This window comes from Streptomyces sp. NPDC001903 (genome assembly GCF_042891345.1).
Taxonomy (GTDB): Bacteria; Actinomycetota; Actinomycetes; order Streptomycetales; family Streptomycetaceae; genus Streptomyces.
Genome location: NZ_JBIASZ010000004.1, coordinates 492,566 through 550,236 on the forward strand (window position 1 = coordinate 492,566; position 57,671 = coordinate 550,236).

Here is a 57,671-nt window from a genome sequence, read left to right on the forward strand (position 1 = left end):
CCGGAGGGCCAGCGCACCCGCAACGCCTCCACCGAGGCCGACCGGACCGTCTGGATCCGCCCCGCGGACGCCGCCTCCGGCTACGACAAGGGCGAGCTGCTGATGATGCCGCCCACCATCTCCACGCTCCGCTCGCTGGAGCCGTACGGGAGCGCCGTGGACGCCCTCACCGCCTCCGCGGCCCAGGACCTGACCCCCGTACTGGCCGAGGCCACGCTGGAGAACGGGGAGCTGGTGCTCAGCTGGCCCGGACACGACGAGTTCACCAAGCACGTCCGCCTCGGAGGCACCCCGTGACGGATGCGGCCGCTCTGCCCGGACAGCCCCGCGGAATCGTCACTTCGGGGCCCGCCACCGCCCGCGCGGTCAACATCCTGGCCCCCAACGCCTCCGCGATGACCCTGGACGGCACCAACACCTGGCTCGTCTCGGAGCCCGGCTCCGCGGAAGCCGTCGTCATCGATCCCGGCCCCCTGGACGAGGCCCACCTGCGCGCGGTCATCGAGACCGCCGAACAGGCGGGCAAGCGGATCGCGCTGACCCTCCTGACCCACGGCCACCCCGACCACGCCGAGGGCGCGGGCCGGTTCGCCGAGCTCACCCGTACCAAGGTCCGCGCGCTCGACCCCGCCCTGCGCCTCGGCGACGAGGGGCTCGGCGCCGGGGACGTCATCCGCACCGGCGGCCTGGAGCTGCGCGTGGTCCCGACCCCCGGCCACACCGCCGACTCGCTCTGCTTCCACCTGCCCGCCGACCGCGCAGTCCTGACCGGCGACACGATCCTCGGCCGCGGCACCACCGTCGTGGCCCACCCCGACGGCCGCCTCGGCGACTACCTGGACTCGCTGCGCCGGCTGCGCTCGCTGACGGTCGACGACGGCGTGCACACGGTCCTCCCGGGCCACGGGCCGGTCCTGGACGACGCACAGGGCGCGGTGGAGTTCTACCTGGCCCACCGCGCGCACCGGCTCGCCCAGGTCGAGACCGCCGTGGAGGACGGGTACACGACCCCGGCGGCGGTCGTCGCCCACGTCTACGCGGACGTGGACCGCTCGCTGTGGCCGGCCGCGGAATGGTCCGTACGGGCGCAGCTGGAGTACCTTCAAGATCACGGACTGATCCCGGGGGGCCCCGAATGACCACGCTGTTCCTGCTGCTCGCGCTGATCGCCACGGCCTCGTGGATCACCTCGACGGTGACCTTGCGCATGAAGGCCCTGGAGCGCCGTTCGGAGCGGCTGGAGCGGCGCCTGGGCCTGGTCCTGGACCACTTCGGCATCGAGGAGCCGGAGCCGGCCGGGCTGGACGGGGTACGGGCGCTCGTGCGCGACGGCCGTACGGTCGAGGCCATCCGGGTCTACCGGCGCGTCACCGGGGCCGGCCTGCTCGAGGCGAAGCAGGCGGTCGAGGCGCTGACCGAGGTCTGAGCGCGCCGGGTGGGCCGGCCACGGCGCAGCGGGAAACGGCAGTCGGCCACGGCGCAGCGGGAAACGGCAGAGGGGCCCCGCCCGACCGGGCAGGACCCCTCCACACACATCCGGAGCGCGGTCAGCGCGACCGCTTCGCCAGCCGCTCCACGTCCAGCAGGATGACCGCGCGGGCCTCCAGGCGGAGCCAGCCGCGGCCCGCGAAGTCCGCGAGGGCCTTGTTGACCGTCTCGCGGGAGGCACCGACCAGCTGGGCCAGCTCTTCCTGCGTCAGGTCGTGCACGACGTGGATGCCTTCCTCGGACTGCACGCCGAAGCGGCGCGACAGGTCCAGGAGGGCGCGGGCGACGCGGCCCGGCACGTCGGAGAAGACCAGGTCGGACATCTGGTCGTTGGTCTTGCGCAGGCGCCGTGCCACCGCGCGCAGCAGCGCGGTCGCGACCTCGGGCCGGGCGTTGAGCCAGGGCTGGAGGTCGCCGTGGCCGAGGCCGAGCAGCTTGACCTCGGTCAGGGCGGTGGCGGTGGCGGTGCGCGGTCCGGGGTCGAACAGCGACAGCTCGCCGATCAGCTCGCCCGGGCCGAGGACGGCCAGCATGTTCTCGCGACCGTCGGGGGAGGTGCGGTGCAGCTTCACCTTGCCCTCGGTCACCACGTACAGCCGGTCGCCGGGGTCGCCCTCGTGGAACAGGGCGTCACCGCGTGCGAGGGTCACCTCGCCCATGGAGGCGCGGAGCTCCGCGGCCTGCTCATCATCGAGCGCCGCGAAGAGCGGGGCGCGCCGCAGAACGTCGTCCACGAGTCTCTCTCCTATGTCGACCAGCTCAGGGGGACCTGGTCCCCCATTTTGCCGGACGGCTCAAACAGTGCGATCAATCACTACCAAGGATGCCGGACGTACGCGTGTGCTGTGCGGTGAGAGGCCAATCAGAGTGGTGTTACCTGAGGTCCAGGCGGGTGTCAGCGCCCGGCCTTAGGCTGGCCGGGTGTCCAATAAGCCGGTGAGAGCACAGGCCAAGGGGTCCGCGGGAGTGACGGGCGGGCCCAATTCAGCTGTGGGCGAACAAGCCCCCGAAAAGACGCCGGGGAAGCCCCGGAAGGCCCTGCCGAGACCTCAGGGCAAAGGTTCGGCCAAGAAACCGGAATCGCATCTGGCGATGGTGCGCCGTGCCCGCCGCATCAACCGCGAGCTGGCCGAGATCTATCCGTACGCCCATCCGGAGCTCGACTTCCGGAATCCCTTCGAGCTGCTGGTCGCCACGGTCCTCTCCGCGCAGACCACCGACCTGCGCGTGAACCAGACGACCCCGGCCCTGTTCGCCGCCTACCCGACCCCCGAGGACATGGCCGCGGCCGTGCCCGAGGATCTGGAGGAGATCATCCGGCCGACCGGGTTCTTCCGGGCGAAGGCGCGCTCCCTCCTCGGCCTCTCGCAGGCCCTGCGGGACAACTTCGGCGGGAACGTGCCCGGCCGGATCGAGGACCTGGTGACGCTGCCGGGAGTCGGCCGGAAGACGGCCAACGTGGTGCTCGGCAATGCGTTCGGCGTCCCGGGGATCACCGTGGACACCCACTTCGGCCGGCTGGTGCGCCGCTGGAAGTGGACCGAGCAGGAAGACCCGGAGAAGGTCGAGGCGGAGATCTGCGCGATCTTCCCGAAGAGCGAGTGGACGATGCTCTCGCACCGCGTCGTCTTCCACGGCCGCCGGATCTGCCACTCCCGCAAGCCCGCCTGCGGCGCCTGCCCGATCGCCCCGCTGTGCCCGGCGTACGGGGAGGGCGAGACGGACCCGGAGAAGGCGCGGAAGCTGCTCAAGTACGAGAAGGGCGGCCAGCCCGGCCAGCGGCTGAGCCCGCCGCCGGACTACCCGGGCCTCCCGGCCCCGCCGCTGGGCGCCGCCCAGGCCGCCCAGGCGGCCTCGACCGGCTCCTGAGCCCGCACCGCGGAAGCACGCCGCACGCAGCACACGCACAGCACGCAGCACGCACAGCACACGCAGCACAGAGCACGCAGCACGGCCGCCGGTCGCCGCACGGCGGCCCGCGGAGGAACGAATCCGGCCCGGGGCTGCGTTGTCCCCGTATCGGGACGGCGACGGTGTCGGCGACGGCAGGGAGCAGGGGTGCCTATGACGCGCGGAGCGCGGGACCAGAGCGGTGTGACCCAGGCGGCTGCGCCGCCGCGACAGGGCAAGCCGCAGGCCCCGTACGAGTACGAGGACCAGGGCGCTCCGCGCGTCAGCACCCGGGGCCTGCCCGGGTGGCTCGATCCCGTCGTCGAGGCCGTGGCGACGGTCCGGCCGACCCAGCTCAGCCGGTTCCTGCCGCCCGAGGACGGCCGGGGCCGCCAGTCCGCCGTGTTGATCCTCTTCGGCGAGGGCCCCCGCGGACCCGAGCTGCTGCTCATGGAGCGCGCCGGAACCCTGCGCTCGCATGCCGGCCAGCCCTCGTTCCCCGGTGGCGCCCTCGATCCGGAGGACGGTGATCCGCACACCACAGGCCCGCTGCGCGCCGCCCTGCGCGAGGCCGAGGAGGAGACCGGGCTCGACCCCGCCGGCGTCCAGCTCTTCGGTGTCCTGCCGCGCCTGTACATCCCCGTCAGCGAGTTCGTCGTGACCCCGGTGCTCGGCTGGTGGCGCGATCCCAGCCCCGTCGGCGCCGTGGATCCCGCCGAGACGGCCCGCGTCTTCACGGTTCCCGTGGCCGATCTCACGGATCCCGATCACCGGGTCACGGCCGTCCACCCGAGCGGCCACCTGGGGCCCGCTTTCACCGTCGAATCGGCTCTGGTCTGGGGTTTTACCGCCGGAGTGATCGACCGGATCCTGCATTTCGCCGGATGGGAGCTGCCGTGGGACCGATCGAGGCAGGTCCCGCTCGACTGGCGCGCATGAGACGGTGACCCTCGTGAACGTGCTGGACATCCTGTTGCTGCTCGCCGCCGTGTGGTTCGCGATCGTCGGCTACCGCCAGGGGTTCGTCGTCGGCATCCTGTCGGTGATCGGCTTCCTCGGCGGTGGTCTCATCGCCGTGTCCCTGCTCCCGCTGGTCTGGGACCGGGTGACCGACAACGGCACCCAGGTGTCCACCACGGTCGTGGTCATCGCCGTCGTCGTGATCATCGTCTGTGCCTCGATCGGGCAGGCCTTCACCACCCATCTGGGCAACCGCCTGCGCCGCCACATCACGTGGTCGCCGGCGCGCGCGCTCGACGCGACCGGCGGGGCCCTGGTCAACGTCGTCGCGATGCTGCTGGTGGCGTGGCTGATCGGCTCCGCCCTCGCCGGGACGTCACTTCCCACGCTGGGCAAGGAGGTCCGCAACTCCAAGGTGCTGCTGGGCGTGTCGCGGGTGCTGCCCGCCCAGGCGAACACCTGGTTCTCGGACTTCAGTTCCACCCTCGCGCGCAGCGGCTTCCCGCAGGTCTTCAGCCCGTTCTCGAACGAGCCGATCACCGAGGTGAAGGCGCCCGATCCGGCGCTCGCCCGCAGCCCCGTCGCCGAGGCGGCCAAGCGCTCGATCGTGAAGGTCGTCGGTACCGCGCCGAGCTGCAGCAAGGTCCTGGAGGGCACCGGCTTCGTCTTCGCGCCCGGCAAGGTCATGACCAACGCGCACGTCGTCGGCGGGGTCGGCGAGCCGACCGTGCAGATCGGCGGCGAGGGCAAGCTCTACGACGGCAAGGTCGTGCTCTACGACTGGGAGCGCGACATCGCCGTCCTGGACGTGCCCAAGCTGAAGGCGCCCGCACTGGAGTTCACCGACAAGGACGCGTCGAGCGGCAGCGACGCGATCGTCGCTGGCTTCCCGGAGAACGGCGCGTACGACGTCCGCGCGGCCCGCGTCCGCGGCCGGATCAACGCCAACGGCCCGGACATCTACCACCGCGGCACCGTCCGGCGCGATGTCTACTCGCTGTTCGCGACCGTCCGCCAGGGCAACTCCGGCGGGCCGCTGCTGACGCCCGACGGCAAGGTGTACGGGGTCGTCTTCGCGAAGTCGCTCGACGACCCGAACACCGGGTACGCGCTGACGGCGGACGAGGTCCGCGACGACATCCGGATCGGGAAGGTCTCCGACCGGCGGGCCGACAGCCAGGGCTGCGCCCTCTGATCCGTACGGGTCCGCAGGGGCCCGTACGGGACGGGGCACGGCCGCGGCTACGTCCGTGGATGCCGCAGGCGGGCCGAGACCCAGCGGGCCCGGCGGCGCAGGATGCGCGGAATCCCGAGTCGGGGGTCGTGGCCGTCCCGGCCCGTCCTCCCGTGCGTGCCCGGCGTCGCTGCCGGGCGGCGTTCGCGTGCGGTGTCACCGTAGTCGTGCGTCCAGCCCATACAACGAGCTGTGCCCGGGCCCCAAGGTCGGTAACCCCGTCCGGGGCGGCCAATTGGCCTATGCGCCGGGCAATTGAATGTTCGTAAGACAGTCGTACTGATGGCTGGTCAGCTGAGATCCCGTCGGTTCAGCGGTCCGGCTCGGGGTCCTTCAGCCAGTTCACCAGCTCGGTCGAGAAGGCCGCGGGATCCTCCTCGTGGGGGAAGTGCCCGAGGCCGTCGAACAGCCGCCAGCGGTACGGGGCTTCGACGTACTCCCCGGAGCCGGCGGCGCTCCGGGTCCGCATGACGGGGTCGAGCGAACCGTGCAGGTGCAGCGTCGGCACGCGCACCGGCCGCTTCATCCGGCGGTTGAACTGGAGCCCGTCCGGGCGGGCCATCGACCGCATCATCCAGCGGTACGGCTCGATCGAGCAGTGCGCGGTGGACGGGATGCACATCGCGCGCCGGTACACCTCCAGGTCCTCCGCCGCAGGCGGCAGGGGCCCGGACCAGTCCCGGATCAGCTCGGCCACGATCGCCCCGTCGTCGGCGACGAGCTGCCGCTCGGGGACGAACGGCCGCTGGAAGCCCCAGATGTGCGAACTGGCCCGGGTCTGGCCGAAGTCGGAGAGCATCGCCGAGCGCCAGCGCCGCGGGTGCGGCATCGAGGAGACCACGAGCCGGCGCACCAGCTTGGGCCGCATCACGGCCGCGGTCCAGGCGAGGTAGCCGCCCAGGTCGTGCCCCACGAGGGCGGCGTCCGGCTCGCCGAGGGACCGTACGACCCCGGTGATGTCGAGCGCCAGGTTCGCGGGGTCGTAGCCGCGCGGGGTGCGGTCGCTGCCGCCCACCCCGCGCAGGTCCATCGCGACCGCCCGGTACCCGGCGTCGGCGAGCGCGGTCAACTGGTGCCGCCAGGTCCACCAGAACTGCGGGAAGCCGTGCAGCAGCAGCACCAGCGGCCCGTCGCCCATCTCGGCGACGTGGAACCGGGCCCCGTTGGCCGCGACGTCCCGGTGGGTCACCGCTCGCCCGCCGGGCACGTCGATCCTGACCGCCGTCGCGGCGGTGGGCGGAGTGCTGGAGTCCGGTGAGGGCGCTGTCATGAGGACGAGCGTGCCACACCCACGGCCTGGTCACTCACCGACCGCGGATGCGGCTTGACGTTCCCGACGACCGCCGCGGTCTGCTTGACCGAGGCGATGGTCTTCTCCGGCGGCTTGACCTTCTTGAACTTCGATACGGCGATCAGCGCCAGCAGGCCCGCGAGCAGCAGGAACGCCACGCCCACGATGAGGAACGACCAGGCCAGCCCGAGCCCGAGGTTGTGGATCCCGTACGCCGCGGCGAAGCTCAGCACGGGCAGGGAGAACAGGGCGAACACCCCTGCGATCCCGATGGCGGTGCCGCCGATGCCCACGCGCTTGACGTCCTGGCGGATCTCCGCCTTGGCGAGGGCGATCTCGTCGTGCACCAGGGCGGACATCTCGGCGGTGGCCGAGGCGACCAGCTGGCCGAGCGTGCGCTCGGCTCCTTGCGCCCCTTGGTCCACTGCGCTCATCGCTCTCTCCCTCTGTCATCTGCCGTCGTCTGCTGTCGACGCCCCGCGCGGCGGCGCCTGTCCTGCGCCCGTCACCGCGCCCGTCACGGCGTCAGTTCAGATCATGCCGGACGGTCGCGCTCGGCGCTGGACCCGGTGGCCGCTTCGAGCGCGGCGGCCGTGGCCGTCTCGGCCCTGCGCCGGTGCTCCGCGGCCTTCGCCTCGTAGATCTTCGCCATCCGCAGGTGGTACTCCGGCTTGTCCTGCTCGTAGATGTCCGGGATGCCGTCGAGGTCCTCGTCGCGCTCCTCGTCCTCGGTGAGGGCCCTGTACTTGCGGTTGCGGAGCTTGAGCATGACGCTCGCGACGACGGCGGCGATGAGCGAGCCGAACAGGACGGCGGCCTTCACCTCGTCGGTGAGGGTCGGGTCGTCGGTGAAGGCGAGTTCGCCGATGAGGAGCGAGACGGTGAAGCCGATGCCGGCGAGGGAGGCCACGGCGAGTACGTCGGGCCAGGCCAGGTCCTCGTTGAGTTCGGCCTTGGTGAAGCGGGCGGCCAGCCAGGTGCCGCCGAAGATGCCCACGGCCTTGCCGACGACCAGGCCGAGGACGACGCCGAGCGTCTCGGGCCGGGTGAAGACCTGGGCGATGGAGTCGTCGGAGAGCGAGACCCCGGCGGAGAACAGCGCGAAGAGCGGTACGGCCAGGCCGGCCGAGACGGGCCGCACGAGGTGCTCGATGTGCTCGCCGGGGGAGGTGTCCTCGCCCTCCTTGCGGGAGCAGCGGAGCATCAGGCCCATGGCCACGCCGGCGATGGTGGCGTGGACGCCGCTGTTGTACATCAGGCCCCAGATGACCAGGGCGAGCGGGACGTACACGTACCAGCCGCGGACGCCCTTGCGGAGCAGGAACCAGAAGACGACCAGGCCCAGGACCGCGCCGCCGAGGGCCAGGAAGTCGATCTCGCTGGTGAAGAACACCGCGATGATCATGATGGCGAAGAGGTCGTCGACGACGGCGAGGGTCAGCAGGAAGGCGCGCAGGGCGGACGGCAGCGAGGTGCCGATGACGGCCAGGACGGCGAGGGCGAAGGCGATGTCGGTGGCGGTCGGGACCGCCCAGCCGTCCATCGAACCGCCGCCGGCGGTGTTGACCAGTACGTAGACCAGCGCGGGTACGGCCATGCCGCAGACGGCGGCGATCACCGGGAGGGCGGCCGCCTTGGGATCGCGCAGATCGCCGGCGACGAGCTCGCGCTTGAGCTCGATGCCGGCGACGAAGAAGAAGATCGCCAGCAGTCCGTCGGCCGCCCAGTGCTGGAGCGAGAGGTCCAGGCCGAGGGAGGCCGGTCCGATGTGGAAGTTGCGGACGTCGGCGTAGCTGGCGGCGAGGGCGGGGATGTTCGCCCACAGCAGGGCGGCGATGGCGGCCACGAGCAGGAGCACGCCGCCGACGGTCTCGGCGCGCAGGGCGTCGGCCACGAAGCGCCGTTCGGGCAGGGAGAGCCTGCCGAGGAACTTGCGGCTGTGGCGGTCGGTGGGGCTGGGCGCGGCCACGGGGGACACCTCCGGGTGGGTTGGACGGCATGGCGAAACGCGTTGCCGACCAGACTTCCCGGCGCACCCTGTGGACTTGCATTCTTTCTTTACGCTTGTCGTACTTTACAGGGTTGCGCGAGGACGTATCAGGCGATCTTCACTTTATGCGCGAAAGGGGCATCCGGCGCAACGCGCCGAATGCCCCTCGTCACCCAGTCGGTGCAGCCGGTGCCTAGTCCTCGCTGGAAGCCGACGGCAGCTTGCTCTGGATCAGGTCCATGACCGAGGAGTCGGCCAGCGTCGTGACGTCGCCGACCGCGCGGTCCTCGGCGACATCGCGCAGCAGGCGCCGCATGATCTTGCCCGAGCGGGTCTTCGGCAGTTCCTGGACGGGAACGATCCGCTTGGGCTTGGCGATCGGGCCGAGCGTGGCGCCCACGTGGTTGCGCAGCTCGCCGACCAGGGTGTCGGTCTCGGAGGCGCTGCCGCGCAGGATCACGAAGGCCACGATGGCCTGGCCGGTGGTCTCGTCCTTGGCGCCGACCACGGCCGCCTCGGCGACCGACGGGTGCGAGACGAGGGCCGACTCCACCTCGGTGGTCGAGATGTTGTGGCCGGACACCAGCATCACGTCGTCCACGCGGCCGAGCAGCCAGATGTCGCCGTCGTCGTCCTTCTTGGCGCCGTCGCCCGCGAAGTAGCGGCCCTCGAAGCGGGACCAGTAGGTGTCGATGAACCGCTGGTCGTCGCCCCAGATGGTGCGCAGCATCGACGGCCACGGCTCGGTGAGGACCAGGTAGCCGCCACCGCCGTTCGGCACCTCGTGGCCCTCGTCGTCCACGACGGTGGCGCCGATCCCGGGCAGGGCGCGCTGGGCGGAGCCCGGCTTGGTCTCGGTGACGCCGGGCAGCGGGGAGATCATCATGGCGCCGGTCTCGGTCTGCCACCACGTGTCCACGATCGGGCAGCGGTCGCCGCCGATGTGCTTGCGGTACCAGATCCAGGCCTCGGGGTTGATCGGCTCGCCGACCGAGCCCAGCACGCGCAGGCTCGACAGGTCGAACTTCGCGGGGATGTCGTCGCCCCACTTCATGAACGTACGGATCGCCGTGGGCGCGGTGTACAGGATGGTGACGCCGTACTTCTGCACGACCTCCCAGAACCGGCCCTGGTGCGGGGTGTCCGGCGTGCCCTCGTACATCACCTGGGTGGCGCCGTTGGCGAGCGGCCCGTAGACGATGTACGAGTGCCCGGTCACCCAGCCGATGTCGGCGGTGCACCAGTAGACGTCGCTCTCCGGCTTGAGGTCGAAGACGGCGTGGTGGGTGTACGCGGCCTGCGTGAGGTAGCCGCCGGAGGTGTGCAGGATGCCCTTGGGCTTACCCGTGGTCCCCGAGGTGTAGAGGATGAACAGCGGGTGCTCGGCGTCGAAGGCCTGCGGGGTGTGCTCGGCGGACTGGCGTCCGACGATCTCGTCCCACCACACGTCGCGGCCCTCGGTGAACGCGGTGTCCTGGCCGGTGCGCCGTACGACGAGCACGTGCTCGACCTGCGGGCACTTGGCGACGGCCTCGTCGATGGCGGGCTTGAGGGCGCTGGGCTTGCCGCGGCGGTAGCCGCCGTCGGCGGTGATGACCAGCTTGGCGTCGGCGTCCTGGATGCGGGAGGCCACGGCGTCGGCGGAGAAGCCGCCGAAGACCACCGAGTGCGCGGCGCCGACGCGGGCGCACGCGAGCATCGCGACGACGGCCTCGGGGATCATCGGGAGGTAGACCGCGACCCGGTCGCCGGCCTGGACGCCCAGCTCGGTCAGGGCGTTGGCGGCCTTGGAGACCTCGTCCTTGAGCTCGGCGTAGGTGATCGAGCGGCTGTCGCCGGGCTCGCCCTCGAAGTGGATGGCGACGCGGTCGCCGTTGCCGGCCTCGACGTGCCGGTCCACGCAGTTGTACGCGACGTTCAGCTTGCCGTCCGCGAACCACTTGGCGAAGGGCGGGTTGGTCCAGTCGAGCGTCTCGGTCGGCTCGGTGTCCCAGGTCAGGCGGCGGGCCTGCTCGGCCCAGAAGCCCAGCCGGTCCGCGTCGGCCTGTGCGTACGCAGCCCCTGTCACGTTGGCGGCGGCGGCCAGGTCGGCGGGAGGAGCGAATCGGCGCTCCTCCTTCAACAGGTTGGCCAGGCTTTCGTTGCTCACGACATCTCCCTTTCCCAGGGTGTCCGTTGTGTCCCCGGGCATAGCTCATCAGTCAGCGGCCCTGGTGACAAGGGGTAGCCGAAAATTGGTTTAGACCTATATCACGGCGGCCGGGCGGAGTGCAGAGTGGCCCCTTCCCGCTGCAGGGTGCGGGAAGGGGCCACTCCGTGACACGGATACCGGAGGCTACCGGTTCGTTCGTGTCCATGATCCGGATCTGCCGGTCACGGCGATTCGGTCATCATTCAGTCATCTTTCAGGCGTGCTGCCCGACGTGCTCCGCGGCCTGGTGCCCGACGCTGTCGAAGACCCGGCAGTCGAAGAAGTCCTCGCCCTCCGACAGCAGGTAGGCCTGCGCCTCGCCCACGTGGAAGTACATCCCGTGCAGCTCCAGCGTGCCCTCCGCGAGCCGCCGGGCCACCGATTCGTGCGCCCGCAGGTGCTCCAGCTGCTGCACCACGTTGGTCAGGCACAGCTGCTCCACCGCGTCCGCCGGGAGCCGGCCCGCGATCCGGACCCAGGCGTGGTGGCGGCTGGCCATCCGCTCCAGGCTGGGCAGCCCGTGCCGCAGCCACCGGCGCAGCGGGGTCATCGGGGCCCCGGGCGTGGAGTTCAGCAGCGCCTGCATGGCCCCGCAGCCCGAGTGCCCGCACACCGTGATGCTGTCCACCTTGAGCACGTCCACGGCGTACTCGATGGCCGCCGCGACCGAGTCGTCCGTGGCCTCGGCGCCCGGCAGGGGGACCAGATTGCCGACGTTGCGCACGGTGAACAGGTCGCCGGGGCCGCTGGCCGTGATCATGCTCGTCACCAGACGGGAGTCCGCGCAGGTCAGGAAGAGCTGGGAGGGACGCTGCCCCTCCCGGGCCAGCCGGGCCAGTTCCTCGCGGACGTGCGGCGCCGTGTCCCGCTGGAAGGCGCTGATCCCGCTGGCCAGTTGGCCGGCGCCCCGGCGGCGCGGGGCCGGGGTCGGGGCCGGGGCGGGGGTCTCCAGGGACTCCAGCGCGTCGGGAGCCGCGGCGGCCCCGGGGATCGTGTGCTCCACCGTCGTGCGGTGGTCGCAGTGGTTCATCCACGGGGTCCAGGGGCGGCAGCACTGGTGCCCGCCGCGATGGGCGCCGCGGTGGTGGGAGCGCTGATCGGCGCGGTGCGGCTGGTGCTGCTGGTGCGCCGGGTGGGTCGAGTGCGCCGGGTGGGTCGGGTGGGCCCGGTCGGCGCGCTCCGGCCCGGCCATCCGGGTGGTGGAGCGGCCCGTGACCTCCAGCGAGCCCCCGTGCACCAGGTGGGCGTGCTGCCAGTCCTGGAGCGTCTCGTACGCCGCGTGGTCCATGAAGGAGCCGTCCAGCTCCACCACCACGCGCCCGCCGGGCGGGATCTGGTTCAGCACCCGGCTCAGCCGCGGCACCGCGAGGAAGGTCAACTGCCCGCGCGCCCACACCCGGTGGACCCCGTCCTGTACCTCCATCGTGATCCGCGTCCGGGCCAGCCGGTGCAGGGCGATCGCGACGGCCACCGCGATGCCCACGGCGACCCCTTCCAGGACCCCGCCGAGCACCACGGCCGTGATCGTCGTCACGTACACCACGATCTCGCGGTGCCGGGTGACCGTACGCAGATGCGTGGCGTTCACCATCTGCACGCCGAGCGCCATCACCAGAGCGGCGAGCGCGGCCAGCGGGATGAGGTCGAGGACCGGGACGAGAAGGGCGGCCGCGAGCAGGATCCACAGCCCGTGCAGCATGACCGACCGGCGGCTGACGGCGCCGGACTTGACGTTGGCCACGCTGCGGACGGCCCCGCCCGCGATGGGCAGCCCGCCCAGCAGCCCGGAGAGCACGTTCGCCGCGCCCTGCCCGCGCAGTTCCCGGTCGAGGTCGGCGCGCGGCGGGCGGTTGCCCGTACGCCGCTGCGAGGCGATCAGCTTGTCGGTGGCGACCGCGGACAGCAGGGACTCCACGCTGCCGACGAGGGTGACCGTCAGGACGGCCGCGATGATGCCGAGGACCGGCCCCTCGGGCAGCTCGGGCAGGGCGTGGCTGCGCCAGGACGGCAGGTCCACCCGGGGCACGGCCAGCCCGGTCAGCGCGGCGAAGGCCGTGGCCGTGGCGACGGCGGCCAGCGCGGCCGGCACCTTGCGCAGCGCGAGCCCGATCCGCCCGGGCAGCCGCGGCCAGCCGAGCAGGACGACCAGGGTCAGGGCGCTGATGCCGAGCGCGGCCGGATGCAGGTTCGCCAACTGGCCGGGCAGGCCCAGGACGTTGGCGAGGGCGGAGCTCTGCGGGGTGCCGCCGAGGACGATGTGCAGCTGGGCCAGCGCGATCGTGACGCCGACGCCCGCGAGCATGCCGTGCACGATGGCCGGGCTGACCATGAGCGCCGACCGGGCGGTGCGCAGCGCGGCGAGCCCGAGCTGGCAGCAGCCGGCGAGCACGGTGATGGCGCAGGTGGTGCGCCATCCGTAGCGCTGGATCAACTCGGCGGTGACGACGGTCAGTCCGGTGGCGGGTCCGCTCACCAGGAGGGGTGTGCCGCCCAGGCGCCCGGCCACGATCCCGCCGACGGCCGCGGCCACCAGGCCCGCCTGGAGCGGGGCGCCGGTGGCGAGCGCGATGCCGAGGGAGAGCGGCAGGGCGATCAGGAACACGGTCAGGGAGGCGGACAGGTCGGCATGGAGCTCGGCGCGGTGGCCCGTGCGCGGCGTGTCGGCCTTGGGGGAGGTGGCTGTCATAGGTCCCGTCTCCTCTACGGAGGGATGAAGCGGCGGGAGTCTCAACACTCAGTAAATGAAAGGTAATGGAGAGTAAAGGGACGCGATAGGGAATGGGGGCAAATGGTCTAGAAATTAGCACCCAGGAGTGATTAAGCATTTTGTACGGCTTGTCACATCATCTTCACGGCGGACCGCATGGGACGTTGCGGCGCGGAAGACCCGCGATGGAACTGCGAGGAGAGGTGGACGGATGATCGCCGCCACGAAGAAGATCGCCGGCGGCCTGGTCGCCACGGCGCTGGTGCTGGGCGTCGCCGGGTGCAGCACCTCGGGGCCCGCCAAGCCGTCCCCCGGGAGCCCGAACGGCAAGAAGGGCGCGGCGGCCCCGGAGGCCGCTCCCGGGAGTGTCAACCGGCCCATCGGGGACGGCTCGACCGCGTACACGGGTGCGCAGCCGAACGTACGCAAGCCGCAGAAGCTGAAGCCCGGCGAGAAGCCGCCGCAGTTCGTGGTGTTCTCGTGGGACGGGGCCGGCGAGGACAGCCAGAAGCTCTTCTCGCACTTCCGCGAGGTCGGCAAGAAGTACAACGCCCGGATGACGTACTTCCTCAGCGGCGTGTACATGCTCCCGGAGGAGAAACGTTCCCTCTACACGGCCCCGCAGCACGAGTCCGGCCGCTCGGACATCGGCTTCGGCGATGTCCAGGGCATCAAGGACACCGCCGAGCAGGTCCGCGGGGCCTGGCTCGAGGGCAACGAGATCGGCACCCACTTCAACGGCCACTTCTGCGGCCCCGACGGCGGCGTCGGCACCTGGTCCGTGCCGGAGTGGAAGAGCGAGATCAACCAGGCCAAGTCGTTCGTCAAGGGCTGGAAGACCAACACGCCGGAACTCAAGGGGATGGAGCCTCTCCCGTTCGACTACGACAAGGAGCTCATCGGCGCCCGCACCCCCTGCCTCGAAGGCCAGAAGAACTTCATGCTGGCGGCCAAGGACATGGGCTTCCGCTACGACTCCAGCGGCATCAGCAAGCAGATCTGGCCGAAGAAGACGGACGGCCTCTGGGACGTCCCGCTGCAGCTGGTGCCCATGCCCGGCCGCGCCTTCGACACGCTGAGCATGGACTACAACTACCTGGTCAACCAGTCCGGTACGACCACGCAGGGCGACCCCTCGCAGCACGCGTACTGGGGTGAGCAGATGCGCGAGGGCCTCCAGCAGGCCTTCGACCGGGTCTACGCGGGCAACCGCGCGCCGCTGATCATCGGCAACCACTTCGAGTCCTGGAACGGCGGCACGTACATGAAGGCCGTCGAGGACTCGATCGAGTCGATGTGCACGCAGAAGGAGGTCCGCTGCGTGCCGTTCCGCGAGCTGGTGGACTGGCTGGACGCCCAGGACCCCAAGGTCCTGGAGTGGATGCGCGGCCTCGACGTCGGGGAGGCGCCCGAGGAGGGCTGGACGAAGTTCCTGACGGCGGGGCCGCCGGCCAAGCCGGCCGCCCCCGCGGTCAAGCCGGCTGCGGAGCCGGCCGAAGAGGAGTCGGGCGAGGAGTAGGGAACTCCGGGCTCTCCCGCAGGACGAAATCGGGGTCGATCTGGGCAGCCAGGTCGGCCCCGGTCTTCGCGTTGCCCCAGCTCTCCGCGTTCCGCAGGTGGAAGTGGACCATCTGCGCGGTGTACCGCTCCCAGTCGCGGTCGGCGTACGAGTCGTCGGCCGCGTCCTGGAGGGACTGGAGGGCGAACCGGTTGCTCGCTTCGAGCAGCTCGAACGCCGCGGGGCGGCCCTTCTCCATCGCCCGCACCCAGTCGGAGTGCCCGACGGTGACGAGCAGGTCCTCGCCGACCTCGTCCTGGAGGAACTCGATGTCGTCCGTGCCCTGCACCTTGTTGCCGACGACCTTGAGCGCGACCCCGAAGTCCCGCGCGTACTCCTTGTACTGGCGGTAGACGGAGATGCCCTTGCGGGTGGGCTCGGCGACCAGGAAGGTCATGTCGAAGCGGGTGAACAGGCCCGAGGCGAAGGAGTCGGAGCCCGCGGTCATGTCGACGACGACGTACTCGTCCGGGCCGTCGACCAGGTGGTTGAGGCAGAGCTCCACCGCCCCGACCTTGGAGTGGTAGCAGGCGACCCCGAGGTCCGACTCGGTGAACGGGCCGGTGGCCATCAGCCGTACGGGCTCCCCGTCGAACGTCAGCGTCCGCGCGCAGGCCTCGTACACCGGGTTGTCCTCGGTGACCCGCAGCAGGCGCGATCCGGCGCCGGGCGGGGTGGTCTTGATCATCGTGTCGGCGGAGGCGATGCGCGGGTTGGAGCCCCGCAGGTACTCCTTGATCAGGGGCAGGTGCGCGCCCAGCGCGGGCAGCGCGGCGGCCTCGTCCTCGCCGAGTCCGAGCGCGGCGCCCAGGTGCTGGTTGATGTCGGCGTCCACCGCGACGACGGGGGCTTCATTGGCTGCGAGGTGGCGGATGAAGAGGGCGGACAGGGTCGTCTTGCCGCTGCCGCCCTTTCCCACGAAAGCGATCTTCATGTTCACCAAGAGTAGTGGCTCGGTCGCTTTGTGTGGTGCTTGTAAGTGAAGAAGACCACTCCAAGGAGGGGTCGGTGCTATGCGCCCCCAGTGCGTAGGCTCCTTACTTATGAGTAGCGCTTCTGACCCGCTGGCCGCCCTGGGTTCGCTCCCGGGCGTCGCCGAATCCGTGGATTCCGTACGCAAGGCCGTGGACCGGGTCTACGGGCACCGGGTCATGCGCCGGCGCAGCGGGGAGATCACCTCGGAGGCCGCGCTGCGCGGGGCGCGCGGGAGCGCGGCGCTGTCGGGCGCGGACTGGGCGCTGGAGGAGGTGCGCCGCCGTACCGACTTCGGGGCGGAGACGGAGGCGCGCACGGTGGGCGCCGCGCTGCGCCTGACCGCGGAGGCCGGGCAGCTGCTGAGCATCTGGCGCCAGTCGCCGCTGCGGGTGCTGGCGCGCCTGCACCTGGTGGCGTCGGGGTCGACGGCCGAGGGTGACGTGGTGGGCCGGCCGCGGCTGGCGGGCGAGCCGGTGGACGAACCGTTCGTCACCGCGGCGCTGCCGAGCGCGGAGGAGGTGGCGGGCCGGCTGGACGGCCTGTCCCGGCTGATCATCGCGGGCGGCTCGGCCCCGGCGCTGATCACGTCGGCGGTGGTGCACGGGGAGCTGCTGGCGCTGCGTCCGTTCGGCTCGTACAACGGGCTGGTCGCGCGGGCGGCGGAACGGATCGTGCTGATCAACAGCGGTCTGGACCCGAAGGCGATCTGCCCGGCGGAGGTCGGCCACGCCGAGCAGGGGCGGGACGCGTACCTGGCGGCCTTCGAGGGTTACGTCTCGGGGACGGCGGAGGGGATGGCCGCGTGGATCGCGCACTGCGGCCGCGCGATCGAGCTGGGTGTCCGCGAGTCGACGGCGGTCTGCGAGGCCCTGCAGCGCGGCGCGGCGTAATCGCGCGCCCTCGCTCCCCGCGCAGGGTTGCGGCGACACCGTCTTGCTCTGGTGTCGCCGCTGGCATTTACGCCCAGTTACCAAGCGTCCTCGATAGTTGCCCATCAGGCCGGGATCTTTGCCCGTCACCTGGTGCGGCTGGCCCGTAATCGACGGGTCGACGTCGCGTGGGTGCTCGGCGTTCATGCTTCGGTCCGTGGGCCTTACTGCGTTTTAAAGATGATCCTCTCGGATGTTCTTTGGTCTCGCGGGCCGTTGACTCCTTTGTACTCCGCTTCGCTGACAAGCGGAACCCCTACCCACTTTTTTTACTTTCCGGGACACCGTGGGGCGAACCGGGCGCGCCTCGTCCGCGCAGCTCAGGGGTGGTGCAACCCGACGCCCGGCGGCCTCCCGGACCCCTGGGCGCGGCCCGCCCCGCCGCGGGCGGGTTACGCGGACGCGGCGGCGGCCAAGGCGCTGGCGCGCCGCCGACTGGCGTACCACACCAGCCCCGCGGTGGCCGCTGCCGCGCCCACCGCCGCCGCGGCCACCAGCGCCGGCCGCGCCGGCATCGACAGCCCGGGCAGCCGCTGCTTCAACCGCACCGGCCGGTTGAAGACCAGTACCGGCCACTCCCGCGCGACCGCCTCGCGCCGCAGCGCCCGGTCGGGGTTGACCGCGTGCGGGTGCCCGACCGCCTCCAGCATCGGGATGTCCGTCACCGAGTCGCTGTACGCGTAGCACCGCGCGAGGTCGTACCCCTCGGACTCCGCGAGCTCCCGCACCGCCTCGGCCTTGGTCGGCCCGTACGCGTAGTACCCGATCTCGCCCGTGAAGCAGCCGTCCTCGCCGATGACCATGCGCGTCGCGACGACCCGGTCCGCGCCGAGCATCTCGCCGATCGGCTCGACGACTTCGGCGCCGGACGTGGACACGATCACCACGTCGCGGCCGGCCGTGTGGTGGGCCTCGATCAGGGAGGCGGCTTCGTCGTAGATCAGCGGGTCGATCAGGTCGTGCAGGGTCTCGGCGACGATCTCCCGCACCTGCTGGACGTTCCACCCCTTGCAGAGCGAGGACAGGTACTCACGCATCCGCTCCATCTGGTCGTGGTCGGCGCCGCCGACCAGGTAGATGAACTGGGTGTAGGCAGTTCGCAGCACGGCACGGCGGTTGATGAGGCCGCCCTGGTAGAAGGACTTGCTGAACGTCAGAGTGCTTGACTTCGCAATGACCGTCTTGTCCAGGTCGAAGAAGGCTGCGGTGCGGGGCGACGAGTGCGGCAAGGGCTGGATTTCCACGCCCCGAGCATATGCGCCCACCATTCGGCGTAAGGTGTGGCGCGTGGGTTTGCCTGAGAAGGCTCTCGGGTACACCATGGAAGTCACGGATCGTTCGCGACCGTGCTAACCCGGTCTGGCTCCTCCCCCCCCGAGTCGGACCGTGGGGACGACCCCCGCTCTCCCCCCCGGCGGGGGTCGTCGCATGTCCGGACGCGGTTCGCGTCCCTGCCTTCGGCCCCAAGTGACCATTCCTGCAGCCCTCCTTCCTCGGCGGGCCCTGCGTGGCGAAGGCCCTCACCTCTTCTGACTCGTGACGCTGCGTAGTGGTTCCGCCGCGCTCTGAACTCACCTGTTGGGGTGATGGAGTTATTCACAGGGCTCCTGTTGTCCACAGTTTTCGGGCAAGATCCACTTCTTTTTCCGGATGGCCTCACGGTGATTCCGGCCGCGAAGTCCGCGGTGCCGGGATTTGCAGTGAGAAGGGGGCGGAGATCGTGGCTGGATCGAAGTCGTGTGAACTGCCGGAGCGCGTGGAAGCAGGCGGAATCAGGCCATTGGGCACTCCTGGCGGGGCCGTGCCCGGTGGCGGGCGGCCGCTGATCATCACCGAGGACCCGCTGCTGCTCGACGATCTGCTGCGGCTGTGCGCCGCCGCGGGCGCCGAGCCGCATGTGCACCATGCGGTGCCCGAGCAAAGCGGAGGCGGTGGTGGCGGAGGCGCCGGGAGGGGCGAAAGGGGTTCCGGAGCCGCCCTGGAGGCGGGCGGGAGCGTCGGATGGGAGTCCGCGCCGCTCGTCCTCGTCGGGGACGATGCCGCCCGCCGGGTGCGCGGCGCCCCGCGTCGGGGCGGGGTGCTGCTCGTCGGCCGGGATCCGGACGATCCCCTCGTGTGGCAGCTGGCGGTGGAGATCGGCGCCGAGGAGGTGCTCCGGCTCCCCGACGCCGAGAGCCGGCTCGTCGACCGCATCGCCGATGTGGTGGAGGGCGCGGGCAAACCGGCCCTCGCCGTCGGGGTGATCGGCGGCAGCGGCGGGGCCGGAGCCTCGACCCTCGCGTGCGCGCTCGCCCTGCGGGCCGCCCGCGCCGGCGAGCGGACCGTCCTGATCGACGGGGACCCGCTCGGCGGCGGCATGGACGTCCTGCTCGGCGGCGAGAGCGCCGAGGGGCTGCGCTGGCCGGACTTCGCGGGCTCGCGGGGCCGGGTGGCCGCCGGCGCGCTGGAGGAGTCCCTGCCGGAGCTGCACGCCCTGCGGGTGCTCAGCTGGGACCGCGGGGACCGGGTGGTGGTGCCGCCCGCGGCCATGCGCTCGGTGCTCGCCGCCGCGCGCCGCCGGGGCGGTGTGGTGGTGGTCGACCTGCCCCGGCGGGTGGACGAAGCCGTGGCCGAGGCGCTGGCCCAGCTGGACCTGGTGCTGATGGTGGTGCCGGGCGAGTTGCGGGCTGTGGCCGCCGCGGGCCGGGTCGCGGCCGGCGTGCGGATGGTGGCCCGGGATGTCCGCGTGGTCGTACGGGGCCGCTGTCCGGGCGGGCTCGACGCCGAGGAGGTGGCCGGGCTGCTGGGGGTGCCGCTCGCCGGGGAGGTGCCGGTCGAGGTGGGGCTCCCGGGGCGGGTCGCCGAGGGCGAACCGCCGGGCGGGCAGGGGCGGGGCGCGCTGGCCCGGTTCTGCGACGGCTTCTGGCGGCGGGCGCTCGGTCCCGCCCAGGGGGTGGCGGCATGAGCGCCGTACTCCTGGACGCGGTGCGCCGGCGGCTCGCCGAGAGCGGGGCCGAGCCGACCCCGGCCCGGGTGGCGGCGGCGCTGCGGGCACAGGGCCGGCTGCTCGGTGATGCGGAAGTGCTGGGCGCGGCCGCCGAGTTGCGCTCCGAGCTGGTCGGCGCCGGACCGCTGGAAGCCCTGCTCGCCGACCCGGAGGTCACCGACGTCCTGGTGGCCGCCCCGGACCGGGTGTGGGTGGACCGCGGGGGCGGCCTGGAGCTGACCGCGGTGACCTTCGCCGACGCCGATGCCGTGCGCAGGCTCGCCCAGCGGCTCGCCGCCGTCGCCGGTCGGCGCCTGGACGACGCCCGGCCCTGGGTGGACGCCCGGATGCCGGACGGCACCCGGCTGCATGCCGTGCTGCCGCCGGTGGCGGTCGGTTCCGCCTGCCTGTCGCTGCGGGTGGTGCGGCCGAGGGCGTTCACGCTGGAGGAGCTGGTCGAGGCGGGCACGCTGCCGCCCGGCGGTCAGCGGCTGCTCGGGGACATGGTCGAGGCCCGGCTGTCGTTCCTCGTCTCCGGCGGGACCGGCACCGGCAAGACCACGCTGCTCAGCGCCCTGTTGGGGCTGGTCGGCCCGGGGGAGCGGATCGTCCTGGCCGAGGATTCGGCCGAGCTGCGCCCCGACCATCCGCATGTGGTGCGGCTGGAGAGCCGGCCGGCCAATCAGGAGGGGGCGGGCCTGGTCACCCTGGCGGATCTGGTCCGGCAGGCGCTGCGGATGCGTCCGGACCGGCTGGTCGTCGGCGAGGTCCGCGGCGCGGAAGTGGCCGATCTCCTCGCGGCTTTGAACACGGGACACGAAGGCGGCTGCGGCACGGTCCACGCGAACGCCGCCGCGCACGTGCCGGCCCGGCTGGAGGCGCTCGGGACCTCCGCCGGGCTCGACCGGGCGGCTCTGCACAGCCAGTTGGCGGCCGCGCTGACCCTGGTGGTCCATCTGGTCCGGGACCGGGCCGGGCGGCGCCGGGTGGCCGAGGTGCACGTGCTGGAGCGGGACGCCGCCGGGCTGGTGGTCACCGTACCGGCGCTGCGCTGGTCCGCCCGGGGCTTCGTGCGCGAGCGGGGCTGGGAGCGGCTGCGTCCGCTGCTGCGGGGTGCGCGGTGAACGGGGTGGCCGCGGTGCCGGTGCCGCTGTTCGCCGGGGTGCTCTGCGCGGGGACGGCCGCCTGGGCGCTGGCCGGGGGAGACCGGGTGTCCCGGCGGGCCCGGGTGGTGCTGGCCGGGTGCGGTCCCGTGGTGCCGCGCGGTCCGGTGCGCCGGGAGCGGCTGCTCATCGCCGTTCGAGTGCGGGCCGCGCGGTGGCGGGAGTGGTCCTGCCTCGGGGTGGGGCTCGTGGTCGCACTGCTGGGCGGGTCGGTGATCCCGTTGGTGGCGGGCGCGGCGGCGGTGCCTCTGGTGCGGCGGTGGCTGAGGGGCCGGCAGCGGGAGCGGGAGCGGAGCGCCCGGGCCGCCGGGGTGATCGCCCTGTGCGGAGCGGCGGTGGGCGAGCTGCGGGCGGGGGCCCAGCCCGGGCAGGCGCTGACCGCGGCGATACGGCGGACGGTCGCGGGCTCGGGCGGTCCGGGCCCGGCGGAGGCGGCGGTACTGGCCGCCGCGGCGTTCGGCGGGGACGTTCCCGCGGCCTTGCGTCAGGCCTCGCGGGAGCCCGGGGCGGAAGGGCTGGCCGGGATGGCCGCCTGCTGGTCGGTCTCGGTGGACGGGGGCGCGGGACTCGCGGCCGGACTGGACCGGCTGGAGGGGGCGTTGCGGGCCGAGCGGGACCGGCAGGAGTCCCTGCGGGCCCAGTTGGCGGGGGCCAGGTCGACGACGGTGGTGCTGGCCCTGCTGCCGCTGGTCGGCCTGCTGATGGGCACCGGGCTCGGGGCGGATCCGCTGCGCGTGCTGCTGCACACCCCGGTCGGGTGGGGCTGTCTGCTGGCGGGCGGGGTGCTGGAGGCGCTGGGGCTGCTGTGGTGTCGGCGGATCGTGTCGGCGGGGGAGCGGTGATGGGCGACTTGGTGATCCACAGGCTGGGGACGGCGCTGTGCGCCGCGGTGGCGGTGCTGTGGACGGCATCAGCGGTGGCGGCCCGGGTCAGGGCGCGGGCGGCCCGGCGCCGGATCGCCGCAGTGATCTCGGCGGAACCGGAGCGGAAGTCGCCGGTGTTCGGCTCCGGGATACGGGCGGTGGTGACGGCGTGGGCGGGCCCGGCGGGGGCGCTGCTCGCGGCCTGGGTGCTGGTCGGCGGTGTGCCGGGGGTGCTGGCCGGCTGCGGTGCGGCGATCGGGGTGCGGCGCTGGCTGCGGCGGGCCCGGCCGCCGGCCGGGGTGGATCCGCGGGAGGCGGAGAGCCAGCTCCCGTTGGCGGCCGATCTGTTGGCCGCCTGCCTCGCGGCCGGTGCGGCGCCGGTGGAGGCCGCCGAGGTGGTGGGCGAATCGCTGGGCGGTCCGGTCGGCGAGCGGCTCGCGCTGGCCGGGGCGGAGCTGCGGCTCGGCGGGGAACCGGGCGCTGCGTGGGGGAGGTTGGCGCAGATACCGGGCGCCCGCCCGCTGGCCCAGTGCCTGGAGCGGGCCGCCCGGACGGGGGCCCCGGCCGCGGAGCCGGTGTCCCGCCTGGCGAAGGCCCTGCGCGAGGACCGGGCCCGGCAGGCAGGTGCCCGGGCGCAGCGGGCGGCGGTGCTCGTGACCGCTCCGGTGGGGCTGTGTTTCCTCCCCGCGTTTCTCGCGGTCGGAGTGGCCCCGGTGGTGATCGGAATGGCCTCCGGCCTTCTCTCCTCCACCTGAAGTCGTGGCAGAAACCCGGGCGACTCGACTCGTGTATCGAGGCTCGACCCGGCGCCTGAAAAGACCACTCGGATCACTACTGAGATCACGTCAAGAACCCGAATCAACTGGAGGTTGTCATGAGGATCATCTGGTTTCGTCTGCGGTCGGCGATGAGCGGCCGCACGAACGACGCGGGCATGTCCACTTCTGAATACGCCATGGGCACGATCGCGGCCTGTGCATTCGCGGCCGTTCTGTACAAGGTGGTGACGAGTGAAGTGGTCTCCACGGCGCTTCAGTCGACCATCGGGAAGGCACTCGATGTGCCGTTCTGAGGAAAAGCACCGGGGACCGGGCGACCGGGGATATGTGACGGCGGAGGCCGCCCTGGTGATTCCCGCGCTCGTGCTCTTCGCGGCGCTGCTGGTGTGGGCGCTGATGGCCGCGGCCGCGCAGATCCGGTGCGTGGACGCGGCCCGGGCCGGGGCCCGGGCGGCGGCCCGCTCGGAGCCGCCGGGTGTGGCGGAGGCGGCGGCCCGGGCGGCCGCCCCCGCGGGGGCGCAGGTGGGGCTGGAGCGGGAGGGGGACCTGTGGCGGGTCCGGGTCTCGGCGCCGGCGCCGGGCCCGGGTGGGCTGCCGGTGCGGCTCGGGGCGCAGGCGGTGGCCCTGGCCGAGGACGCCGTGGGGCCGCCGCCGTGAGCCGGGACCGGGGTTCGGCGACGGTGTGGGCGGCACTGGTGGCGACGGTGCTGGGGGCGGTGTTCGGCGGGGTGCTGCTGCTCGGCCAGGCCGTCGTGGCCCGGCACCGCGCGGCGGCGGCCGCCGACCTGGCGGCCCTGGCGGCCGCCGAGACCTGGGCGCACGGCCCCGAGGCCGCCTGCGCCGCGGCCCGCCGCGTCGCCGGTGCCCAGGGGGCGACGGTGGCCGCCTGCACGGTCCACGGCGAGGTCGCCGAGGTGGCGGCCCGCCCCGCGACGGGGCCCTTCGCCCCGACGATCACCGCCCGGGCGGGGCCGCCGGTGCCGGCGGCCGACGAGCCCGGGGTGCGCGTACGAGGGCCCTCAGGAGGGCGGGGCCTCGGACAGGAGGCGGGTGAGGAGGCGGATCGCGCCGCGCTTGTGGAGGGGGTCGTTGCCGTTGCCGCACTTGGGGGACTGGATGCAGGACGGGCAGCCGGCCTCGCATTCGCAGGCGGCGATCGCGTCGCGGGTCGCCGTCAGCCAGGCGCGGGCCGTGTGGAAGGCCCGCTCCGCGAAGCCGGCGCCGCCGGGGTGGCCGTCGTAGACGAACACGGTCGGCAGGAGGGTGTCGGGATGCAGGGGGACGGAGACCCCGCCGATGTCCCAGCGGTCGCAGGTGGCGAACAGCGGGAGCAGGCCGATGGAGGCGTGCTCGGCGGCGTGCAGGGCGCCGCCGAGGATCTCCGGGTTGATCCGGGCCTCGTCGAGCTGGTCCTCGGTCACGGTCCACCACACGGCCCGGGTGCGCAGGGTGCGGGGCGGCAGGTCCAGCTTGGCCTCGCCGAGGACCTCGCCGGTGATCAGTTTGCGGCGCAGGTACGAGACGACCTGGTTGGTCACCTCGACCGAGCCGAAGCAGAGCCGAGCCGGACCCCAGGGGATCTCGGTCTCGGTCTCCAGGACGGAGATGGAGGTGGTGTCGCGCGCGGTGGTCGAGAACGGCGGGCTGGACTCCTCGACCAGCGCGACCGAATCCTCCAGGTCCAGCTGCTTCACCAGATAGGTGCGGCCCTGGTGGAGGTGGACGGCCCCGTCGTGGACGGCGGTGTGGGCCGCCGACTCGTCGACCGTGCCCAGCAGGCGCCCGGTGGCCGCCTCGACGATCTGCACCGGGCGGCCGCCCTCGCCGCGGATGTCCGTCAGGTCCGAGGCCCGCTCCCGGCGGGTCCAGTGCCAGGCCGTCGCCCGGCGGCGCAGCAGCTTGGCCGCCTCCAGCTGCGGGATCAGCTCCGCGGCCGCCGGGCCGAACAGGGCGAGGTCCGCCTCCGTCAGCGGGAGCTCGGCGGCGGCCGCGCACAGGTGCGGTGCCAGGACGTACGGGTTGTCCGGATCCAGGACCGTGGCCTCCACCGGGCGGCGGAACAGGGCCTCCGGATGGTGGACGAGATACGTGTCCAGCGGGTCGTCCCGGGCGATCAGTACGGCCAGGGCGCCCTGCCCCGAGCGCCCGGCGCGGCCCGCCTGCTGCCACAGGGAGGCCCGGGTGCCCGGGTACCCGGTGATCAGGACGGCGTCCAGGCCCGAGACGTCCACGCCCAGCTCCAGGGCCGTGGTGGCGGCCAGGCCGAGCAGCTCGCCGGAGTGCAGGGCCCGCTCCAGGGCCCGGCGCTCCTCGGGCAGGTAGCCGCCCCGGTAGGCCGCGACCCGCCGGGGCAGGGACCGGTCCACCTCGGCCAGCCGCTCCTGGGCGATCACCGAGATCAGCTCCGCGCCGCGCCGGGAGCGGACGAAGGCGACCGTGCGGACCCCCTGGACGACCAGGTCGGTCAGCAGGTCGGCGGTCTCGGCCGTGGCGGTGCGGCGCACCGGGGCGCCCTTCTCGCCCCGCAGCTCGGTCAGCGGCGGCTCCCACAGGGCGAAGACGACCTCGCCGCGCGGGGAGGCGTCGTCGGTGACCTCCAGGACCGGCACGCCCGTCAGCCGGGACGCGGCGGCCGCCGGATCGCTCGCGGTGGCCGAGGCCAGCAGGAAGACCGGATCGGCGCCGTAGCGGGCGCACAGCCGCCGCAGGCGGCGCAGTACCTGGGCCACGTGGGAGCCGAATACGCCCCGGTAGGTGTGGCACTCGTCGATGACCACGTAGCGCAGCGCGCGCAGGAAGGAGGACCAGCGGGGATGGGCGGGGAGGATCCCCCGGTGCAGCATGTCGGGGTTGGTGAGGACGTAGTTCGCGTACTGGCGCACCCATTCGCGTTCTTCCACCGGCGTGTCGCCGTCGTAGACCGCGGGCCGGACGGCGTTGCCGAGGGGAGCGGCCAGCTCGCGTACGGCGCGCCGCTGGTCGGCCGCCAGGGCCTTGGTCGGGGCCAGGTAGAGGGCGGTCGCGCCCCGCCCGTTCGGCGCCGCGGCGCCGTCCGCGAGGGCGGAGAGCACGGGCGCGAGGTAGGCCAGGGACTTGCCCGAGGCGGTGCCGGTGGCGACGACCACCGATTCGCCGTCCAGGGCGTGCTCGGCGGCCGTGGCCTGGTGTTCCCACGGATGTTCGATGCCGGCGGTCCGGATCGCGGCTACGACATCCGTTCGGATGCGGTCGGGCCAGACTGCATGACGACCCTCCCGAGGGGGCAAGTGCTCCGTATGGGTGATGCGCGCAGCTCGAGAAGGCCCCCGTGAGAGCCGGTCCAGGACCGTGCCGGGAGTGGGTCGTGGGTCCTCGGGTGCCGTGGGCCGACCGGGACGGTGAGTATTGGCCATTGGAACCGAGTGTGTCACCGGCGTGCGGGACAATGGTCGGAAGGCGTCGTGCGCGCCTGCCGGTAAGTGATTGAATGCCATCGCGGCAGCCAATCCCTCCCCTGCCTACGGGTGGGGAGGCCCCTGGGGGGCGCCGCTCGATAGCAAGGTGCTGGAGGATCCGTGGACCTGTCCCTGTCGACTCGCACTGTCGGCGACCGCACGGTCGTGGAGGTCGGTGGCGAGATTGATGTGTATACCGCGCCCAAGCTGCGCGAGCAGTTGGTCGAGTTGGTGAACGACGGCAGCTACCACCTGGTTGTCGACATGGAGCGAGTGGACTTCCTCGACTCCACCGGGCTTGGTGTGCTCGTGGGAGGTCTCAAGCGCGTCCGTGCACATGAGGGCTCGCTGCGTCTGGTGTGCAACCAGGAGCGCATCCTGAAGATTTTCCGCATCACCGGCCTGACGAAGGTGTTCCCGATCCACACGACGGTGGAGGACGCCGTCGCAGCCACCGACTGACGGTTACACCCTCCGGGGCGCCGCGAGGCGCCGCGGGGGGAGCCGAAGAGGAGCGGGGGCGCGGGCCGACAGCGGTCCGGGCCCCTGTAAGGCACGCCCGTAGTCCGAGGGGGACGCGCATGGCCACCGTTGAACTGCGCTTCAGCGCCCAGCCCGAACACGTCAGGACGGCCCGCCTCGTCGCGGCCGCCGTGGCGCGGCGGGCCGGCGTGGACGAAGCCGTGCTCGACGAGGTCCGCCTCGCCGTGGGCGAAGCCTGCTCGCGCGCCGTCGGTCTGCATCTCAGCAACGGGCTGACCGCGCCCGTCCGGGTGGTCCTGACCGAGGAGGAGAAGCTGTTCTCCATCGAGGTCGGCGACGAGGTGCCCGGACCGGCCGGCGGCCCGGAGGGCGCCGTGCCCGGCATCGACGCCGCCCTGGACCCAGACACCGAAACCGAGGACGAGATGGGTCTCGCGGTGATCAGCGGGCTCGTCGACGACGTCGAGGTGACGAGCGGGGAGGCGGGCGGGACCATCCGGATGAGCTGGCCCGTGTCCGGCTCGTCGGATCTCCCGTAGTCCCGCCGGTTTCGCACGTCCCGCCCGGCCCGCCGGTACCACGAGTCCGGTGGTTCGGGGATTTTTCCGATCTTCATCCAGGCCCTGCTGAGCAGGGCCTTTTTTCATACCCCGCGGCATTTCCTAGATCAATGATCAGGCGTCAATGCCTTTGCCCCATTACCTCTTTCGGGGGTAATGGAGTGACGCGATCTATTGCTGAGGAGCAAGAGCAGGCCAATTCCGTTTCCTGCGCACTGTTTTGATCGGGAAGAGCTCCCTACAATCCGTCCACATCTTGAGCTCATCACGTCAAGGAGGACGAATGACGGGGCTCTTCACCCCCAACGCGCCGATCGGAAACTCCGATCTGGCAGCCGCCGTACTCACCGATGACAATCGGCTCATCGTCATGGTGATCGCGGCCGTGGCACTTGCCGCACTCGTCGTCGCGCAGATCCTGGTCCGCCAGGTACTCGCCGCCGACGAGGGAACCGACAGCATGAAGAAAATCGCCGCAGCCGTCCAGGAAGGCGCCAACGCCTACCTCGGCCGGCAGCTGCGCACCCTCGGGATCTTCGCCGTCGTCGTGTTCTTCCTGCTCTTCCTGCTCCCCGCCGACGACTGGACCCAGCGGGCCGGGCGCTCCGCCTTCTTCCTCGTGGGCGCCATCTTCTCCGCGGCCACCGGCTACATCGGCATGCGCCTCGCGGTCCGCGCCAACGTGCGCGTCGCCGCCGCCGCGCGCGAGGCCACCCCCGCCGAGGGCGAACCCGCCAAGGACCTCACCGACGTCTCGCACAAGGCCATGCGGATCGCCTTCCGCACCGGCGGCGTCGTCGGCATGTTCACCGTCGGCCTCGGCCTGCTCGGCGCCTCCTGCGTCGTCCTGGTCTACGCCGCCGACGCGCCGAAGGTCCTGGAGGGCTTCGGCCTCGGAGCCGCGCTGATCGCGATGTTCATGCGCGTCGGCGGCGGCATCTTCACCAAGGCCGCCGACGTCGGCGCCGACCTGGTCGGCAAGGTCGAGCAGGGCATTCCGGAGGACGACCCGCGCAATGCCGCGACCATCGCCGACAATGTGGGCGACAACGTCGGCGACTGCGCCGGTATGGCGGCCGACCTCTTCGAGTCGTACGCCGTCACCCTGGTGGCCGCGCTCATCCTCGGCAAGGCCGCCTTCGGCGACCTCGGCCTCGCCTTCCCGCTGATCGTCCCCGCGATCGGCGTCGTCACCGCCATGATCGGCATCTTCGCGGTCTCCCCGCGCCGCTCCGACCGGAGCGGAATGACCGCCATCAACCGCGGCTTCTTCATCTCCGCGGTGATCTCGCTGGTCCTGGTCGCGATCGCCGTCTTCGTCTACCTGCCGTCCAGCTACAAGGACCTCATCGGCGTCGAGAACGCCACGATCACCAACCACTCCGGCGACCCGCGCATCCTGGCCCTCGTCGCCGTGGCGATCGGCATCGTGCTCGCGGCCCTGATCCAGCAGCTGACCGGCTACTTCACCGAGACCAGCCGCCGTCCCGTCCGGGACATCGGCAAGTCCTCCCTGACCGGCGCGGCCACCGTCGTCCTCGCCGGCATCTCCGTCGGCCTGGAGTCCGCCGTCTACACGGCGCTGCTCATCGGGCTCGGGGTGTACGGGGCGTTCCTGCTCGGCGGTACGTCGATCATGCTCGCGCTCTTCGCGGTGGCCCTGGCCGGCACCGGCCTGCTCACCACCGTCGGCGTCATCGTCGCCATGGACACCTTCGGGCCCGTCTCCGACAACGCCCAGGGCATCGCCGAGATGTCCGGCGACGTCGAGGGCGCCGGTGCGCAGGTCCTGACCGACCTGGACGCCGTCGGCAACACCACCAAGGCCATCACCAAGGGCATCGCGATCGCCACCGCCGTGCTCGCCGCGGCCGCGCTGTTCGGCTCGTACAGCGACGCCATCGCGAACGCGGTCAAGGAAGTCGGTGCCAAGGCGGGGGAGATGAACCTCAGCCTGGACATCGCCCAGCCCAACAACCTGGTCGGCCTGATCCTGGGCGCGGCCGTCGTGTTCCTGTTCTCCGGCCTCGCCATCAACGCCGTCTCCCGCTCCGCGGGCGCCGTCGTCTACGAGGTGCGCCGCCAGTTCCGCGAGCACCCCGGGATCATGGACTACACCGAGAAGCCCGAGTACGGGCGCGTCGTGGACATCTGCACCAAGGACGCGCTGCGCGAACTCGCCACGCCCGGCCTGCTCGCCGTCCTCACCCCGATCGCCGTCGGGTTCTCGCTCGGCGTCGGCGCGCTCGGCTCGTTCCTCGCGGGCGCCATCGGCACCGGCACCCTGATGGCGGTCTTCCTCGCCAACTCCGGTGGCGCGTGGGACAACGCGAAGAAGCTCGTCGAGGACGGCCACCACGGCGGCAAGGGCAGCGAGGCCCACGCCGCGACCGTCATCGGAGACACGGTGGGCGACCCGTTCAAGGACACCGCGGGTCCCGCGATCAACCCGCTGCTCAAGGTCATGAACCTGGTGGCGCTGCTGATCGCCCCGGCGGTCGTGCAGTTCAGCTACGGCCCCGACACGAGCGCCACCGTGCGCGCGATCGTCGCGGCCTTGGCCATCGTCGTCATCATCGGCGCGGTGTACATCTCCAAGCGCCGCGGCATCGCGGTCGGGGACGACACCGAGGGCGAGGGCGCGCCCGCCGAGAGGGTGGCCCAGCAGGCCGATCCCGCGGTGGTTTCCTGACCCGAGGGGTGCCCCGAGGGGTGCCCCGCGGAGGGGTCTGCGGGCCGGTCGGCCCGAGGTCTCGAAGCTACGCCCGAACGGCGGACAGGCGGCGCGGACTGACGCGCCGTCTGTCCGCCTTTCTGCGTGCCCGGATGGCGGGCGTGTATCTTCCGGGCCGAGAGCCTTCGAAGGGACCAATCCGGTGAACAAGAAGTTTGCGGCCGCGGTGTCCGGCGGTGCGGTACTGATCCTCGTGCTGTCCGGTTGCGGCGGCGACGACGGGGACGAGAAGGCCAACGCCTGGGCCAAGAAGGTCTGCAACAGCTGGCAGCCCGAGCTGAAGAAGATCGAGACGGCCAACGCGGACATCAAGCGCGTGGCCACGGAGAGCAGCAAGCCCGAAGAGGTCCAGACGACCGACTCGGCGGCGTTCGGGAGCATGTCGGCGTCGTACAAGGCGATGGGGACCGCCCTGCAGGGGGCGGGAGTTCCGCCGGTCAAGGACGGCCAGAAGACCCTGGAGGCGGCGGTCAAGGGCTTCGAGGAGTCCTCCAAGGGCTACGCGGACCTGAAGACGAAGATGGACGCCCTGGACGCGAAGGACCAGACGAAGTTCGCCGAAGGCCTCAAGGGCGTGGCCGACGGGCTCGAGCAGGCCACCAACGGCGGCAAGAACGCGCTCGCCACGCTCAAGGCCGGCGGCCTGGACAAGGCGATGAACAGCCAGAAGGGCTGCCAGGTCGCGGCGCCGTCGCCGTCGGCGAAGTGAGGTAGCCGGCGGCCGCCGTCGCCGGCGGACGCGGCAGGGTCGGGGGTACGCGGACCGGGGCGGCCGGTTCCGCGGAACCGGCCGCCCCGGTGCACTCCGGGCCACCGGCGGAGCGGCGCGGCACGCACGCTTCGGCGGAGGGTCCGGCAGCGGCCGCCCGGCGCACGCATCGTCGGCATCTCGGCATCAACGGCCGCGCGGCATACGCATCGGCGGCGGCAGCCGACACAATGGACCGGTGAGTACCACCAGCCTTCCCTCGTCCGACCGCGCCGCCGAGCTCCGCACGGCCCTGCTCGCCGCCGGCTTCACCGCCGACGGCCTGCTCGACCTGCTCGGCGCCCCCGCCTACGCCGCGCTGGCCCGAAGCGAGACGGTCCCCGCCCTGCGCGCCACGCGCGGCCGCGGCGACGGCCCGCTCGCGGGCCTGGTCCGGCTGTTCCTGCTCCAGCAGCCGGAGCCGTACGTGAACGCCGCCCGGGCGCTGCCCGTCGAGGCCGCGCTGGCGGACGGGTGGCTGCGCCGGGAAGAGGACGCCGACGGGCAGGACACGGTGCGCGCCACCGTCGACGTGCGCCCGTACGGCGGTCCCGACGGCGAGGACTGGTTCATCGTCTCCGACCTCGGCTGCGCCGTGGGCGGGGCCGGCGGGATCGGCAGCCGCGAGGAGGGTGTCGTCCTCGGCGTCGGCGGGGCCTCCACCACCCTGGCGGGGATCACCGTCCGCACCCCGGTCGGCAGCGCCCTCGACCTCGGGACCGGCTCCGGCATCCAGGCCCTGCACGCCGCCCAGCACGCCACCCGGGTCACCGCCACCGACGTCAACCCCCGCGCCCTGGACTTCACCCGGCTGACCCTGGCGCTGTCCGGCGCCCAGGAGGCCGAACTGCTCCAGGGGTCGCTGTTCGAGCCGGTCGGCGAGGCCACGTACGACCTGATCGTGTCCAACCCGCCGTTCGTGATCTCCCCCGGCGCCCGGCTGACGTACCGCGACGGCGGGATGGGCGGCGACGACCTGTGCCGGACCCTCGTCCAGGAGGCCGGCGCGCACCTCAACCCGGGCGGGTACGCGCAGTTCCTCGGCAACTGGCAGCACGTGGAGGGCGAGGACTGGCACGACCGGGTCCGCGCCTGGGTGCCGCGCGGCTGCGACGCGTGGATCGTGCAGCGCGACGTGCAGGACGTCACGCAGTACGCGGAGCTGTGGCTGCGCGACGCGGGCGACCACCGCACCGACCCCGCCGAGTACGCGCGGCGGTACGAGGACTGGCTGGACGAGTTCGAGGCGCGCAAGACCAAGGCCGTCGGCTTCGGCTGGATCACCCTGCGGCGCAGCGACGCGGCGGAGCCCTCGATCGTGGTCGAGGAGTGGCCGCACTCGGTGGAGCAGCCGCTCGGCGACGCCGTCGTGGCCCACTTCGCCCGGCAGGACTACCTGCGCGACCACGACGACGCGGCCCTGCTGGAGGCCCGCTTCGTGCTGGCGGCCGAGGTCGTCCAGGAGCAGGTCGGCGCGCCCGGCGCGGAGGACCCGGAGCACGTGGTGCTCCGGCAGAACCGCGGGATGCGGCGGGCGACCAAGGTCGACACGGTCGGGGCGGGCTTCGCGGGAGTGTGCGACGGCTCACTCACGGCGGGCCGGATCCTGGACGCGATCGCGCACCTGGTGCAGGAGGATCCCGTCGTGCTGCGGGACCGGACGCCCGAGGCGATCCGGGTGCTGGTCGAGCAGGGATTCCTGGAGCCGGCCGAGGGCTGACCGGCCCCCCCCGGCCGGACCGTGACGCCGCCCCTTCGCCCGCCTCCGCCGATGCGCCGACACGCCGGCGCGGCCCGGCCGGCCGCCCTCCTGCGGGGTGTCCGGCCGTGGCCGAAACCTTCATGTAACCCCGGGTTCGCAAGCCGTTGCGCGGCGCCTGGCAGACTCCCGCGCAGGGGTACGGCCGCGGGCCTGCCGAGGGGATCCGGGGGGATCCGTACGGGACCCGCGGAGCGGCCCGGGAGCAAGCGGGAGTAAGGGGTGAACGGCATGGAGAGCGGTCCGGCGATCTTCGCGGCGACCGTGTTCCTGCTGTTCGGAACGGCTCTGCTGGGCTGGGCGGGGGCGTGTGCGGCGCGCCGGGCGCCGGTGGCCGAGGGTGTGCGTCCCGCCGTGGCCCTTCCGCTGGCCCTGCTCGCCGCCGGGACCTCCCTGGCGCTCGGCGTCTGGTGCCTCGTACGACGGTGATCGCCGGCCCGGGTGCGGACCCGGCCGCGGGCCGGATCGGAGCCTGATCACCGGCCCGGTCACCGGCGCGCCGACCCGCGTGGACGCGCGGCGCAAACGGGACGTCAGAGGGGGTGCGGCGGCGGGGCCAGACGGCCCCCTGGCCACTCTGCCCGGTGATCGCTACGGGTCCGGCGCGGTATCCGGGCGGCAGAAATGGCACTTGTCGGGTTACCGTTCGAGTGGCCGTTGCGGGCTTCTGCCGTTTGACACGGGGGCGGGTTGTACCGTCACACTCCGCAGCGTCGCCGTACCGCGACCGAGTGCCGACCGGAGAGAAGAGCCAAGTTGTCCCCGACTAGCGAGACCGCAAAGGGCGGCCGCCGACTCGTCATCGTCGAGTCCCCTGCCAAGGCGAAGACGATCAAGGGCTACCTCGGCCCGGGATACGTCGTCGAGGCGAGCGTCGGGCACATTCGCGACCTCCCGAACGGCGCCGCCGAGGTCCCCGACAAGTACACGGGCGAGGTCCGCCGCCTCGGCGTGGACGTCGAGCACGACTTCGCGCCGATCTACGTCGTCAATGCCGATAAGAAGGCCCAGGTCAGGAAGCTCAAGGAGCTGCTGGCCGAGTCCGACGAACTCTTCCTCGCCACCGATGAGGACCGCGAGGGCGAAGCCATCGCGTGGCACCTGCAGGAAGTCCTCAAGCCCAAGGTCCCCGTCCACCGGATGGTCTTCCACGAGATCACCAAGGACGCGATCCGCGACGCCGTCGCCAACCCGCGCGAGCTGAACCAGCGCATGGTCGACGCCCAGGAGACCCGCCGCATCCTCGACCGCCTCTACGGCTACGAGGTCTCGCCGGTCCTGTGGAAGAAGGTCATGCCGCGGCTGTCGGCCGGCCGCGTCCAGTCCGTGGCCACCCGCCTCGTCGTCGAGCGGGAGCGCGAGCGCATCGCCTTCCGCTCCGCCGAGTACTGGGACCTGACCGGAACCTTCTCCACCGGCCGCGCCGGTGACGCCTCCGACCCCTCGACGCTGGTCGCCCGCCTGAACACGGTGGACGGCAAGCGCGTCGCGCAGGGCCGTGACTTCGGCTCGAACGGGCAGCTCAAGAGCGAGGTGCTGCACCTCGACGAGGCGAACGCGCGGGCGCTGGCCGCCGCGCTGGCGGACACCTCGTTCGCCGTCCGCTCGGTCGAGTCCAAGCCGTACCGCCGCTCCCCGTACGCCCCGTTCCGTACGACGACGCTCCAGCAGGAGGCCTCGCGCAAGCTGGGCTTCGGTGCGAAGGCGACGATGCAGGTGGCCCAGAAGCTGTACGAGAACGGCTTCATCACCTACATGCGTACGGACTCCACCACGCTGTCCGACACCGCCGTGTCCGCGGCGCGGGCGCAGGTCACGCAGCTCTACGGGGCCGACTACCTGCCGGAGAAGCCGCGCGTCTACGCCGGCAAGGTCAAGAACGCGCAGGAGGCGCACGAGGCGATTCGCCCCTCGGGTGATCGTTTCCGCACCCCGGCCGAGACGGGTCTGACCGGCGACCAGTTCCGCCTGTACGAGCTGATCTGGAAGCGGACCGTCGCCTCCCAGATGAAGGACGCGGTCGGCAACTCGGTCACCGTCAAGATCGGCGGCCGCGCGTCGGACGGCCGGGACGCCGAGTTCACCGCCTCCGGCAAGACGATCACCTTCCACGGGTTCATGAAGGCCTACGTCGAGGGCGCGGACGACCCGAACGCCGAGCTCGACGACCGCGAGAAGCGGCTGCCGCAGGTCGCGGAGGGCGACGCGCTGTCGGCCGAGGAGATCACGGCGGACGGCCACTCGACCAAGCCGCCGGCCCGCTACACCGAGGCCTCGCTGGTCAAGGAGCTCGAAGAGCGCGAGATCGGCCGACCCTCGACGTACGCGTCGATCATCGGCACGATCCTGGACCGCGGGTACGTCTTCAAGAAGGGCACGGCGCTCGTGCCGTCCTTCCTGTCGTTCGCCGTGGTCAACCTGCTGGAGACGCACTTCGGGCGGCTCGTCGACTACGACTTCACCGCGAAGATGGAGGACGACCTCGACCGCATCGCGCGGGGCGAGGCCCAGTCCGTGCCGTGGCTGAAGCGCTTCTACTTCGGCTCCGAGGACGCGACGGAGGTCGTACCGGCCGACGGCGACCACCTCGGAGGTCTGAAGGAGCTGGTCACGGACCTCGGCGCGATCGACGCCCGGGAGATCTCCTCCTTCCCGGTCGGCGAGGGCATCGTGCTGCGCGTCGGCCGCTACGGGCCGTACGTCGAGCGCGGCGAGAAGGACGCGGAGGGCCACCAGCGGGCCGACGTGCCCGACGACCTGGCGCCCGACGAGCTGACGACCGAGTACGCGGAGGAGCTCTTCGCGAAGCCGAGCGGCGAGTTCGAGCTGGGCAAGGACCCGATCAGCGGGAACGAGATCGTCGCGAAGGACGGTCGCTACGGGCCGTACGTGACGGAGATCCTGCCCGAGGGCACGCCGAAGACCGGCAAGAACGCGGTGAAGCCGCGGACGGCCTCGCTGTTCAAGTCGATGAGCCTGGACACGGTCACGCTGGACGACGCGCTGCGCCTGATGTCCCTGCCGCGCGTGGTGGGCGCCGACGCGGAGGGCGTGGAGATCACGGCCCAGAACGGCCGCTACGGCCCGTACCTGAAGAAGGGCACGGACTCGCGGTCGCTGGAGACCGAGGACCAGCTGTTCTCGATCACCCTGGACGAGGCCCTCGCCATCTACGCCCAGCCCAAGCAGCGGGGCCGGGCCGCGGCCAAGCCGCCGCTGAAGGAGCTGGGCACCGACCCGGTCAGCGAGAAGCCGGTGGTCGTCAAGGACGGCCGCTTCGGTCCGTACGTGACGGACGGCGAGACGAACGCGACGCTGCGGCGGGACGACGACGTCGAGACGATCACGCCGGAGCGCGGCTACGAGCTGCTGGCGGAGAAGCGCGCGAAGGGCCCGGCCAAGAAGACGGCCAAGAAGGCCCCGGCCAAGAAGGCCCCCGCGAAGAAGGCCACGGCGACGAAGACCGCCGCGGCGAAGAAGACGACGGCGAAGAAGACCGCCGCCAAGAAGACGACCGCGAAGAAGACGGTCGCGAAGAAGGCGGCGGCCTCCGCCCCCGCGTCGGACGACTGACCAGCCCCTGACCGACCCCTGACCAACCCCCGGGCCCGTGCGGATCGCACGGGCCCGGGGTCGTCCGGCGGGAGCGCGGGAGTGGGGCCGGGGTCACACCGGATGGTTATCCACAGGCTCCGCAGCGGCCAAGCGCAGCGGATAGGCTGGGCGGATGACGCGAGCCGAGCAGCCAACGGTCGTGACCGCCCCCGCGAACCCCACCTACGACGAAGCCCTCGCCGCGGATTCCCGCGAGCGGGCGGTGCGCGCCCTGCTGCGCACCCCGAGGCTGCGCCGGCTGTGGAGCGCCCAGCTGGTGAGCGGCATCGGCGATGCCCTCGCCCTGTTGGTGCTGGTGCTGCTGGCCTTCCAGACGGCCGTCTCGGAAGAGACCTTCGGCCGCGGCTACCAGGGCTGGGCGCTCACGATCGCCGCCGTCTTCGGCGTCCGGATCCTCGCCACGCTGCTCTTCGGCGCCGTCCTGCTCGGTCCGCTGGCGGGGCTCCTCGCCCCGAAGGAGGCCGGCGGCAAGCTGGACCGCCGCTGGACGATGATCGGCGCCGACGGGATCCGGATCGGCCTGTTCGTCGTCGCCCCGCTGTGGCTCGACTGGATCCCGGCCCACGCGCTCACCGCGCTGCTGGCCACCGTCTTCGTCTCCGGCGTGGCCGAGCGGCTGTGGACCCTGGCCAAGGAGAGTGCGGCTCCGGCCCTGCTGCCCTCGCCGCCGCCCGAGGGCGCGACCGTACGGCCGCTGCCCGACCACCTCGACGCGCTGCGCCGGCTGACCCTGCGCACCTCCTTCGCCGCGATGCCCGTCGCCGCCGCCGTGCTCCTCGCCGCGACCCTGGTCGGCAAGGCCCTCGGCCTCGGCGTCGACTGGTTCGCCGAGAACCAGTCCGCCCTCGGTTCGTACGTGGCCGCCGGCCTCTTCGCCGCGTCTGTCTCGCTGCTGCTCCCGCTGGTGCTGCCCGCGGCGAAGACCCCGCGCCCGCGGTCGCCGCTGGAGGGGCTGCGGGCCCCCAAGACGGGGGACCAGCCGGACAAGGGGCGTACGGGGGCCATTCCGCTGCTCGTGCTGGCCAGCGCCGCCGTCGCCGGAGCCGTGGCCAGTGCGGCCGCCGTCGCCGTCCTGCACGCCTTCGACCTGGGCGGCGGCCCCGCCACCTTCTCCCTGCTCGTCCTGGCCCTGCTCGGCGGCACCGCCATCGGCATCCGCGCCACCCAGGCCGGCAAGGTGCTGCCCGCGCTGTCCCGGCGCCGGCTGCTGGCCCTGGCCATCGCGGTGGCCGGGCTCGCGCTGCTGCTGACCGGGCTGGTCCCGGACACGGCGACCGTGCTGTTCCTGTCGCTGCTCGCCGGCACCGCCGCGGGCGTGGCAGCCAACACCGGGCACACCCTGCTCGACCAGGAGACCGAGGAGTTCCGCCGGGCCCGGGTCACCGAGCACCTGCAGGCCGTCGTACGGGTGGCCGTGGGCGTCGGAGCCGTCCTCGCCCCCGTCCTGGCCGCGGCGATCGGCCCGCACCGGCTGGCCTCCGGGGACGTCGTCTTCGCGCACGGCGGGGCCGCCTTCACCCTGATGCTGGTCGGCGCCCTGCTGCTGCCCGTCGCCGTCGTGGTGCTCGCCAAGGCGGACGACCGCAGCGGCGTACCGCTGCGCCGCGACCTGCGCGAGGCGCTGCGCGGCGGGGAGCCGGTGCAGGCCGCGTCCGACGCCGGGTTCTTCATCGCCCTGGAGGGCGGGGACGGCGCCGGCAAGTCCACCCAGGTCGAGGCGCTGGCCGACTGGATACGGGGCAAGGGCCACGAGGTCGTCGTGACCCGCGAGCCCGGGGCCACCCCGGTCGGCAAGCGGCTCCGCTCGATCCTGCTCGACGTCTCCTCGGCCGGGCTGTCGAACCGCGCCGAGGCCCTGCTGTACGCCGCCGACCGCGCGGAGCACGTGGACACCGTCGTCCGGCCCGCCCTGGAGCGCGGCGCGGTGGTCATCTCCGACCGCTACATCGACTCCTCGGTCGCCTACCAGGGCGCCGGGCGCGACCTGTCCCCGACCGAGATCGCCCGGATCTCGCGCTGGGCCACCGACGGGCTCGTCCCGAACCTGACCGTGCTGCTCGACGTATCGCCGGAGGCGGCCCGCGAGCGGTTCACGGAGGCGCCGGACCGGCTGGAGTCGGAGCCGGCCGAGTTCCACCAGCGGGTGCGGGCCGGCTTCCTGACGCTGGCCGCAGCCGACCCGGGGCGCTACCTGGTGGTCGACGCCGGCCAGGACCCGGAGTCCGTGACCACCGTGGTGCGCCACCGCCTGGACCGGATGCTCCCGCTCTCGGAGGCCGAGGTGGCGGCCCAGGCCGAGGCCCGGCGCAAGGCCGAGGAGGACGCCCGGCGCAGGGCCGAGGAAGAGGCGGCGCGCAAGGCGGAGGAGGAGCGGCTGCGCGCGGAGGAGGAAGCCCGGCTGAAGGCCGAGGCGGAAGCCGCCCGGATCAGGGCCGAGGCCGAGGCCGCCCGCAGGGCGGAAGAGGAGCGGCTGCGCGCCGAGGAGGAGGCCCGGGCCCGGGCCGAGGCCGAGCGGCTGCGCGCGGAGGCCGAGGAGAAGGCCCGCGCGGCGGAGGCGGAGCGGCTGCGCAAGCAGGCAGAGGAGGAGGCCCGGCTGCGCGCCGAGGCCGAGGAACGGCGGCTGGAGAAGCAGCGTCGGGCGGAGGAGGCCCTGCTGAGGGCCGAGGAGGCGCGCCGGCTGGCGGAGGCCTCGGCGGCAGCGGCGGCCGCACAGGCCGCGGCGGTTGCTCCGCCTGCGCCGACGCCTGCGCCCGAGCCGGCTCCTGCGGCCCCCGCGGCCCCCGCCCCCAAGGTGCCGATGACCAAGGAACCGCTGCCGGACGACGCCGTGACCGTGGAGACCCCGCTGGTCAAGCGGGTCGTCCAGCCGGACGACGTGACGCAGACGGTCCCGGTGCCGAAGATCGACCCGGCGGCGGAGACCTCGGTACTGCCGGCCGTTCCGCGGTCCGCCGAGCCGGCCGGCCCGGCGGACGAGACGGCGGTCCTGCCGCCCGTACCGGCATCCGGTGCGACCGACGAGACGGCCGTCCTGCCGCCCGTACGGCCGTCCCGTACGAGCTCTTCGGCCGGTCGGACCCCGTCCTCCGGCCCGGCCCGGTCCGCCACGCGGCCGACGGCCCGGCGTCCGCAGGAGAGCCCGGCCGACCGGGTGCCGCCGGGCATCTTCCGGGATGCGGGCGACGACGCGACCCGCGAGCTTCCGGTCTTCGGCGCGGACGGCCTGCCGGGCGGGCAGGACCAGGAGAACCGGCAGGGCCAGGCGGGCCGGCCGCGGCCCGCCTGGGCCGAGGAGACCCCGCTGGACGACCTGCCGACCCTGGCGGACGAGCTGCTCGGCCCGCGCCGGGACGACGAGGGCGAAGAGGGCGGTCCGCGCCGCCGCTGACGGGGATTGTCAGTGGCGCACGCCACACTGGGGGCGGGCAGGAGCAGGACGAGCGGGTTACGGACGGCCACGGAACGACGGCCGGTGAAAGGCGGTGGGCGCGATGCCCGTATGGGACGACCTGGTGGGACAGGAGCGGGTGCAGGCGCAGCTGGCCGCCGCCGCCCGCGACGCCGACGCCCTGGTCACCGCCGTCGAGGCCGGGACCCCGCCGCCCGCCGCCTCCAAGATGACCCACGCCTGGCTGTTCACCGGCCCGCCCGGCTCGGGGCGGGCCACCGCCGCCCGGGCCTTCGCGGCCGCCCTCCAGTGCACCAGCCCGGACCGCGCCCTCGGGGGCGAGCCGGGCTGCGGGTTCTGCGACGGCTGCCACACCACCCTCGTCGGCACGCATGCCGATGTGGAGATCGTCCGCACGGATCTGCTGTCCATCGGCGTGAAGGAGACGCGTGACCTGGTCCGCCGGGCGCAGCTCTCCCCGGCCGTGGGCCGCTGGCAGGTCATCGTCCTGGAGGACGCCGACCGGCTGACCGAGGGCGCCGGCAATGTGCTCCTCAAGGCCGTGGAGGAACCCGCTCCGCGGACCGTGTGGCTGCTGTGCGCGCCTTCCCTGGAGGACGTGCTGCCCACCATCCGCTCCCGCTGCCGGCATCTGACCCTGCGCACCCCGCCGGTCGCCGCCGTCGCCGACGTGCTGGTCCGGCGCGACGGCATCGAGCCCGCCGTCGCCGCGGCCGCCGCGCGCGCGACGCAGGGGCACATCGGCCGGGCCCGCCGCCTCGCCACCGACGAGTCCGCCCGGACCCGCCGGGCCGCCGTCCTGAAGCTCCCGCTGCGCATCGACGACGTGGGCGGCTGCCTCAAGGCGGCCCAGGAGCTGGTCGACGCCGCCGCCGAGGATGCCAAGCAGGTCGCGGAGGAGGTCGACACCAAGGAGACCGAGGACCTGCGGGCCGCGCTCGGCGCCGGGGCGGGCACGGGCGGCCGGATGCCGCGCGGTACGGCGGGCGTGATGAAGGAGCTCGAAGACCGGCAGAAGCGCCGACGTACGCGCACCCAGCGCGACACCCTCGACCTTGCGCTGACCGACCTCACGGGCTTCTACCGGGACGTGCTGGCCCTCCAGCTCGGCTCCTCGCTGGCGATCGCGAACGAGGAGATACGGGGCGACCTCGAGCGGATCGCCCGCGCGTCCGGACCCGAGCGCACCCTGCGCCGGATCGAGGCGATCATCGCCTGCCGCGACGCCCTGGACCGCAACGTGGCCCCGCTCCTCGCGGTCGAGGCGATGACGATGTCCCTCCGCGCGGGCTGACCGCCCCCGCCGGCCGCCTCCCCGACTGCGCGGCCGGCCGTGGTGCCCGCCCGCGTTGACCGCTTCACCCGTACGAGCGATCCGGCGGGCTCGGGCCGCGTGGTGCGGGTTCCGGGCGGTCCTGCGGGGGGGGGGGGGGGGGGGGGGGGCCCCCCGCGGGGGGGGGGGGGGGGGGGGGGGGGGGGGGGGGGGGGGGGGGGGGGGGGGGGGTGCCCCCGCCCCCCCCCCCCCCCGCCCCCGCCCCCCCCCCCCCCCCCCCCCCCCCCCCCCCCCCCCCCCCCCCCCCCCCCCCCACCGGGCAGAGCTCGGCCGGTCGGCGTGCGCCCGCCCGGCCGGGGCGCCCGGCAGGCCGTAGGCTCCGAGGATGGACACCAGTCGCCTGCTGCGTACCACCGGAATCGTGATCGCAGCCGCCGGGCTGCTGCTCTCCGGGTGCACCTCGGACGGTTCGGGGGGCCTGTGGGCGGCCGCCTCTCCGTCCGCGGGACCCGCCCGGCCGGCGGCTCCGACCGCGGTCCCGGAGGCGCTGCGCCCGTACTACGAGCAGAAGCTGAAATGGCGCGACTGCGGTGTCCCCGGGTTCCAGTGCGCCACGATGAAGGCCCCGCTGGACTACGCGCACCCCGAGTCCGGGCAGGACGTGGACATCGCCGTGGCCCGCCGCCAGGCCACCGGCCCGGGCAAGCGGCTGGGCTCGCTCGTGGTCAACCCGGGCGGACCGGGCGGCTCGGGCATCGGGTACCTCCAGGCGTACGCGGGCATCGGCTACCCGGCGCCCGTCCGCGCCCAGTACGACATGGTCTCCTTCGACCCGCGCGGGGTGGACCGCAGCAGTCCGGTGCAGTGCCTGACCGGGCCGCAGATGGACAAGTTCACGCAGGTCGACCAGACGCCGGACGACGCGGCGGAGCGGGCCGAGCTCGTGACCGCGTTCAAGGAGTTCGCGGACGGCTGCAAGGCCCGCTCGCAGCGGATCCTGCCGCACGTCTCCACCGTCGAGGCGGCCCGCGACATGGACATGCTGCGCGCGGTGCTGGGCGACGAGAAGCTGACGTACGTCGGCGCCTCGTACGGCACCCTCCTCGGGGCGACGTACGCGGAACTCTTCCCCGGCCGGGTCGGCCGCCTCGTCCTGGACGGGGCGATGGACCCCTCCCGTCCGGCGCTCGAAATGAACCGGGACCAGACCGGGGGCTTCGAGACGGCCCTGCGCTCCTTCGCCAAGGACTGCGCGAAGCAGTCCGACTGCCCGCTGGGCAAGGGCGGCCCGGAGGCGGTGGCGGATCGGCTCCGGGAGTTCTTCCGCAAGGTCGACGCCCAGCCCGTGCCCAGCGGCGATCCGGCCCGCCCGCTGGGCGAGTCCCTCGCCACGACCGGGGTGATCGCGGCGCTGTACGACGAGAGCGCGTGGCCGCAGCTGCGCGAGGCGCTGACGGCGGCCATGAACGGGGACGGGTCCGGGCTGCTCGGCCTGGCCGACAGCTACTACGAGCGGGAGCCGGACGGGAAGTACGCGAACCTGATGTTCGCGAACGCCGCGGTGAACTGCCTCGACCAGCCGCCCGCCTTCGCCGGCCCGGAGGCGGTGGACGCGGCTCTGCCCTCCTTCGAGAAGGCCTCCCCGGTCTTCGGCGCGGGCCTCGCCTGGGCCTCGCTGAACTGCGCGTACTGGCCGGTCAAGGCCACCGGCGAGGCCCGCGCCCTGACCGCGAAGGGCGCCCCGCCGATCGTGGTGGTCGGTACGGTCCGGGACCCGGCGACCCCGTACAAGTGGGCCCAGGCCCTGGCGGGCCAGCTCGACTCGGGAGTCCTGCTCACGTACGACGGCGACGGGCACACGGCGTACGGCCGCGGCAGCTCCTGCATCGACACGACGATCAACACGTACCTCCTGCAGGGCACCCCGCCGAAGGACGGCAAGAAGTGCACGTGAGACCGATATGAGAGACATGCACCACCCCCGCGCAATGCGGTTCGGGGCACCCCGTTCGAGCCTGTAGACTTGGCGCCGCTGCTGATGAGCGCTCCTCTTCGAGGGAACACTTGTCTACCCAGCGGTGCCGCCTTAGCTCAGTTGGCCAGAGCAACGCACTCGTAATGCGTAGGTCTCGGGTTCGAATCCCGAAGGCGGCTCTGTGGAAGCCCCAGGACTCACTCGCCGTGACCTGGGGCTTTTGCTATTTCCCCACGCCTCCCTGCCGACCCCCAGGTCTGCCACGCCTCAGTCGGGGCGGCTGTGTTGCTTCCGGAGGCGGGACCGTAAACCCCGGCGCGCGAGCGCGCCGATCACGGTGCGACGGCACTGGCCGGCGCATGGGCAGGGTCGGGTCGCCGGGGGGTGGGGGTGGGGCTACTTTGGGAAGGCTGGACCTGGGCTACGCGTGGTAGGAGGGCGGCATGTCTACACGGTTGCGTAGAGCGGCGGTGGGGGTGGCCGCGCTGGGGCTGGTCGTGGTTCCGCTCGGGGTGGGGCACGCGGTGGATGCCGCGCCGGTGGCGAGCATCGTCCCGGCTTCCGCCCCCGTCGCCGCCGACGATTTTCCGCAGCTCACGCCTGCCGTGGCACGGCAGTTGGACGCGGCCGTCCTGAAGGTGATGAGCGAGGCGAAGATACCCGGGGTGATGGTGTCCCTCTCGGCCCCCGGCAAGGGGTCGTACGTACGGGCCTTCGGCGTCGCCGACAAGGCCACCGGCCGGCCGATCCGTACGGACATGAACATGCGCATCGGCAGCGAGACCAAGACCTTCACCGTGACCGCCCTGCTCCAGCTGGTCGACCAGGGCAAGGCCGGGCTGGACGACCCCATCGGCAAGTACGTGTCCGGGGTGCCCAACGGCGACCGGATCACGCTGCGCGAGCTCGCCGGGATGCGGAGCGGGCTGTTCAACTACTCTGCGGACGAAGGCTTCTTCAAGGCCCTGACGAGCGATCCCCGACGGCCGTTCACCCCACAGGAGTTGCTCGCGTACTCCTTCAAGCACCCGGTGCTGTTCGAGCCCGACGCCAAGTTCGACTACAGCAACACCAACCTGATCCTGCTGGGGCTGGTGGTGGAGAAGTTGAGCGGGCAGAAGCTCGCCGACTACATCAACCAGAAGGTCGTCGCCCCCGCCGGGCTGCACCGCACGCTGTTCCCCTTCGGCGCGGAGTTCCCCAGTCCGCACTCCCAGGGCTACACCGACCAGACCGCCACCGGGAAGATCGAGGACTCGGCCGACTGGAACCCCTCCTGGGGGTGGGCCGCGGGAGCCATGATCTCCGACCTCGACGACATGAAGACCTGGGCGAAGGTGGTGGCCACCGGCACGCTGCTGAAGCCGGCCACCCAGGCGGAGCGGCTGAAGGTGGTCGAGGCGCTGCCGGGCACCGGGTACGGCCTGGGCATCTTCAACGTCCAGGGCTGGATCGGCCACAACGGATCACTGCCCGGCTACCAGTCGCTGACCGTCTACCTGCCCCAGCCGAAGGCCACGCTGGTGGTGCTGCTGAACACGGACATCGCCTACAAGGGTTCCGAGCCCAGCACCCTCTTCGGACAGGCGATCACCAAGATCGTCACCCCGGACCACGTCTTCACGCTGCCCGCCCAGTCCGTTACCGCACACTGAGGGAATGAGTGATCAGAGTGTGGTGCTGCGCGTTGCCGGTCACGGCGATCTCGACGTCGCGGAGGGGCTGTTCCGCGGCTACCTCGACTTCTACGAGGTGAAGGTCGAGGACCCGGACGCACCCCGGGCGTTCCTCGCCGAGCGGATCCGCGCGGGCGAGTCGCTGGTGCTGCTCGCCGACGTGCCGGGGGCCGGCACGGTCGGGTTCGCGCAGGTCTACCGGACCTTCTCCTCGCTCGCCCTGCGGCCGATGTGGATCCTGAGCGACCTGTACGTGGACCCGTCCGGGCGCCGCACCGGCGCCGGGCGGGCGCTGCTGCGCGAGGTGCTGCGCCGGGCGCGGGAGGCCGGGGTGTCCGGGGTGCAGCTGGAGACGGCCTACGACAACCACGTCGCGCAGGCGCTGTACGAGGCGGAGGGCTTCGAGCGCGACGAGTTCCACGTCTACTTCCACGGGCTGGACGCCCGCGCAGTGGGCTGAAGCCTCCCTACTTGGCGTCCGCGTAGCACTTCACGACCGCCGTCGTGAACGGGAAGCGGACGGGGGTGTCGCCGAAGGCGATGCGGCCGGCGCGGTCGCCGGCGGTGCGGATCGCCTCGGCCACCGCCTCGGCCTCCTCGGCCGGGCAGTGCACGATCACCTCGTCGTGCTGGAAGAACACCAGCTCGGCCCGCATCCCGGCGCCGGCGATGGCCTGGCGCAGGGCCGCGAGGAGCAGCAGGGCCCAGTCGGCGGCGCTGCCCTGGACGACGAAGTTGCGGGTGAACCGGCCGCGGGCGCGGGTGTTGGTGGAGGCGTAGCTCGGCGTCCAGCCGTCCTCCCGGTCCTGCGGGACGCCGGCTTCGGCGTCCTCGTCGGCGGCGCCGACCGGCGGCGGGCAGGTCCGGCCCAGCCAGGTCCGTACGAGGCGGCCCTCCTCGCCGGCTTTCGCGGCGTCGTCCACGTACGCCACGGCCCGCGGGAAGCGGCGGCGCAGCGCGGCCAGGTTCTTCAGGCCGTCGCCGGAGGTCTGTCCGTACACGGCGCCGAGGACGGCCAGTTTGGCCATGTCCCGGTCGCCGGAGAAGCCCTGGCGGGAGACGGCCGTGTAGAGGTCCTCGGGGCGCCCGGCCACCTCCATGAAGGCGGGGTCGCGGGAGATCGCGGCCAGGACGCGGGGCTCCATCTGGTCGGCGTCGGCGACGACGAGCCGCCAGCCGGGGTCGGCGACGACGGCCCTGCGGATCACCTTCGGGATCTGCAGGGCGCCGCCGCCGTTGGTGACCCAGCGGCCGGTGAGGGTGCCGCCGGGGACGAACTCGGGGCGGAAGCGGCCGTCGCGCACCCAGTCCTGGAGCCATGACCAGCCGTGGGCGGTGTAGATCCGGTACAGCTTCTTGTACGCGAGGAGGGGCTCGACGGCGGGGTGGTCGAGCTCCTGGATCTCCCAGCGGCGGGTGGACTTGAGCCGGATCCCGGCCTCGGCGAAGGCCTTGATGACGTCGGCCGGCAGATCGGGGCGCACGCGGCGGCCGAACGCGGCGGAGACCTCCTCGGCGAGCTCGGCGAGGCGGCGGGGTTCGCCGCCGCCAGCGTAGCGCTCGCCGAGGAGCTCGGTGAGCAGGGCGCGGTGGACGTCGGCGCGCCAGGGGAGGCCGGCGCGCTGCATCTCGGCGGCGATGAGGAAGGCGGCCGACTCGGAGGTGGTGAGCAGGCGCATGCGGTCGGGGTGGGCGGTGGCGGCCGTGCGCTTTGCCTGGTCGCGGTAGACGGCGACGAGGGCGTCGAGGGGGAGCGGGGCGGAGGCGGGCCGGGCGTCGAAGAGGGAGTCCTGCGCCTGGGTCTGGGCGCTGGGGGCGGCGGCGCGGGTGGGGGGATCGGCGGGTACGGGCGCGCCGGTGAGGCGGGCCCAGGCGGCCGCGGCGGAGCGGGGTTCGCCGGAGCGGCCCTCGTGGGCGAGGAGGAGGAGCTCGGTGTCCTCGATGTCGTGGCAGCGGTCGACCCGGGTGCCGGAGGCGAGGAGGCGGGGGTAGACGGCGGCGGTGCTGCGCCAGATCCAGCGGGTGGGGGCGGGGGCGGCCCGGATCGCTTCCGCGGGGTCCTCGAAGGTGAGGGGGGCGGCGGGGGCGGGCGCGGCGGGGGCGGGGGTGAGCGGCATTGCGTGCCAGAGGCCGTCGGGGGCTTCGGCCAGGGCCCAGTGGGGGATGGGGTCGCTCATGGGTGCGAGTGTCCCACCAGGCGCTGACAGTCCGGCTCGGGCGGCGCGCGGGCGTGGCGCGGGGGCGAACGCGGGTGCCGGCGAGGGCGCCGGTTCCGCCGCGCGGGGCCTTCTCCCCGCCCCCGGAGGCCCTGCCCCCGAGGATCTGCCCCCGGGGCTCCGCCCCCGAGGATCTGCCCCCGGGGCTCCGCCCCCGGAGGCCCTGTCCCGGAGGGCCGCCCCGGGCCAACGGGCCCACAGGCCCACGGGCCTCGGACGGCGGTGGGCGGGCTCGGGCTCGGGGTTGGCGGGGGCGTGACAAGCTGGGGTCGTGAGAGAGATTGTCGATCGGGCTTGTCAGGCCGCGCTCTACAGCCAGGACGATGCCGGGTTGGACGCCGGGGCCTCGGTGCTCGTCGGGGACGGCGGGCAGTGGGGCGGGGTCGGGCGGGAGCTGCTGGCCCGCGGGGAGGCGTACGCACGGCAGGCCTGGGAGCGGGGGTGGCGGCCCGCCGACGTGCTCCGGCTCGTCGCCCGGGACCTCGGCGACCGGCACCTGCGGATCACCGGAGACCTGATCGCCGCCGAGGCGCGGCGGTACGCCCGGCTGCCCGAGCGGTGGACCGAGGCCGAGGTCTGGTGGGCGGACGACCGCGAGTACGGGGAAGCCCTCGCGCAGCGGGAGAAGAGCGATCGGTTCAGCCTCGCCACCGCCGTGCTCGAGGTGTTCCGGCTGCTGATCCGGTTGCCCTCCATCGAGCCCGTGGGGGCCGTGCCCGGGGATCCGGCCGCGGACGCCCTGGAGCACGCGCACATCGAGCCGCGCATGCTCTCGCGCATCCGGGCGCTGCTCGCGAAGGCCGAGGCGACCACGTACCCGGAGGAGGCCGAGGCCCTCAGTGCCAAGGCGCAGGAGCTGATGGCCCGGCACACCGTCGACGAGGCCGTGCTCGCGGCGAGCGGCAAGGGGCCCGCCCAGGTGCCCGCGGCCTGCCGGATCGGGGTCGAGGCCCCCTACGAGGAGGCCAAGGCCGTGCTGCTGGATGCCGTCGCCACCGCCAACCGGTGCCGGGCGGTGTGGAACAGCGCCTTCGAGTTCTCCACGGTGGTGGGGTTCGAGAGCGATCTGGAGGCCGTCGAGCTGCTCTACACGTCCCTGCTCGTGCAGGGCACGGCCGCCATGACCCGCGCCGAGGCCGCGCAGCGCTCCGGCGGGCGCAAGCGCACGAAGACGTTCCGGCAGTCCTTCCTGCTCGCGTACGCCAGCCGGCTCGGCCAGCGCCTCGCCGAGACCGCCGAGCACACCGCGGCCGAGGCCCCCGACAACCTGCCCGCCCTGGTGGCCCGCGACGTCGCCGTCACCTCACGGGCCGACGAGATGTTCCCCCGGACCACCACCACCCGGCTGCGCGGGGCCACCGACCACGCGGGCTGGGAGGACGGGACGGCCGCCGCCGACCGGGCGCACATGGGCGGCAGGCGGCCGCCGCTGACGCGCTAGGGGGTGTCCGCAAAGTCCCGCGAGCCCGGCCTGATCGGCAAGACGCCCCCTAGCCCTTCGGGCGGTCGCCCTCGCCCCGCAGGGCCTGGGTCTCCGACTTCAGGATGCGCATGGACCTGCCCACCGAGCGGGCCATGTCGGGCAGCTTCTTCGAGCCGAAGACCAGTACGCAGACCACGAGGAGCAGGATCAGGTGCCAGGGCTCGAGGGCATTGCGGAGCATGCGCGGTCCCCCTACGGGTGACGGGAATTGCGGTGCGGTCCCGACCATCGAACAGGGCCGGGCGCGTACGGACAAATCTGAAGAAGGCCTGAAGGGCGGTGGGCGTCCGGTGCCGGCCGGAGCTTGATCCAGGCTTTACAAGGGTCTGATTCGCCCCTGATCCACCCGAGTTCTTCCCTGACAGTGATCAGGGGAGCACCCTCCGCGTGCACGTGCATCTGCCCATGCATGCGCTTATGAACACAGCTATGATCCGGTGCAGTTGACATCTGCACTATCGGGGGCTTCCTGTGGACCACGCGTACAACGGGATGGCAGCTGCAGAACTCGACGGAGTGACCTGGCAGAAGAGCAGACACAGCAACTCGCAAGGTTCCTGTGTGGAGTTCGCCAAGCTGCCGGGTGGCGCTGTCGCCGTGCGCAACTCGCGCTTCCCGGACGGGCCGGCGCTCGTCTACACGCCGGCCGAGATAGAGGCGCTGCTGCTGGGCGTCAAGGACGGCGAGTTCGACCACCTGATCGCCTGATCGGCCGGAGGGACGGCCGGAGGAACGGCGCGCTGATCAAGCCATGCACGTGCACTGGCCGGGACTGATCGCAATGATCAACCCCGGCCAGTTTTCGTTGTTCCGTGCCCGTCGGCGGTCATTCGTGCAGCATGAACAGCGCCCAGACCACCTTGCCGGTCAGCCGGCCCGCGAGCGGGTGCCAGCCCCAGCTGTCGCTGTAGGCGTCCACGAGGAACAGCCCGCGCCCCGACTCCAGGTCGCAGTTCTCCTGCGTGCGCTCCGGCGCGAACGACCCGCCGGGCCGGTCCTCGCTGGGGTCCCGCACCGCGCACACCAGCCGGGTGCTCCACCGCATCAGGTGCAGCCGTACCGTCGGCTCCGGCTCGCCGGAGCCCGGTCCCGTACCGCCGCCGGCCCCGGCGTCCTCCGGCAGGGCGTGGCGGAGCGCGTTCGTGACGAGTTCGGAGACCACCAGGGCCACGTCGTCGAAGCGCTCGTCGAGACCCCACTGCGACAAGGTCGACCGGGTGAACGAACGGGCGCCCCGCACCGCCTCGAAGCGGGCGGGCAGAGCGCAGGATGCGGACCCGGAGACAGCCGTGGGGTCGACCGGGGGCAGCCCCTGCCGTAACGGCTCGAGCATGGTCGATCCATTCGTCCCCATGCGAGGCACTCCCGGGATTCGCGGGCGGAGCGGCGCGCTCCGTCCAGAAAGAACTGCGGGGTGGGTCCGGCGCCGGCGCGAAAGAGCACGCAGGTGCGCGGCACCATCGTTCCGAATGCAGAAGCTGGATGCAAGGGCAGATGCACGTGCACGCGCCGGACCTGTCCACTCCCGTGATGGTTCTTGCTCATTTCTTCCTACGCATACTTACGGACTTCTTTTCCGGGAGCCGGGATTCCGTTACAGAACGAGTACGGACCGATGCGTTTTGGTGGCAGACTGCGGGGCCTGGGGTGCGGGGGCCCCGGCGACGCACATCACGCGCAGACCACGCGTACACATGGCGATGGGGAGGGCAGGACTAGTGACCGCAGAAGCAAGCGGTTCTGTGGTGCGCCGCATCCTCCTGGGCTCTCAGCTCAGGCGACTCCGAGAATCCCGCGGCATCACCCGTGAGGCGGCCGGCTACTCGATCCGCGCATCCGAATCGAAGATCAGCCGCTTGGAGTTGGGAAGGGTGAGCTTCAAGGCAAGGGACGTTGAGGACCTCCTCACGCTCTACGGAGTCACGGACGGCGCGGAGCGGGAGTCCCTGCTGGGGCTCGTCCGCGAGGCCAACGCGGCCGGCTGGTGGCACAGCTACGGCGACGTGCTGCCCGGATGGTTCCAGACGTACATCGGCCTGGAGGGCGCGGCCTCGCTCATCCGGATCTACGAAGTCCAGTTCGTCCACGGCCTGTTGCAGACCGAGGCCTACGCCCAGGCCGTCGTCAGCCGCGGCATGCCCGGCGCCACCAAGGCCGAGATCGACCGCCGCGTCGCGCTGCGCCTGGAGCGCCAGAAGGTGCTCGTCTCCGAGAGCGCCCCCGTCTTCCACGCGGTCCTCGACGAGGCCGCGCTGCGCCGCCCGTACGGCGACCGCGACGTCATGCGCGGCCAGCTGGAGCACCTCATCGAGGTCTCCCAGCGGCCCAACGTGCAGCTCCAGGTGATGCCCTTCTCCTTCGGCGGCCACGCGGGCGAGAGCGGAGCCTTCACCCTGCTGCGCTTCCCGGAGTCCGACCTCCAGGACATCGTCTATCTGGAACAGCTCACCAGTGCCCTCTACCTGGACAAAGACGAGGAAGTGGCGCAGTACGAAAGGGCGATGGAGCGGCTGCAGGCCGACTGCCCCGACCCCGACCGGACGCGGGATCTTCTCCGTGGCCTGCTCCAACTGTCTTGATTCGCACGTAGTATGACGTCTGATCAGTGCATGATGACCGATCGGTCTCCGGTGCAGCGCACGGGTGCGCGCTCGCAGTAAGGGATGGCATGTCCATATTCGACGACCTGGCTCACCAGTACATCGACGGCGAATGGCTGGCCGGCACCGGTTCGTGGGACATCATCGACGTCAACCCGTACAACGGGGAGAAGCTCGCGGCCATCACCGTGGCCACCGTCGAGCAGGTGGACCGGGCCTACCGCGGCGCCGAGCGCGCCCAGAGAGAGTGGGCCGCCACCAGCCCGTACGCCAGACGCGCCGTTCTGGAACGCGCCCTGCGCATCACCGAGGAGCGCGAGAAGGAGATCATCGAGGCGATGATCGACGAGCTCGGCGGGACCCGTCCCAAGGCCGAGTACGAGGTCCACCTCGCCAAGGAGTTCATCCGCGAGGCGATCCAGCTGGCGATCCGCCCCGAGGGCCGCATCCTCGCCTCGCCGGTCGACGGCAAGGAGAACCGGGTCCAGCGCCTCCCGGTCGGCGTCGTCACCGTGATCAGCCCGTTCAACTTCCCGTTCCTGGTCACCCTGAAGTCGGTCGCCCCGGCCCTGGCCCTGGGCAACGCGGTGGTGATCAAGCCGAACCAGAACGCACCCGTGGTCGGCGGCGGGGTCATCGCCAAGATCTTCGAGGACGCGGGCCTGCCGGCCGGGCTCCTCAACGTGCTGGTCACGGACATCGCCGAGATAGGCGACGCGCTCCTGACCCACCCCGTCCCGAAGGTCATCTCCTTCGCCGGCTCCGATCGGGTCGGCCGCCACGTCGGCTCCGTCGCCGCCCGCCACTTCAAGCGCACGGTCCTGGAGCTCAGCGGCAACAGCGCGCTCGTCGTCCTCGACGACGCCGACCTCGACTACGCGGTGGACGCGGCCGTCTTCAGCCGCTTCGTCTACCAGGGCCAGGTCTGCATGGCCGCCAACCGGATCCTCGTGGACGCCTCGGTCGCCGAGGAGTTCACCGAGAAGTTCACCACCCGCGTGCGGGGCCTGAAGACCGGCGACCCCCACGAGGCCGACACCCACATCGGTCCGCTGATCAACTCCTTCCAGGCCGACGCGCTGACCGCGCTGGTGGACCAGGCCGTCGAATCCGGGGCGCAGGCGCTCGTACGCGGATCTACGCGCGGCAACCTGGTCGAGCCGACCGTCCTGGCCGGCCTCCCCGAGGACTCCCCGCTGCTCGGCCAGGAGATCTTCGGCCCGGTGGCGCTGCTGGTGGTCTTCGACGGCGAGGACGAGGCCGTACGGCTGACCAACGCGACCCCCTACGGGCTGAGCGGCGCCGTGCACACGCGGGACGTGGAGCGCGGCGTGCGGTTCGCGCAGCGGATCGAGACCGGGATGATCCACGTCAACGACTCGACCATCGGGGACGAGCCGCTCGCCGCGTTCGGCGGGGAGAAGGCCTCGGGACTGGGCCGGCTGAACGGAGAGGCCACGATCGAGGCCTTCACCACCCAGAAGTGGATCTCGGTGCAGCACGGCCGCACCACTTTCCCGTTCTGATCTCGTTTCTCCTTCCGGCCTCGGTTCTCCTTCCGGGGTCGCTCTAGACTCGGGCGAGTCAGAGGCGGGCAGCGTTCCGGGGGAGACCTGAGTTGAGCAACATTCCGGAGACGGGGCGCACGCCGCGGGTCCAGAACCGCCTGGTGGTCATCCAGGTGGTCGTCTTCTCCCTGCTGCTCACGCTGGGCGGGCGCCTGTGGTACCTCCAGGTGCGCAACGGCCAGGAGTACACGGACGAGGCGAAGAACAACCACACCCAGCAGGTCGTCCAGCCCGCCGTGCGCGGATCGATCATGGACTCCCGCGGGGTGCCCCTCGCCGACAACGAGACGCGCATGGTCGTCTCCGCCAGCCGCACCGACCTCACCAAGATGAAGGACAAGGGCAAGGACGTCCTGACCCGGCTCGCCGGAGTCCTCGGCCTCAACCCGGACGACGTGGTCAACAGCGTCCGGCTGTGCGACGCCAAGACGCCCAAGCCGTGCTGGAACGGCTCCCCGTACCAGCCGATCCCCGTCACCGACGAGGCGACGACGGACCAGGTGCTGGAGATAAGGGAGCACGCGGAGCAGTTCCCCGGCATCACGGCCGAGCCGACCGCCCTGCGCCGCTACGCCGGACCCGACGGCGCCAACACCTCGCAGGTGCTCGGCTACCTCTCGCCCGTCACCGACGCGGAGATCACCAAGGCCAAGAAGACCGACTCCCCGTACCTGCGCTCCGACCAGGTGGGCCGCTCCGGCCTGGAGCGCACGTACGACAAGGAGCTGCGCGGCAAGGCGGGGGTCACCCGCTACGAGGTGGACAACCTCGGGCGCGTCATCGGGCAGGCGCAGGCCGACAAGCCGACCCCCGGCTCCAACGTCGTCACCTCGATCGACTCGCGGGTGCAGGCGGTCGCCGAGCGCGAGCTGAACAACGCGATGCTCGAAGCCCGCAAGACGTACGACAAGATCACGCACAAGAACTACGAGGCCGACTCGGGCGCGGTCGTCGTGATGGAGGCCAAGACCGGCCGGATCGTCGCGATGGCCTCCAACCCGACCTACGACCCGAACGCGTGGGTCGGCGGCATCTCCGCCAAGGACTACGCGTCGCTCACCGACAAGGAGTCCAACTACCCGCTGCTCAACCGGGCGATCCAGGGCCAGGCGGCCCCCGGATCGATCTTCAAGGTGGTCTCCTCCACCGCGGCGGTGAACGCCGGGTACCCCTTCAACGGGCGGTACGGCTGCCCCAGCTCGTACTCGGTCGGCAGCCAGACCTTCACCAACTTCGAATCGCAGGGCTACGGCGACATCACCATCGGCCGGGCCCTCGAAGTCTCCTGCGACACCGTCTACTACGGCATCGCGGACAAGGAGTGGAAGAAGGACGGCGGGATCAACCCCAAGAAGGACCCGAGCGACTGGTTCTACAAGACGGCCCACGAGTTCGGGCTGGGCAAGGCCACCGGCGTCGACCTGCCGAACGAGGTGAACGGCCGGGTCCCCGACCGCCAGTGGAAGAAGGACTTCTTCGAGGCCAACAAGGCCGCCTGGTGCCGCGACGGCAAGAAGGACGGCTCGTACGCCGAGAAGATCGCGTACGAGAACTGCCGCCAGGGCAACCAGCTGCGCGAGGGCGACGCGATCAACTACTCGATCGGCCAGGGCGACACCCTCGTCACCCCGATCCAGATGGCGTCGATCTACGCGGCCATCGCCAACGGCGGCATGATGCACCAGCCGAGCATCGGCAAGGCGATCATCAGCGCCGACGGCACCTCGGTCAAGGAGATCGCGCCGAAGGAGCAGGGCCGGCTGCCGATGGACGAGGAGCTGCGCGACGACATCGACGGTGCGCTCGCCTCGGTGGCCACGACCGGCAGCGCGGCCTGGCGCTTCGGCGGCTGGCCGCAGAAGCAGATCCCGATGCACGCGAAGACCGGTACGGCGGAGGTCCAGGGCAAGCAGACCACCTCCTGGTTCGCCTCGTACACCGAGGACTACGCGATCGTCATGACGATCTCCCAGGGCGGTACGGGCTCCGGGGCCTCCGGGCCGGCGGTCCGCAAGATCTACGAGGCGATGTACGGGCTCGACGAGAAGGGCGGCCAGGACCTGTCCAAGGCCCTGCTCCCGAAGCCGCAGACGGAGCTGCCGGCGATCCGCCCGGAGGGCGCGGCCCAGTGATTTCGATCCGCGCGATCGCGGTTGCGGACAGAATCTGACCGCATGCCTCCGTAGCGTGGTTCTTGTCAGCAGGAAGCCGGCAAGAACCACGGAAAAGGCGGTTGGTCATGGCTCACATCTCCGAAGAGGTCCTGGGCGACGAGCGCGGCACGCTCCTCCTCTTCGTCGAATCCCAGCGCACGGCGATCCGCGAATCGCTGGCCGGACTGACCGCGGAGCAGGCGGCGAGCCGGCCCAGCGCCAGCGAGCTGTCGCTGTCCGGGCTGGTCAAGCACGTGGCCGGGGTCGAGCTGACCTGGCTGCGGATGGCGCAGGGGCGGGCGGGCGAGACCGAGCAGAGCCCCGAGGCCTGGGCCGACGCCTTCCGGCTCGTCGGGGACGAGACCCTCGAGTCCGTCCAGGCCTTCTGGGACGGGGTCACGGCCGAACTGGTCGCCTTCGTACGGGACCTCCCCAGCCTGGACGAGACCTTCCCGCTGCCGCCGGCGCCCTGGTTCCCCGAGAACGCCAAGGTCTCGATGCGCTGGATGCTGCTGCACCTGGTGGAGGAGTTCGCCCGGCACGCGGGCCACGCGGACGTCATCCGCGAGTCCCTGGACGGCACCAAGGCGATGGGATAGCGGCGGCCGCGGCGGGAACCTTCGGGGCGGACTTGCACCTCACGTGGCGTGAGGACCCAGAGTGAAGGGCGTACCGACCGAAGGAGCGGAAACCATGGGCTACTCCGTGGGACGGGTCGCCGGATTCGCCGGAGTGACGGTGCGCACCCTGCACCACTACGACGAGATCGGCCTGCTCTCCCCGAGCAACCGCAGCAGCGCGGGTCACCGGCGTTACGACGACGCCGACCTCGACCGGCTGCAGCGGATCCTGTTCTACCGGGAGCTCGGCTTCCCGCTCGAAGAGGTCGCGGTCCTGCTGGACGATCCGGAGTCGAACCCGAGGGAGCACCTGCGCCGGCAGCACGCCCTCCTGTCCGACCGGATCGCCCGGCTCCAGCAGATGGCCGCGGCCGTTGAGCACGCCATGGAGGCGCAGAAGATGGGCATCAACCTCACGCCCGAGGAGAAGTTCGAGGTCTTCGGGGAGTTCGACCCCGACCAGTACGCGGACGAGGCGCACCGGCGCTGGGGGAACACGGACGCGTACAAGGAGTCCGCGCGCCGGGCGGCCTCGTACACCAAGGAGGACTGGCAGCGCTTCCAGGACGAGGCGGACGGGATCAACCGCCGGTTCGCCGCGCTGCTGGACTCGGGTGCCGCCGCGGATTCCGAGGAGGCCATGGACGTGGCCGAGGAGCACCGGGGCTGGATCGACCGCAACAGCTACACCTGCTCGCACGAGATGCACACGTGCCTGGGTGAGATGTACGTCGCGGACGAGCGCTTCACGGCCTACTACGACAAGATCCGGCCCGGCCTGGCGGTGTTCGTGCGGGACGCGATCCTCGCGAACGCCGTCCGCAGCGTCTAGGCCGTGACGGCCTGAAGTTCCTCACATGGCCCCCTCCCGGTACCTGGAACCGGGAGGGGGTCCTGTGCGTTGATAATTGAAACCGCCGTCTCGTCCGGCGCACCGCGGACGCCCGCCGCGACACCCCCAGCAGATCCAGGAGAGCCCGGAACTCGTGTACACGCTTGCGCTCGGCCCTGAGTGGCTGTCCCCGGAGTATCTGATCGGGCAATTCGGTCTGATCGGCATCCTGGTCATCGTTTTCGCCGAGTCCGGCCTCTTCGCGTTCCTGCCCGGGGACTCGCTGCTGTTCACGGCGGGCCTGTTCACCGCGAGCGGGACGATCACTCAGCCGCTGTGGCTGGTCTGCACCCTGATCTCGGCCGCCGCCATCATCGGTGACCAGGTCGGCTACATGATCGGCAAGGTCTTCGGCCCGAAGATCTTCAACCGGCCGAACTCCAAGCTCTTCAAGCGCGAGAACCTCGACGCGGCACACGACTTCATGGAGAAGCACGGCCCCAAGGCCATCGTGCTCGCGCGCTTCGTGCCGATCATCCGCACGTTCGCGCCGATGGTCGCGGGCGCGACGGCGATGAAGTACCGCACCTTCCTGACGTTCAACGTCATCGGCGGTGTCCTGTGGGGCGCGGGCGTCACGGTCCTGGGCTACCAGCTCGGCCAGTTCGAGGTCATCAAGAAGAACGTCGAGCCGATCTTCATCGTCATCGTCCTGATCTCCGTCATCCCGGTGATCTTCGAGGTGCTGAAGTCCCGCAAGGAGAAGAAGGCCGCGGCGGCCTCCGGCGGGCAGCCCGCGCCCGAGGAGGACCCGCAGGCCCCCGGCCGTCGCGGCGGCCGCCACGCCAAGCGCTGAGTCCCGTACCGGGCAGGCCCGTACCGGCCGGTCCGAGAGCCCCGGGGACCCCTTGGAGGGTCCGTCCGGGGCTCTCGTGCGTACGGAGGGGGTGGGCCGCGTCTAGAAGCCGCGGGTGCGCTTCGCCGCGCGCCGCTTGGCGGCGCTCGCGGCCCCCGGGATCCGCATGAACAGGCGCGAGGTCTCCGACCCCAGGTTGACCCCGATGGCGATGGCCAGCGCGATGGCGGCGGCGTTCACCAGCGAGCCGAGGCCCTCGTTCAGCCGGTTCTCGGCGATCAGCAGCAGCCCGTAGTAGGTCGCCGAGCCCGGCAGCAGCGGGCCGATGGCCGCCGTCGTGTACGGCAGGGCCGAGGCGAAGCGGTAGCGCGAGAAGAGCTGGCCGAAGAGGCCGACGAGTCCGGCGGCGATGGCCGTGGAGGGCACGGGCGGGATGTGGCCCGCGTAGTGCAGGGCGCCGAAGGTCACCCAGGCGACCCCGCCGTTCAGCGTCACGATCCACACGGTGGAACGTTCCTGCTGGAGCAGGATCGCGAACGTGAACACCAGCACCATCGAGGCCGCGATCTGGATCAGTGGCCGCTGGGTGATCTGGAGGACCTCCTCCGGCTTCGGCGAGGGACCCAGCTGGAGCCCGAGGTACAGCACGACCAGCACGCCCATGATGATGCCGATGAAGAGGTACATGACCTCC

General features: G+C 72.3%; 46 protein-coding genes, 1 tRNA gene and 2 pseudogenes (2 of these 49 running past the window's edge). 36 read left to right on the forward strand and 13 right to left on the reverse strand.

Annotated features, from left to right (window positions below):
* The 3 genes in view from ACFYZS_RS11935 to ACFYZS_RS11945 are tightly spaced (each overlapping or abutting the next) and all read left to right on the forward strand, a layout consistent with a single transcriptional unit that may run on beyond the window.
* Nucleotides 1-297, forward strand: the 3' portion of a protein-coding gene (locus tag ACFYZS_RS11935) for an NUDIX hydrolase (protein ID WP_389009937.1). It extends 603 nt beyond the left edge of the window; the window shows 297 of its 900 coding nt (coding positions 604-900); the start codon falls outside the window, past its left edge; the stop codon is at nt 295-297.
* A complete protein-coding gene (locus ACFYZS_RS11940; RefSeq protein ID WP_389009940.1) occupies nt 294-1,139 on the forward strand; it encodes an MBL fold metallo-hydrolase in 846 nt (281 codons plus the stop codon). Before ACFYZS_RS11935 ends, ACFYZS_RS11940 begins: the two co-directional genes overlap by 4 nt.
* Entirely contained in the window at nt 1,136-1,426 is a 291-nt protein-coding gene (locus tag ACFYZS_RS11945) for a hypothetical protein (RefSeq protein WP_389009943.1), read from the forward strand. The genes ACFYZS_RS11940 and ACFYZS_RS11945 overlap by 4 nt, the downstream gene beginning before the upstream one ends.
* Before the next feature lie 121 nt (nt 1,427-1,547).
* Here ACFYZS_RS11945 and ACFYZS_RS11950 read toward each other — a convergent pair whose 3' ends face one another.
* Nucleotides 1,548-2,222, reverse strand: a complete 675-nt coding sequence (locus ACFYZS_RS11950; protein WP_003981529.1) for a Crp/Fnr family transcriptional regulator — start codon at nt 2,220-2,222, stop codon at nt 1,548-1,550.
* Between the two features lie 256 nt (nt 2,223-2,478).
* Between ACFYZS_RS11950 and nth the strand changes: the two genes are divergently transcribed.
* From nth to ACFYZS_RS11965, 3 genes are all read left to right on the forward strand, one after another.
* On the forward strand, nt 2,479-3,357 hold the full coding sequence (nth, locus tag ACFYZS_RS11955) for an endonuclease III (protein ID WP_389009945.1): 879 nt from the start codon (nt 2,479-2,481) through the stop codon (nt 3,355-3,357).
* Nucleotides 3,358-3,552: 195 nt separating this feature from the next.
* Nucleotides 3,553-4,317: an NUDIX hydrolase gene (locus ACFYZS_RS11960; RefSeq protein ID WP_389009948.1), complete on the forward strand. Its 765-nt coding sequence runs from the start codon at nt 3,553-3,555 to the stop codon at nt 4,315-4,317.
* A gap of 13 nt (nt 4,318-4,330) precedes the next feature.
* On the forward strand, nt 4,331-5,533 hold the full coding sequence (locus tag ACFYZS_RS11965; protein WP_389010275.1) for a MarP family serine protease: 1,203 nt from the start codon (nt 4,331-4,333) through the stop codon (nt 5,531-5,533).
* Nucleotides 5,534-5,882: 349 nt separating this feature from the next.
* Here the strand turns inward: ACFYZS_RS11965 and ACFYZS_RS11970 are convergent, their stop codons facing one another.
* From ACFYZS_RS11970 to ACFYZS_RS11990, 5 genes are all read right to left on the reverse strand, one after another.
* On the reverse strand, nt 5,883-6,842 hold the full coding sequence (locus tag ACFYZS_RS11970; protein ID WP_389009950.1) for an alpha/beta fold hydrolase: 960 nt from the start codon (nt 6,840-6,842) through the stop codon (nt 5,883-5,885).
* A complete protein-coding gene (locus ACFYZS_RS11975; RefSeq protein WP_389009953.1) occupies nt 6,839-7,297 on the reverse strand; it encodes a phage holin family protein in 459 nt (152 codons plus the stop codon). Before ACFYZS_RS11975 ends, ACFYZS_RS11970 begins: the two co-directional genes overlap by 4 nt.
* Before the next feature lie 101 nt (nt 7,298-7,398).
* Nucleotides 7,399-8,832, reverse strand: a complete 1,434-nt coding sequence (gene nhaA / locus ACFYZS_RS11980; RefSeq protein ID WP_389009956.1) for a Na+/H+ antiporter NhaA — start codon at nt 8,830-8,832, stop codon at nt 7,399-7,401.
* A 214-nt stretch (nt 8,833-9,046) separates the two neighbouring features.
* Nucleotides 9,047-11,044 (reverse strand): acetate--CoA ligase, encoded by a 1,998-nt coding sequence (gene acs / locus ACFYZS_RS11985; RefSeq protein WP_389009959.1) that lies wholly within the window; start codon nt 11,042-11,044, stop codon nt 9,047-9,049.
* A gap of 214 nt (nt 11,045-11,258) precedes the next feature.
* Complete coding sequence (locus ACFYZS_RS11990) at nt 11,259-13,730, reverse strand: SulP family inorganic anion transporter (RefSeq protein WP_389009962.1); 2,472 nt, start codon at nt 13,728-13,730, stop codon at nt 11,259-11,261.
* Nucleotides 13,731-13,962: 232 nt separating this feature from the next.
* Here ACFYZS_RS11990 and ACFYZS_RS11995 point away from each other — a divergent pair, with 232 nt between their 5' ends.
* On the forward strand, nt 13,963-15,270 hold the full coding sequence (locus ACFYZS_RS11995; protein WP_389009965.1) for a hypothetical protein: 1,308 nt from the start codon (nt 13,963-13,965) through the stop codon (nt 15,268-15,270).
* Here the strand turns inward: ACFYZS_RS11995 and ACFYZS_RS12000 are convergent.
* Nucleotides 15,224-16,243, reverse strand: coding sequence for an ATP-binding protein (locus ACFYZS_RS12000; RefSeq protein WP_389009968.1), 1,020 nt, complete (start codon nt 16,241-16,243; stop codon nt 15,224-15,226). The two genes, ACFYZS_RS11995 and ACFYZS_RS12000, sit on opposite strands and share 47 nt — an antisense overlap.
* Nucleotides 16,244-16,352: 109 nt before the next feature.
* On the opposite strand from ACFYZS_RS12000, the gene ACFYZS_RS12005 reads away from it, so the two are divergent.
* Nucleotides 16,353-17,174: an oxidoreductase gene (locus tag ACFYZS_RS12005; RefSeq protein ID WP_389009971.1), complete on the forward strand. Its 822-nt coding sequence runs from the start codon at nt 16,353-16,355 to the stop codon at nt 17,172-17,174.
* A gap of 431 nt (nt 17,175-17,605) precedes the next feature.
* Here the strand turns inward: ACFYZS_RS12005 and ACFYZS_RS12010 are convergent, their stop codons facing one another.
* Nucleotides 17,606-18,442 (reverse strand): HAD family phosphatase, encoded by an 837-nt coding sequence (locus ACFYZS_RS12010; protein WP_030152694.1) that lies wholly within the window; start codon nt 18,440-18,442, stop codon nt 17,606-17,608.
* A 542-nt stretch (nt 18,443-18,984) separates the two neighbouring features.
* Here ACFYZS_RS12010 and ssd point away from each other — a divergent pair.
* The 7 genes and pseudogenes from ssd to ACFYZS_RS12045 all read left to right on the forward strand — a co-directional run.
* Complete coding sequence (gene ssd / locus ACFYZS_RS12015) at nt 18,985-20,157, forward strand: septum site-determining protein Ssd (RefSeq protein WP_389010278.1); 1,173 nt, start codon at nt 18,985-18,987, stop codon at nt 20,155-20,157.
* Nucleotides 20,154-21,302, forward strand: a complete 1,149-nt coding sequence (locus ACFYZS_RS12020) for a TadA family conjugal transfer-associated ATPase (RefSeq protein ID WP_389009973.1) — start codon at nt 20,154-20,156, stop codon at nt 21,300-21,302. Before ssd ends, ACFYZS_RS12020 begins: the two co-directional genes overlap by 4 nt.
* Nucleotides 21,299-22,183, forward strand: a complete 885-nt coding sequence (locus ACFYZS_RS12025; RefSeq protein WP_389009976.1) for a type II secretion system F family protein — start codon at nt 21,299-21,301, stop codon at nt 22,181-22,183. The genes ACFYZS_RS12020 and ACFYZS_RS12025 overlap by 4 nt, the downstream gene beginning before the upstream one ends.
* Entirely contained in the window at nt 22,183-22,959 is a 777-nt protein-coding gene (locus tag ACFYZS_RS12030; RefSeq protein WP_389009979.1) for a type II secretion system F family protein, read from the forward strand. Before ACFYZS_RS12025 ends, ACFYZS_RS12030 begins: the two co-directional genes overlap by 1 nt.
* Before the next feature lie 119 nt (nt 22,960-23,078).
* Complete coding sequence (locus ACFYZS_RS12035; RefSeq protein WP_389009982.1) at nt 23,079-23,276, forward strand: DUF4244 domain-containing protein; 198 nt, start codon at nt 23,079-23,081, stop codon at nt 23,274-23,276.
* Nucleotides 23,263-23,640: a TadE family type IV pilus minor pilin gene (locus ACFYZS_RS12040; RefSeq protein ID WP_389009985.1), complete on the forward strand. Its 378-nt coding sequence runs from the start codon at nt 23,263-23,265 to the stop codon at nt 23,638-23,640. The genes ACFYZS_RS12035 and ACFYZS_RS12040 overlap by 14 nt, the downstream gene beginning before the upstream one ends.
* A gap of 59 nt (nt 23,641-23,699) precedes the next feature.
* Nucleotides 23,700-23,897: pseudogene (locus tag ACFYZS_RS12045) on the forward strand (Rv3654c family TadE-like protein); the annotation flags it as partial.
* A gap of 105 nt (nt 23,898-24,002) precedes the next feature.
* Here ACFYZS_RS12045 and ACFYZS_RS12050 read toward each other — a convergent pair.
* Nucleotides 24,003-26,456: a DEAD/DEAH box helicase gene (locus ACFYZS_RS12050; RefSeq protein WP_389009988.1), complete on the reverse strand. Its 2,454-nt coding sequence runs from the start codon at nt 26,454-26,456 to the stop codon at nt 24,003-24,005.
* Between the two features lie 81 nt (nt 26,457-26,537).
* Here ACFYZS_RS12050 and bldG point away from each other — a divergent pair, with 81 nt between their 5' ends.
* The 13 genes from bldG to ACFYZS_RS12115 all read left to right on the forward strand — a co-directional run bounded on the left by bldG (nt 26,538) and on the right by ACFYZS_RS12115 (nt 45,109).
* Nucleotides 26,538-26,879, forward strand: coding sequence for an anti-sigma factor antagonist BldG (gene bldG / locus ACFYZS_RS12055; RefSeq protein WP_030152678.1), 342 nt, complete (start codon nt 26,538-26,540; stop codon nt 26,877-26,879).
* Nucleotides 26,880-26,998: 119 nt separating this feature from the next.
* Entirely contained in the window at nt 26,999-27,439 is a 441-nt protein-coding gene (locus tag ACFYZS_RS12060) for an ATP-binding protein (protein WP_389009991.1), read from the forward strand.
* A gap of 304 nt (nt 27,440-27,743) precedes the next feature.
* Nucleotides 27,744-30,152 (forward strand): sodium-translocating pyrophosphatase, encoded by a 2,409-nt coding sequence (locus ACFYZS_RS12065; protein WP_389009994.1) that lies wholly within the window; start codon nt 27,744-27,746, stop codon nt 30,150-30,152.
* Between the two features lie 184 nt (nt 30,153-30,336).
* Entirely contained in the window at nt 30,337-30,903 is a 567-nt protein-coding gene (locus tag ACFYZS_RS12070; protein ID WP_389009997.1) for a small secreted protein, read from the forward strand.
* 238 nt (nt 30,904-31,141) lie between these two features.
* Nucleotides 31,142-32,662 (forward strand): methyltransferase, encoded by a 1,521-nt coding sequence (locus tag ACFYZS_RS12075; RefSeq protein ID WP_389010000.1) that lies wholly within the window; start codon nt 31,142-31,144, stop codon nt 32,660-32,662.
* Nucleotides 32,663-32,932: 270 nt separating this feature from the next.
* The gene (locus tag ACFYZS_RS12080; protein WP_389010281.1) at nt 32,933-33,130 is read left to right on the forward strand and encodes a hypothetical protein; all 198 of its coding nucleotides are present in this window, start codon (nt 32,933-32,935) and stop codon (nt 33,128-33,130) included.
* A gap of 327 nt (nt 33,131-33,457) precedes the next feature.
* Complete coding sequence (gene topA, locus ACFYZS_RS12085; RefSeq protein WP_389010003.1) at nt 33,458-36,274, forward strand: type I DNA topoisomerase; 2,817 nt, start codon at nt 33,458-33,460, stop codon at nt 36,272-36,274.
* 154 nt (nt 36,275-36,428) lie between these two features.
* Complete coding sequence (gene tmk, locus ACFYZS_RS12090) at nt 36,429-39,704, forward strand: dTMP kinase (RefSeq protein WP_389010006.1); 3,276 nt, start codon at nt 36,429-36,431, stop codon at nt 39,702-39,704.
* Between the two features lie 103 nt (nt 39,705-39,807).
* Nucleotides 39,808-41,019 (forward strand): DNA polymerase III subunit delta', encoded by a 1,212-nt coding sequence (locus tag ACFYZS_RS12095; protein WP_389010009.1) that lies wholly within the window; start codon nt 39,808-39,810, stop codon nt 41,017-41,019.
* 364 nt (nt 41,020-41,383) lie between these two features.
* A complete protein-coding gene (locus ACFYZS_RS12100) occupies nt 41,384-42,952 on the forward strand; it encodes an alpha/beta hydrolase (RefSeq protein ID WP_389010012.1) in 1,569 nt (522 codons plus the stop codon).
* A gap of 126 nt (nt 42,953-43,078) precedes the next feature.
* A tRNA-Thr gene (locus ACFYZS_RS12105) sits at nt 43,079-43,152 on the forward strand.
* Nucleotides 43,153-43,416: 264 nt separating this feature from the next.
* A complete protein-coding gene (locus tag ACFYZS_RS12110; RefSeq protein WP_389010015.1) occupies nt 43,417-44,628 on the forward strand; it encodes a serine hydrolase domain-containing protein in 1,212 nt (403 codons plus the stop codon).
* Nucleotides 44,629-44,632: 4 nt separating this feature from the next.
* Entirely contained in the window at nt 44,633-45,109 is a 477-nt protein-coding gene (locus tag ACFYZS_RS12115) for a GNAT family N-acetyltransferase (protein WP_389010018.1), read from the forward strand.
* Between the two features lie 7 nt (nt 45,110-45,116).
* Here ACFYZS_RS12115 and ACFYZS_RS12120 read toward each other — a convergent pair whose 3' ends face one another.
* Nucleotides 45,117-46,826 carry a bifunctional 3'-5' exonuclease/DNA polymerase gene (locus tag ACFYZS_RS12120; protein WP_389010021.1) on the reverse strand — a complete coding sequence of 570 codons (1,710 nt, stop codon included), beginning with the start codon at nt 46,824-46,826 and terminating at the stop codon, nt 45,117-45,119.
* Between the two features lie 310 nt (nt 46,827-47,136).
* On the opposite strand from ACFYZS_RS12120, the gene ACFYZS_RS12125 reads away from it, so the two are divergent.
* Nucleotides 47,137-48,306: a DUF2786 domain-containing protein gene (locus ACFYZS_RS12125; protein ID WP_389010024.1), complete on the forward strand. Its 1,170-nt coding sequence runs from the start codon at nt 47,137-47,139 to the stop codon at nt 48,304-48,306.
* A 49-nt stretch (nt 48,307-48,355) separates the two neighbouring features.
* Here ACFYZS_RS12125 and tatA read toward each other — a convergent pair whose 3' ends face one another.
* Nucleotides 48,356-48,529, reverse strand: coding sequence for a Sec-independent protein translocase subunit TatA (gene tatA, locus ACFYZS_RS12130; RefSeq protein WP_389010027.1), 174 nt, complete (start codon nt 48,527-48,529; stop codon nt 48,356-48,358).
* Nucleotides 48,530-48,819: 290 nt separating this feature from the next.
* Here tatA and ACFYZS_RS12135 point away from each other — a divergent pair, with 290 nt between their 5' ends.
* Nucleotides 48,820-49,056, forward strand: coding sequence for a DUF397 domain-containing protein (locus tag ACFYZS_RS12135; RefSeq protein WP_030158576.1), 237 nt, complete (start codon nt 48,820-48,822; stop codon nt 49,054-49,056).
* 118 nt (nt 49,057-49,174) lie between these two features.
* Here ACFYZS_RS12135 and ACFYZS_RS12140 read toward each other — a convergent pair whose 3' ends face one another.
* Nucleotides 49,175-49,702, reverse strand: coding sequence for an ATP-binding protein (locus tag ACFYZS_RS12140; RefSeq protein WP_389010030.1), 528 nt, complete (start codon nt 49,700-49,702; stop codon nt 49,175-49,177).
* A gap of 346 nt (nt 49,703-50,048) precedes the next feature.
* Here ACFYZS_RS12140 and ACFYZS_RS12145 point away from each other — a divergent pair, with 346 nt between their 5' ends.
* From ACFYZS_RS12145 to ACFYZS_RS12170, 6 genes and pseudogenes are all read left to right on the forward strand, one after another.
* A complete protein-coding gene (locus ACFYZS_RS12145; RefSeq protein WP_053691382.1) occupies nt 50,049-50,927 on the forward strand; it encodes a helix-turn-helix transcriptional regulator in 879 nt (292 codons plus the stop codon).
* 89 nt (nt 50,928-51,016) lie between these two features.
* Nucleotides 51,017-52,474, forward strand: coding sequence for an aldehyde dehydrogenase family protein (locus ACFYZS_RS12150; RefSeq protein ID WP_389010033.1), 1,458 nt, complete (start codon nt 51,017-51,019; stop codon nt 52,472-52,474).
* Between the two features lie 92 nt (nt 52,475-52,566).
* On the forward strand, nt 52,567-54,648 hold the full coding sequence (mrdA, locus tag ACFYZS_RS12155; protein WP_389010036.1) for a penicillin-binding protein 2: 2,082 nt from the start codon (nt 52,567-52,569) through the stop codon (nt 54,646-54,648).
* 107 nt (nt 54,649-54,755) lie between these two features.
* Nucleotides 54,756-55,268 carry a DinB family protein gene (locus ACFYZS_RS12160; protein ID WP_389010038.1) on the forward strand — a complete coding sequence of 171 codons (513 nt, stop codon included), beginning with the start codon at nt 54,756-54,758 and terminating at the stop codon, nt 55,266-55,268.
* 94 nt (nt 55,269-55,362) lie between these two features.
* The gene (locus tag ACFYZS_RS12165; RefSeq protein ID WP_389010041.1) at nt 55,363-56,121 is read left to right on the forward strand and encodes a MerR family transcriptional regulator; all 759 of its coding nucleotides are present in this window, start codon (nt 55,363-55,365) and stop codon (nt 56,119-56,121) included.
* A 154-nt stretch (nt 56,122-56,275) separates the two neighbouring features.
* Nucleotides 56,276-56,944: pseudogene (locus tag ACFYZS_RS12170) on the forward strand (DedA family protein); the annotation flags it as partial.
* Nucleotides 56,945-57,079: 135 nt separating this feature from the next.
* Here ACFYZS_RS12170 and ACFYZS_RS12175 read toward each other — a convergent pair.
* A protein-coding gene (locus ACFYZS_RS12175) for a threonine/serine exporter ThrE family protein (protein ID WP_389010044.1) crosses the window boundary here: on the reverse strand, nt 57,080-57,671 show its end. Its footprint extends 1,064 nt past the window's final position; only the last 592 of its 1,656 coding nucleotides appear in the window; its start codon lies off the right edge, out of view; it ends in the stop codon at nt 57,080-57,082.

What these genes read in the sequence shown, in the direction of transcription:
- ACFYZS_RS11945 (WP_389009943.1), top strand. Translation starts at nt 1,136, where the DNA reads ATGACCACGCTGTTCCTGCTGCTCGCGCTGATCGCCACGGCCTCGTGG.
- ACFYZS_RS11960 (WP_389009948.1), top strand. Translation starts at nt 3,553, where the DNA reads ATGACGCGCGGAGCGCGGGACCAGAGCGGTGTGACCCAGGCGGCTGCG.
- ACFYZS_RS11970 (WP_389009950.1), bottom strand. Translation starts at nt 6,842, where the DNA reads ATGACAGCGCCCTCACCGGACTCCAGCACTCCGCCCACCGCCGCGACG.
- ACFYZS_RS11975 (WP_389009953.1), bottom strand. Translation starts at nt 7,297, where the DNA reads ATGAGCGCAGTGGACCAAGGGGCGCAAGGAGCCGAGCGCACGCTCGGC.
- acs (WP_389009959.1), bottom strand. Translation starts at nt 11,044, where the DNA reads ATGCCCGGGGACACAACGGACACCCTGGGAAAGGGAGATGTCGTGAGC.
- ACFYZS_RS11990 (WP_389009962.1), bottom strand. Translation starts at nt 13,730, where the DNA reads ATGACAGCCACCTCCCCCAAGGCCGACACGCCGCGCACGGGCCACCGC.
- ACFYZS_RS11995 (WP_389009965.1), top strand. Translation starts at nt 13,963, where the DNA reads ATGATCGCCGCCACGAAGAAGATCGCCGGCGGCCTGGTCGCCACGGCG.
- ACFYZS_RS12000 (WP_389009968.1), bottom strand. Translation starts at nt 16,243, where the DNA reads ATGAAGATCGCTTTCGTGGGAAAGGGCGGCAGCGGCAAGACGACCCTG.
- ACFYZS_RS12005 (WP_389009971.1), top strand. Translation starts at nt 16,353, where the DNA reads ATGAGTAGCGCTTCTGACCCGCTGGCCGCCCTGGGTTCGCTCCCGGGC.
- ACFYZS_RS12020 (WP_389009973.1), top strand. Translation starts at nt 20,154, where the DNA reads ATGAGCGCCGTACTCCTGGACGCGGTGCGCCGGCGGCTCGCCGAGAGC.
- ACFYZS_RS12030 (WP_389009979.1), top strand. Translation starts at nt 22,183, where the DNA reads ATGGGCGACTTGGTGATCCACAGGCTGGGGACGGCGCTGTGCGCCGCG.
- ACFYZS_RS12035 (WP_389009982.1), top strand. Translation starts at nt 23,079, where the DNA reads ATGAGGATCATCTGGTTTCGTCTGCGGTCGGCGATGAGCGGCCGCACG.
- ACFYZS_RS12040 (WP_389009985.1), top strand. Translation starts at nt 23,263, where the DNA reads ATGTGCCGTTCTGAGGAAAAGCACCGGGGACCGGGCGACCGGGGATAT.
- ACFYZS_RS12050 (WP_389009988.1), bottom strand. Translation starts at nt 26,456, where the DNA reads ATGGCATTCAATCACTTACCGGCAGGCGCGCACGACGCCTTCCGACCA.
- ACFYZS_RS12060 (WP_389009991.1), top strand. Translation starts at nt 26,999, where the DNA reads ATGGCCACCGTTGAACTGCGCTTCAGCGCCCAGCCCGAACACGTCAGG.
- ACFYZS_RS12065 (WP_389009994.1), top strand. Translation starts at nt 27,744, where the DNA reads ATGACGGGGCTCTTCACCCCCAACGCGCCGATCGGAAACTCCGATCTG.
- ACFYZS_RS12080 (WP_389010281.1), top strand. Translation starts at nt 32,933, where the DNA reads ATGGAGAGCGGTCCGGCGATCTTCGCGGCGACCGTGTTCCTGCTGTTC.
- tmk (WP_389010006.1), top strand. Translation starts at nt 36,429, where the DNA reads ATGACGCGAGCCGAGCAGCCAACGGTCGTGACCGCCCCCGCGAACCCC.
- ACFYZS_RS12095 (WP_389010009.1), top strand. Translation starts at nt 39,808, where the DNA reads ATGCCCGTATGGGACGACCTGGTGGGACAGGAGCGGGTGCAGGCGCAG.
- ACFYZS_RS12100 (WP_389010012.1), top strand. Translation starts at nt 41,384, where the DNA reads ATGGACACCAGTCGCCTGCTGCGTACCACCGGAATCGTGATCGCAGCC.
- ACFYZS_RS12110 (WP_389010015.1), top strand. Translation starts at nt 43,417, where the DNA reads ATGTCTACACGGTTGCGTAGAGCGGCGGTGGGGGTGGCCGCGCTGGGG.
- ACFYZS_RS12115 (WP_389010018.1), top strand. Translation starts at nt 44,633, where the DNA reads ATGAGTGATCAGAGTGTGGTGCTGCGCGTTGCCGGTCACGGCGATCTC.
- ACFYZS_RS12120 (WP_389010021.1), bottom strand. Translation starts at nt 46,826, where the DNA reads ATGAGCGACCCCATCCCCCACTGGGCCCTGGCCGAAGCCCCCGACGGC.
- tatA (WP_389010027.1), bottom strand. Translation starts at nt 48,529, where the DNA reads ATGCTCCGCAATGCCCTCGAGCCCTGGCACCTGATCCTGCTCCTCGTG.
- ACFYZS_RS12140 (WP_389010030.1), bottom strand. Translation starts at nt 49,702, where the DNA reads ATGGGGACGAATGGATCGACCATGCTCGAGCCGTTACGGCAGGGGCTG.
- ACFYZS_RS12145 (WP_053691382.1), top strand. Translation starts at nt 50,049, where the DNA reads ATGGGGAGGGCAGGACTAGTGACCGCAGAAGCAAGCGGTTCTGTGGTG.
- ACFYZS_RS12150 (WP_389010033.1), top strand. Translation starts at nt 51,017, where the DNA reads ATGTCCATATTCGACGACCTGGCTCACCAGTACATCGACGGCGAATGG.
- ACFYZS_RS12160 (WP_389010038.1), top strand. Translation starts at nt 54,756, where the DNA reads ATGGCTCACATCTCCGAAGAGGTCCTGGGCGACGAGCGCGGCACGCTC.
- ACFYZS_RS12165 (WP_389010041.1), top strand. Translation starts at nt 55,363, where the DNA reads ATGGGCTACTCCGTGGGACGGGTCGCCGGATTCGCCGGAGTGACGGTG.